The sequence below is a fragment of the Catenibacterium faecis genome (assembly GCF_014306455.1).
Taxonomy (GTDB): domain Bacteria; phylum Bacillota_I; class Bacilli_A; order Erysipelotrichales; family Coprobacillaceae; genus Catenibacterium; species Catenibacterium mitsuoka_A.
The window spans coordinates 1-48821 of record NZ_JACRWG010000008.1 but is presented as its reverse complement, the minus strand read 5'-3'; the positions used below and the strand labels follow the sequence as shown (position 1 = coordinate 48821).

Genomic DNA, 48821 nt, shown 5'->3' with positions numbered 1-48821 from the left:
TATTCACTAAGATGGATGATTTTGGCTTTGCATCATTAAGCAATAATGATATAGATATAATCAGAAGTCATCTATGCAGATTATCTGATGGACTGTTTGAAATGAGTTATTCTTTGAAGAATAGCTACTAATTTCTCGAGCGTTGAGTTTCTATCAAGATTATTTCTTACCTGTCTGAATTTTTCCTTATACTCATCAGGCTCCTTTGCGACATGGTTGAGTGGGTACTCACCAGTCATATAATATTCTAAGTATTCATTTGGTGAAAGCTTGGCCAGATTGTACTGATAACGATCATTGTTGTAATAAACCATATAGGAATCTATTATTTCCTTTAGTTCTTCGTATGAGCAGGCATTCTCTGTATATCTGCCTATCTCATCTTTCATATGTCCGAAGAAGGATTCCTGGGGAGCGTTGTCCCAGCAGTTTCCTCTTCTTGACATTGACTGTCTGATTTCCAGGCTCTTGAGTAAGTCAATAAACTTAACACTTGTATAATGCACACCCTGATCACTATGTATCAGAGCATCAGTATGAATATTACGCTTATGTTTACTGTAAAGCTGATTGAATGTCTCCAGGACAAAGTCTACTTCTAAAGACGGTGATAATACATATGAAAGAATCTGCTTTGTGAAGCCATCCTTTACCACTGATAGATAGGCTTTAGATCTTTTATGACCGTAGAATAGATAAGTAATGTCTGTTTCAAGCACATATCCAGGGCCATACTCCTCGAAATGTCTGTTTAGAATATTATCTGCATAATTTGATGTTTTCATTGCCTTAGCCATTCTTCTTGCAGGATTGGCTTTTCTTATCGGACAGAATAGCCCGTATTTCTTCATCAGTCTTGAAATCTTTTTATGATTCATCACAATGCCCATGTGAAGAAGACGCATATGAATACCACGTCTGCCTTTGTCATATCCTTTGAATTTGTATGCTTCTAAAATCAGTTCAAAATCCTTACGGTCTTGTTCTTCTTTTTCGCTTATGGAACTTTTTCGTTTCTTCCATGAATAGAACCCACTTCTTGAAACACCTGCAATATCGCATAACGCTGTGACACTCAGTTTATTTCTAGGTGATTCAAGAGTTCTATCTATTAGTTTATATTTTTCTCTTATTGTTTGTCCTTCTGCAGTTTTGAGATTTGCTTTCTGTTGATAAATCTCACTCTTTTTAAAAAATCGTTCTCCTGTTGGAGAATTTTATTTTTCTGCTTAAGCCTTTCTAGCTGTTCCTCAATGGTAAGATTTTTTGTAGAAGGTCTTCCGGATTTTGTGCCTCTGGTATCCTTGAATCCTTCTTCTCTTGCTGCTTCTTTCCTTACACGATTTGTGAACTTGAGAGTTCGACTAGACCCTAACATATGAGGATCAAATCCATACTTTCTAAATATGTTTCCAGGCATCATGCCATTCTGTAAATCAATCCAGAAGAGTTCTTTGAATTCTTCTGAATAGGTTATGCTTTTGATAGATACTTTCTTTACATATGGATTCTTTTCGAGTTCCTTTACTTGTTCATCACTAAAATAATTTACTCCCATAATAACACCACCATTCTATAATCATTATACTACGCAAAATAAAAACCCTGTAAAACAGGGTCACGAAATAAATATCCTTTTTTTATCGTGTCCTTTTTACAGGGTCCATTTTACTCCTTTCTAAGCTCTTTTTTTCTATGAATAATGCGATTGTAATAAGAATCATAGAAGGAATAAGGAACTGATTAGGTCCAAAGAGTAATAAACAGAATATAGAAATAATAAATCCTGTAAAGGCAGGAAGATGTTGTTTTGATTTCTCTAATTGCTCTACTAGGATGATGACAAATAATGCAGTCATCGCAAAATCTATGCCAGTTGTATCAAAAGGAATAATATTCCCTAGTACTGAACCTATAATACTCCCTGCTATCCAGGATAACTGATTGACAAGAGAAACGATAAAGAAATAGTCTTTACGACTAATATCATCAGGAAGATCAGGAGAGCAGATTAAGGAATAGGTTTCATCTGTTAATGAGAAGATTAAATAAGGCTTTCTCCACCCTGCTTCACTATATTCTTCTAACATGGTAATACCATAAAAGAGATGTCTGATATTGACCATAAGAGTCATAATAGCAGTTGTAATGATAGAAGCACCTGTTGATAGTAGATTAATTGTCACAAACTGCATAGAACCAGCATATATACCTGTACTCATTAAAACTGCCCAGACCCATCCATAACCTTTACCTTGAAGTAATAAGCCAAAACCAATACTTAATACAATATAACCAGTCATAACAGGGAGTGCAGATTTAATAGAATAAATAATTGTTTTCTTATTCATGTATTACCTACCTCCTTAGTCGGTTTATACTATAATAACTATATATCATTCTTGATGTCAATGATATAATAGTAACAGGAGGTGCTCTTATGAGATTAGACACAGTACATCATATTGCAATCATTACAAAAGATTATGATCAAACAATTGACTTTTATGTCAATAAATTAGGTTTTAAGATTATTAGAGAAAACAAGAGAGAAGATAAACAGGATATCAAGTTAGATCTTCAACTTGGAGAGATGGAATTAGAAATATTTATTAAACCAGATGCCCCACTACATTTTTTCCCTGAAACTGCAGGACTGAGACATCTGGCTTTCAAGGTAGAAGATGTAGAAGAAACAGTCAAAGAATTAAATGCGTTAGGTATTGAAACAGAACCAATCCGTTTCGACACATTTACAGGCAAGAAAATGACATTTTTTAAAGATCCTGATCAATTGCCTTTAGAAATCCATGAATAATAGAGAAAAGCTGTTAGAGAACTATGTGCGTTTGTCAGGTATATCATTTCATAATAATGTTGCCTTTGCGCATACGAAGTATCAGGTGAACTGGAAAAAAACAGCTCTTACTATGTGGTTAGGTCATATAGTAAGCAAGAAAACAGAATTCTATGTATTGAGCTTTGAACGTGAGGGAATTACCTTTATGCAATATGATAATCTGAAGTTTCTAGATGGTGTTTACTTCTTTGATTATCGTTTTGTGACAGATTTTAAAGTGAAAAAGAAAGGGGCTGAATCAGAGATGCGCTTCATGTACCAAGGACAGGAAGTTGTATTAATGCTTCAGCGATATGCAATAGATAGTCCCTGGATCAAAGAATATATGCACTATTTAGAAGAAAATCACTTTTTTTATGATTGATAATATGTTATTATGTTGGCAAATAGAGGTGCATGCGTTAAGAATTCGTTATTAATGGATACAGCCAGATAATGAAGGGGGAGCAAATGCCGAAGAGACAGGGAACTGTATATGAACTGTTATCTGGGGGATAAGAGAAGATCTTATTCACTGTCACAAAATATTTGTGGTGCGCTATTGAATATAATGAAGACTAATTATATTGCAATGGCCCCATTGCAATATTTTTTTATAGAAAAATGGAGATGATGAAGATGAACAGTGTGATTACAAGATTAGAGATTGAAGAAGACATTATTCAAGTGAAGTTAATGAATGTTGAAAAGAATCCTCTTTTTGTGGCTGATGTGTTTGAAACAATTAGTCGTGAAGGTGTGAACATCGATATGATCTCATCAGTCATGCTAGAAGATGAAATGCGTATTGATTTCACATGTGATGCAAAAGCACAGAGTGCTTTAAACAAGGCTATTGAAGAAGTTAAGAAGAATCACCCACGTATTGGTGTATTTGCATCTAAGAATGTAGGTAAGCTTGTTGTAGAAGGTCATATGGAAAATGAAGTCGGTTTTGCAAGTAAGTTATTCAAAGTTCTAGGTGATAACCAGATCCCATTTGCTCAAGTGACAACAAGTGAAGTATCTATTTCATATGTTATAGAAAAGAAATATTTAAAGAAAGCATTAGAAAAAATTCAGGAGGAATTAGCATAAAATGGAACCAATTTTTGAAGGTACAGGTGTTGCATTGGTATTACCAATGTTTGAAGATGGAAGTATTGATTACGAAGGTTATAAGAGACAGGTACAGAGAATGATTGATGGTGGTGTAAAAGCATTACTTGTCAACGGAACTACTGGTGAACCTGCAACTATTGATATTGAAGATGAATTTGAACTCACTAAGATTACAGTAGAAATGGCTAAGGGTACAGGTGTAAAGGTTATTGTAGGTGCAGGTTCTAACTATACTGCACAGGCTATTAGAAAGGCTAAGTTCAATGCTGAAGCAGGTGCTGATGCAAACTTAGTTGTAACACCTTACTACAATAAGACTTCTCAGAGAGGTTTAATTGAACATTATAAGGCTGTTGCTGCTGCAAGTGATTTACCACTTATTATGTATAATGTACCAGGTAGAACTGGTATGAAGATCAGTGTAGATACAGTAGTAGAACTTGCAAAGGTTCCTAATATTGTTGCTATGAAAGATGCAACAGATGATATTGCATATGCAATGGAAGTATTAACACGTACTAAGGATATGGACTTTGATTTATATTCTGGATGTGATGATAATATTCTTCCATTTATTGCAGCAGGAGGTAAAGGTGTTATTTCAGTATTATCTAACCTTTATCCAAGAGAAACAGAAATGTTTGCCCAGGCTGCATTAAAGGGTGATCTAGAACTTGCTAGAAAGATGGCTTATGATTTAAATGATGTTTCTAAATATTTATTTATTGATGTTAACCCAATCATGCCTAAGGCTGCTTTAAAGCATATGGGTGTTATTGAAAGTGATATGCTTCGTCAGCCTCTTATTCCAACTACAGAAGAAAATAAGAAGTTATTATTTGATGCAATGAAAGAATTCGAAAGTAAGGGTTATTAAGATGAAAGTATTAGTATATGGTTATGGTTTAATGGGTAAGAAAGTAGCCCATGCAGTAATGAATGATACAGATTTAGAATTGGCTGGTGTTGTATCTCCTGTGTTTGATGTACAGCCAGAAGTACCTGCATATAAGTCATTAGATGAAGTACAGGATGATATTGATGCAATTATTGATTTCTCACATCCTGCCAATCTAGATAGTATTCTATCTTATGCATTAAAGAATAAGTGTAAAGTTGTATTCGCTACTACTGGCTTTAGTGCAGAAGACTTAAAGAAGATTGAAGAAGCATCTCATGAGATTGCCCTCTTCCAGTCTTATAACACTTCTTATGGTGTGGCTATGATGAATAAGATGGTGAGTGAATTTGCGAAAGAATTCTTTGAACATCATTTTGATATTGAAATCATGGAAAAACATCATAATCAGAAGATTGATTCACCATCAGGTACTGCAGTGATGTTATATGATGGTATTAATAATGCTTTAGATGATTCATTAGAACCTACTTATGATCGTCATTCTATTCATCGTAAGAGAGAAAGAAATGAAGTAGGTATTTCATCTATAAGAGGTGGGACAATCTTTGGTGAACATACAGTAATGTTTGCAGGACAGGATGAAATCGTAGAAGTAAAGCATACAGCTCTTTCTAAAGAAGTATTTGCGAATGGTGCTGTTGCTGCATTAAAGGCATTAATGAATAAAGACAAAGGTTTATTTGATTTAAAAACATTATATTAAGGGGAATGGTATGGTATTACAGACACAGTTTGCTGATATAAAAGGCAATGATTTATATATAGATGGTATTAAAGCATCTGATCTCGCAAAGCAGTATGGCACACCACTTTATGTTATGAGTGAAGGTCATATTAGACATCAGATGAATGAATTAAAGACAAAGTTCATGGATAAGTATGAAAAGGCACTTCCATTATTTGCATCTAAGTCTTTTAGCTGTCTTGCAATCTATAAGCTTGCAAATGAATATGGTATTGGAATTGACTGCGTATCTGCAGGAGAAATCAGTATCGCATTACGTGCTGGATTTGATCCAGACAAGATCTACTTCCATGGAAACAATAAGCTTCCTTCAGAAATTGAATATGCATTAAGTCATGATGTGACTCATTTCGTAGTAGATAACTTCTATGAAATTGAAAACTGTGAAAAGATTGCAGGTAAACTAGGTAAAAAAGTCAAAGCAACTTTAAGAATTGTCCCTGGTATTAAAGCAGGTGGTCATAACTATATCATGACTGGTCATAAGGATACTAAGTTTGGCTTTAGTTCTCATTATGGTATCTATTTAAAAGCTATTCAGCAAATCTTAGAGTCTGATAATATTGAATATGAAGGAATTCATTGTCATATCGGTTCTCAGGTATTTGATTTATTCGCTTATGTGAATGCAATGCTTCAGTTCATGAAGTTCGTGAATGAAATCTATAATACATTTGGTGTTGTAACAAGTAAGATCAATGCCGGTGGTGGTTATGGTATTGCTTATACTAAACAGGATGAACCACTTGATTTTGAATCTATTACATCAGAAATCATGAAAGTTATTTATAATGAATATGATAGTCATGGATGGGAACGTCCAGCTGTTATGATTGAACCAGGACGTTATGTTGTAGGTAATGCAGGTATTACCCTATATACAGTAGGATGTATTAAAGAAATTCCTGATGTACGTACTTATGTCTCTATTGATGGTGGTATGTCTGATAATATCCGTACACCTTTATATGATGCGAAATATGATGGTATTGTCGCAAATAAAGCAGGAGAAACAAAGACTAAGACTGTAACAGTTGTAGGTAAGATCTGTGAAAGTGCTGATATGATTACTAAGGATTTACCAGTTACAGCTAATATTATGCCAGGAGATATTTTTGCAGTATTCTCTACAGGCGCATATAACTACTCTATGTCTTCTAACTACAACCAGTTACCTAAACCAGCTGTAGTATTCACTTATGAAGGTGAATCAAGAGTCGTTGTAAGAAGACAGACATTTGATGATCTAATTTTATTTGATGAAGAATAGTCATGAGGAGATAGCGGATGCTATCCCCTTTTTTTATGCATAAATATATATAATATAATTACTGTTACTTTGAAGAAAGTACCATTTTAGGCTAAAAAAGATTGAAGAAAGTCACATTTTTGGTAAATAAAAGATTGAAGAAAGTCATGCTTTGACAGATAATAAGATTGAAGAAAGTTATATATATTTAAAAAGTTAGGAGGTATTCTATGTTTTTTAAGAGAAAAGCGTATGATAAGCTACTTGAATGGAAGCATAACTATTCAGATCGATATGCTGTTCTATTAGAAGGGGCAAGACGTGTTGGTAAGTCAACTATTGCGGAAAATTTTGCGAAGAATGAGTATAAGTCATATATTTTGATAGACTTTTCAAAGACAACAAATAATATTCTTGAATGTTTTGATGATATAGGTAATCTAAATATATTTTTTCTAAGATTGCAGGCTGAAACAGGAATCACATTATATGAACATGAGTCTCTTATTATTTTTGATGAAGTACAGTTATTTCCTAAAGCAAGACAAGCAATTAAACATCTTGTTGCAGATGGTAGATATAGTTATCTAGAAACAGGATCTTTGATATCAATAAAAAAGAATGTAAAGGATATTCTTATTCCTTCTGAGGAAATGAAGATTCAGATTTACCCAATGGACTATGAAGAGTTCTGTACTGCCACAGGTAGTAATTATGGATTGTTGAAAGATATATATAATATGGGTAAAGCCATTGGTCAGGCTACAAATCGTAAGTTAATGAGAGATTTGAGAATATATATGGCTGTTGGGGGAATGCCACAAGCTGTAGAAGCCTATGTAAATGGTAAAAACTTTTCAGAAATAGATATGGTCAAAAGACAGATTATTAATCTGTATGAAGAAGATTTTAAGAAGATTGATGCTTCTGGTAGATTATCAGCTATGTATCATTCAATTCCTGCTCAGCTCGCAAAAGATACAAAAAAATATCGCATAACAACTGCGATAGGTAAGAAGAATAATGTAAGAAGTGAAGAATTATTATATGAGTTGATTGATTCAAAGACAGTGCTACCATGTTTTAATACAACTGACCCTAAAGTGAGTTTGGCAGATACAAAAGATTTTGATAGTTATAAGCTCTATATTGCGGATACTGGTTTGTTTGTCACACTTATGTTTATTGATCGCCCAGCAACAGAAAACGAAATATATGCAAAACTATTATCTGATAAGTTGCCTATTAATCTTGGTTATTTGTATGAAAATCTAATGGCTCAGATGATTGCTGCATCAGGAAGAGAATTGTATTATCATACTTGGAATAAAAAAGGAAGTTCGCATTATTATGAGGTTGATTTTCTAGTATCAGATGGAAGTAAAATCAAAGTATTTGAGGTGAAATCTTCAGGTATTGGAAAACATGAATCAATCAATGAGTTCTGTAAGAAGTATTCCAATATTGTGAATAAGTCATATTTGATTTCACAAAAAGATATAGGCAAAGAGAATAGTCTATTGTTTAGACCGTTTTATCTTGTACCTTTTGTATTATAGAACTAAAAAGTGATATCACATCATTGAAGAGAAGTTATTCATTATGACTTGAGACATTCATAAGGTAAGCTCGTGAATAACGATTAATAGTTATGACTATTAATGTGTTGTTCTTCTCTTCATTAAATAAACATACAGACTAGAGGTTGCTTATATTTAACTTCTAGTCTTTTATTTTGTAGGTATACATTATAATAGACTTAAGAAAGCATATTATGAGTGTCGTTATGTTGCTATTGATGAATAAGATAACCTAAAGCAATATTATCTTAAACTACCCCCTTTTTTACTTTAGATTTTTTATAATTATTATCAGTATTATTGAGTACTTTAATATTGTTTGTTATCATATTTATGAAGTTAAAGTTTACTTAATGAAAGGAGGAGATTCCATTGGTTACATTAACTAGTAATACAAACATAATGAATCTAATAATTAAAAATGCAAAAGAAAGGAAATCTTATCAATTAAATTATTGTCTTCACTGACTATGATTATAGGAGTGAGCCTCTCTACTATTACAAGTGTAAATGCGTATAATTATTATAAAAACGCATTCGAAAACACTGATTAATTAAAAATTATTTACAATCAGATAGCAAAGAAAGAAAAATCAATTAATGCATGTTCTCTTGATGGCCAAGCTGTTTATACATGGGGATACCCTACTACAAAAGGCAGAATACTAGTTACAGGAGACGCTTATAAAAATCTGATTCCTACTGGTCATGCAGCTATAGTCTATTCACAGAGCAAAGTTGTTGAAGCTATATACAATAAAGTTGTAACCGGTAAAAATGATTGGAATAAAAGCAAATATACATGCTGGGGACTTTATGTAACAGAAGATCAAGCAAAAAAAGTTGCAGATTGGTGTTATTCACAAAGAGGCAAACCATATAACATTAAGTATTATGATGTAAATACAAGATTGAAATTTTACTGTTCTCGACTCATATGGGCTGGATTTAAAGATAAATACAATGTAGATTTAAACACTAGTCAATATGGTGCAGCAGTACATCCTATTGAATTTGTCTCAAGTGATAAAACAATGATTCTTTATAAGAAGTGATTATAATAAAAAAACAATTTTAATAATTACCACAGTCTTACTATTCACAGGATGCACATTCTTACAATCACAAAGAAATATCCATTATACATTCGGTGTGATTGAAACTTCTTCTGCGAGAAAATATACTGTTATTAAATATTATAATGATGATGGTAAAAAAGTTGCTTCTACAAAATTGGATGAGGCTCAAGTAGGCACATCATTCAATACCACAAGCTATCATGATGGTTATGCTTATATTAATAATATCGGTCTTCAAGGACATAAGAATCCTCAAAACGTTATTCAGATAAAAAGAAATTCTACTGAAGTGAAAAAGCTTCATTTACCTGGAACTACCATTGATGCAGTCTGTGCAGATGATCACTATTATAAAGTTAAGATGTATTTGGAGGAAACAAAATGATAATCAATAGATGTCCTTATTGTTCGGGTAAGTTAATTCATGGTTATATTAAAACAAGGGGTGAGGCTCTTGCATGGTCACCAAATCCTGAAAAACTACCATTTATGACGAATAAATGGCATATTGGGGAGGATGATATCAAGTTAGGAGATTTTAGCTACTACAAAGGTGACAAAATTGATGCATACAAATGTAATACATGCAATATTATTATAATAAATGCAAATAAAGATTTATAAAACAGGAGAAAGTATATATGAAAACTAAAACAAAGAATCTAATCATTATACTTTTATTGGGATTTTCAATTGTTTTTAATGGATATTTGTTTATTGAAAATAAAAATAAAGCTACAACCATAGTGCAGTTAAATAAAAAAACTAAAGAATTAGAAAAGTATAGTGAATTACTTGAAACTGGAACAGCTATAGAATATGTGGATATTAAAGAAAGTGATGGTCTGATTTCTATGGCTTATCTATATCAAGATAAAGAGTTAATAGAAAGACATGGTATAGGGTTTATTATTGGTAAGCAATACTATAGGATAGGGATAGCCCCTGAAATCGGTACAACATTAAATAAAAATTCAAAAATTATAAAGATCACAGACAATGAAATAGAATTTACATTTAACTTAAATAATGATACAGAAAAAAAGCGTTTAATAGTCCAAACTGAAAATAATGATATTCATTTTAAGTTAGAGGATGTATCATAAATCCTATCTTTTGAATAAAAATGGAAAAGCATAATAGTTGCTACAGTAGTGTTTGAATTGTAATTAATCTATTATTCTAAGTTGGTTAGAACTTGTGTTTTATTCACAAAAAGTGTATTTAAATCCTGTTTTCTTGAATGTAACAAATTAAGTTATATATTGTAGATATACGATATCACATAAGAGAAAGGAGGATAAGAAATGTTGAAGGTAGTAAATAATAGCAGAGCAAAAAAAGTTATGAAGTATTTTACATATTAGAAAGTTAATCACTCATTATGCATAGAAGTGGAAGTGAAAAATTATGAAAAAGAAAGATTTGATTCGTATTGCATATGAAAAAATTATGCTTGCTATTGGTGTTATGATTGCTAATTTAGTAATGAATGAAACAATGACAGTATGTATAGTTAATACAGTATTAGTAGTAGGCATTACGCTTATATTTGACATAATACAGTTAAGAAATAAAACACAATGATACTTTGGAAACCTGCTTCTTTGGAACCTTTAATTTATAAAGGGAGGTCAATAGAAAACTCGCTTTAAATATTTGGGGGTTTCCACTTGTAAAGGGCAGTCAGAAATGACTGCCCTTTAGCGAGTTCTTTTTTATCGATTATCTGAGTATAACTTGACCATGCCTTCTTGGTTCTTCCATCAATGATATCTACAATTTCCATGGTCTTAAAATCAAGAATAACACACATGTATCTGTTTTGTCCCTTATGTCTCCAGTGCTTCTTATCAATGCATATAATCTCAGGTAAAGGCTGTCTACGCATCTGACCATACTTATCGAATATTTCAACGACTTTAGTAGGACTTGTGTTAAAGAATCTAGCAACCAGTGAAAAAGTAGTTGTAGGTTCTTTAAGTTTATTCATGATTTCCAGTTCTGAGGTTTGAGATAATCTACTATGACTTTTCTCTGTAAATGGGTTTTCCTCTGTCACTACCTTATTACATTGCGGACATACTAATCTTCTCTTTTTAAGTATTAGAGAAGTGTTCTTGCTTCCTATCATGTTATGTATGACTTTACATTTTCTATAGTCCTTAATATTTATTCTACTGCTGCATTCTGGACAGGAGATAATGGTTCTCTTAAGCGTGATACAATAAATCACTTCTTTTTCATTAATTTCAATCGTATGAGACTGTACAAAGGATTCATAATCCCCTAAAATAATTTTTAGATCATTATTCAATTTGTGATCTCCTTTCGCTTTGATTTAATATGAGCAAATTAATGATACAGCGAAAGGTTTTTAATTACACAAAAATACTTAAAAAAGTGGGAGCCGCAGTGTGATCCCCACAGATTTAAAGGTGCTGTTTCCAAGACCCCCAAATATTTAGAGCGAAGGTCTGACCCCTACAAAAATTAAAGACCCTTTTATAATCGCTCGGTCTATTTAGTCTACATATTTCTCTAAGAAATGAGCAATATTGCTTTGAACAAGTTTCTTCTCTTTATGATAAGATTCACCATGTGCGGCATCATTCACAATAAGTAATTTCTTTTCTGCCTGACAGGCATTATAGAGTTCTAATGCCATGTAAGTAGGCACAAAGTGATCCTGGTTACCATGTATAAATAATGTAGGTGTTTTAGACTTCTTGACTTGATTGACTGCACTGGCCTGTTTGAAGTTATACCCTATTGTCTTTTTTGACAATAATGTAGCACTAGGAAGTAATAAGAATGGTGGACATCCTTTATTCTTTAAGTAGTATTTGAATTCATCATAAGCACTTGTATAGCTGCAATCAGCGACAATAGCTTTCACATTATCAGATAATTCTTCACCACTTACCATGAGGACTGTTGCTCCACCCATGGATATACCATGTAAGACAATGCTCATAGGTTCATTATGGAAGTACTCTTCCATTTTTTTAATCCATTCTAATATATCTAAACGATCCAACCATCCAAAACCAACATAATGTCCTTCTGACTGTCCATGTGCTCTATTATCTGGAAGAAGGATATTATAACCAAGTTCATGATAGAAACGAATATAATATGCAAACTCACGATAATGGTAAGAATGGAATCCATGAACACAGATCACTAATTTATTAGAATCAGGATAGGGAAGGAACTGCCCTTCTAGCTTTAATCCATCATAAGAAGTGATTTCCATATCTATAAATGTCTGATGATCTAGCCATTGTTTATCATCTTCACTCATTGGATGTTTTAATCCTACTTTTTCTTTTTTGCGTCTTGTACATACCTTTTCTATCGCTATGCGCCCCGCTGCAAGATAAGTGGCAGATGCCGCAGCGGTTGCGCCTATTGTACCAATAATTACGTTCTTTTTTTTCACGACAAAAAGCCTCCTTTTATTCATTATATAAGATATTCTATAAAGAATTCATATACAAAAGATTAAGTTTGAATAAATAATTGACAGATAGGTCAAAGTGTAAGTAGAAAAGGGTATGTTTGAAAGCGATAAATATATGTTTTTAAGAAAGTTTTTGTGTTAGAATAATACCGATATGAGGTGATTTTAATGACACAGGTTATAGAACCAGAACAGATGGATTTATTAGTAAGTGCAGTAAGAGATGGGAAGATTGTTGCATTTCCTACGGAAACTGTTTATGGCGTTGCCTGCTTATTCAATGATTTGAAGGGTCTTGATAGAATTATGGAAATCAAGAAACGTAACCCGAATAAAGCAGTGACTCTTATGTTGTCAAAAAAAGATGATGTAAAGAAGTATGGCTTAGTAGACGAGGGTACCCAGAGAGTGATTGATAAGTTTATGCCAGGTAGAATGACAATCGTATTAAAAAGACTGGACAGTGTGGATTCGAGACATGTTAGTGGAAAAGATACAATAGGTATTAGAATCCCAGACAGTTCTTTCGTTTTGTCACTCATTGATCAGACAGGGCCTTTATCAGTAACAAGTGCTAATTTATCTGGCCAAGGGAATACGACAAACGAAAAAGAAGTACTTGCACAGCTTGATGGACAGATTGATATGGTTGTCAGAGGACAGACTGCTTCGGCAACTGCATCTACAGTCGTGGATTTAAGTCAAGGTGATGTGAGAATACTAAGAGAAGGTTTAATTACCAAAGAAGAAATCGAGGAGGTATATTATGAAAATTGCAGTCGCTTGTGATCATGGTGGATTACGTTTAAAGAATGTTCTTATTGATGAAATGAAGAAACAGGGTTATGAAGTTGTAGACTATGGTACTTATACTGAAGACTCTTGTGATTATCCTGATTATGCATCTAAGGCAGCTAAAGCTGTTGCATCAGGAGAATGTGAGAAAGGTGTCGTTGTTTGTGGAACAGGCATTGGTGTATCAATTACATGTAATAAGGTAGATGGTATCCGCTGCGCATTATGTCATGATGTATTTAGTGCAAAAGCGACAAGAGCTCATAATGATACTAACATGATTGCAATGGGACAGAGAGTTATTGGAGAAGGACTCGCTGTTGAGATTCTTAATGCATGGCTACATACTGAGTTTGAAGGTGGAAGACATGTTAAGAGAATTGAAAAAATGATGGCTTTAGAAAAGGAGTAAGCATTATGAGAGATACAGAAGTATTTGCGAGTGTTGAGCGAGAATTGAATAGACAAAGAAACAATATTGAATTAATTGCTTCCGAAAACTTTGTATCTAAAGAAATCATGGAGCTTGCGGGCTCAGTTCTAACAAATAAATATGCTGAAGGATATCCAGGTAAGAGATATTATGGTGGATGTCAGTTTGTGGATGAAGTAGAAACATTGGCACAGGAAAGACTTAAGAAGTTATTTGGCTGTGAGTATGCAAATGTTCAGCCTCATTCTGGTGCACAAGCGAATACAGCTGTTTATTTTGCTTTATTACAGCCAGGTGATAAAGTACTAGGTATGTCTTTAAATGATGGTGGGCATTTAACTCATGGACATCCATTAAACTACTCTGGTAAGACTTATGAATTCCATGCTTATGGTGTTGATAAGGAAACAGAAAGAATTGATTATGATGAATATAAGAGATTATGTGAAGAAATCAAACCTAAGTTAGTTGTTGCAGGGGCAAGTGCTTATGCAAGAACTATTGATTTCAAATTCATGGCTGAAGTAGCACATAGTGTTGGAGCTATCTTTATGGTAGACATGGCACATATTGCTGGTTTAGTTGCTGCAGGAGATCATCCATCTCCATTCCCTTATGCAGATATCGTGACTACTACAACTCATAAGACTTTAAGAGGTCCTAGAGGTGGTGTCATCATGTGTAAGGAAAAGTATGCAAAGGATATTGATAGAGCTGTTTTCCCTGGTATGCAGGGTGGACCTCTTATGCATATTATTGCAGCTAAAGCAGCTTGCTTCTATGAAGCATTACAGCCTGAATTCAAGGAATATAGTCATCAAATCATTAAGAATGCGAAAGCTTTAGAAGAATCTTTAAAGGAAGAAGGATTCCGTCTTGTAACTGGTGGTACTGATAATCATCTATTACTTATTGATGTAAAGAGCAGCTGTGGTATTACAGGTAAGAAAGCTCAGAGATTACTTGATGAAATCAATATTACAGCTAATAAGAATGCGATTCCTTTCGATACAGAAAAACCTTTCAAGGCTTCTGGAATCCGTGTTGGTACACCAGCAATGACCACAAAAGGATTCAAGGAAGATGACTTCAGAGAAGTTGGAAAGATTATTGCTTATCGTTTAAAGAATGAAGAAACTGATGAAGTAAAGAATGAATGTCTTGCAAGAGTAAAGAAGTTAACTGATAAAGTGACTATGTATGACGATATTAAATACTAGGAGGCCATAAAATGGTTAAAGTACTCAATCATGCATTAATTAAACACAAACTCTCAATTATGAGAGAAGAAAAGACATCAAACTATATTTTTAAGCAGAATCTTGATGAAATCGCAATGTTGATGGCTTATGAAGTCACAAAAGATTATCCTTTAAAAGAAAAGGAAATTGAAACACCTATTTGCAAGACAACTGGTTATGAACTAGACAAGGATATTATTCTTGTACCTATCTTACGTGCTGGTGTGGGTCTTGTAGATGGCTTCAGAAGAATCATACCAACTGCGAAAGTAGGTCATATTGGTATGTATAGAGATGAAGAAACATTGATTCCTCATGAATATTATGCTAAATTTCCTAAAGGATTAGAGAGCGCAAAGGTTATTGTTCTTGATCCTATGCTTGCTACTGGTGGTTCAGCTGATATGGCTATCCAGAATATTAAAGATCGTGGTGCGAAGGATATTGAACTTGTCTGCCTTGTAGGTGCACCTGAAGGTGTGAAATACATTGAAGAACATCATCCAGATGTTAAGCTTACTTTAGCTGCATTAGATGAAAAACTAAATGACAAGGGATATATTGTACCAGGTTTAGGAGATGCGGGAGACCGCTTGTTTGGTACTAATTAATGGGATTTGATGAATATGAAGTAAGAAGAACTTCTGTTAAAGTATTTCTTGCAGGATTGATTCTTGCGGTACTACTTTCCATCATTCTTCATTCGATCAGCTACTGCTTAGGGTTTGTATTAGGCTATCTTATTGATTTATTAATTTTACAGATCAATATGAAGATGACTGATACAATACTTTCTATCCAGACTGCAGGTAAGACAATTGCGGTTATATTATTTATGGCTAAATTGTTTATATTTGCATTAGGGTTTGCAATAGCTGGATTTTTTCCAGAAATAGTAAATATGTATACTGTATTTCTGGGCTATCTAGTAGTAAAGATTTCTATTTATATACATGCATATGGAGAAAGGAGGCGTATGAGATAATGAAAATCACTATTCAGCCAGAACTGATATCATCATTGATTGTGACTGTGATACTTTCTATTTTCTTTGTTTATGCAGGTAAAAAAATAAGAGAAGCAGATCCAACTAAGAGACCAAAAGGTGTGGTTCTTCTTGTTGAAACCGCCATTAAGATGGTTTACGATTATATGGGCACAATCATGCCTAAGAAATATGCGAAGAACTACTATCCTTATTTCTCTATGTTATTTGCATGGCTGTTGGTATCTAACTTATTTGGATTAACAGGTTTTGATGCGCCAACTACTAACTACTCAATCACGTTATCCTTAACATTAATTACATGGGTATTAATTCAGATTAATGCGATTAAGTATCAGGGTGTTGGCAGTTATATTAAGGGAACTTTGATTCCCCCAACAAACCTATTTGGTTTGATTTCACCATTGATTTCTATATCAATGCGTATTTTCTGTAACTTATTGAGTGGTACATTTATTATGGCCTTAGTATATCAGGCAACATCATTCTTAAGTTACAAGTTGATTCCATTCAACTTTTTAGGACCAGTGGTAGCACCACTATTACATTGTTATTTCGATGTATTCTCTGGATGTGTACAAGCACTGGTATTCGTTACACTATCTTCAATTCTGATTTCTAATGAAAATCCAGATGAAGAATAAATGAAAAAAATGTCAATAGGAGGAAATTGATTATGACAAGAGGTTTAATTGCAATCGCTGCTGGTATTGCAGTACTTGCAGGTTTAGGTACAGGTATTGGTGAAGGTTTAGTTGCCGCTCATGCAGTATCTGCAATTGGAAGAAATCCTGAGGCTGAAAGCAAGATCCGTACTACTATGATCTTAGGTATCGCCTTAACAGAAACAGTAGCCCTCTATGGTTTACTTATTTCTTTCATCTTATTATTCGTATTCAAATAAAAAATAGTTTAAGGAGGAAAAAACTATGCCAGATATAGCCGCAAAGTTATTTCCAAACCCTACCACTATGATTGTTCAGTTATGTTCCACTGCAATCATGCTTCTTCTGTTTAAGAAATATTTATGGAATTATGTATTAGAATTCTTCCAGAAGAGAGCTGATTTTATAGAAGGTAATATCAATGATGCGAAGGCTAAGAATGAAAAAGCATCTGAATATCTTCTAGAAAGTGAAAAGCAGGCTAAAGAAGCTGCTAAACAGTATAAAGAAATCATAGATCAGGCTAAGGAAGATGCCGTAAAGGCTAAGAGTAAAATCATGGATGAAGCTAACAAGCAGGCTCAAGAAAAGATTGAACAGGCTCGCCATGAAATTGAATCTGAAAAGCTTGCAGCACAGGATGAAATGAAGAAAGAAATTGTGGATGTTGCTGTTGAAGTGGCTACTAAAGTCATGGATCAGAATATGAATACTGAAGCCAATAAAGCTTTAGTAGATGATTTCGTAAAACAGGTTGTTAACTAATGGATGCAAATGTTGCAGAACGTTATGCTGAAAGCTTATATCAGTTAGCGTTAGAAGATCATGCGCTAGAAGATTATCTAGCAGACATGAAACTAGTTGATACAGTTTTAGAAAGTAATCCAGAATTTGAAAAATTCTTCTCTCATGTGCTTGTAGATGATGAAGCAAAGTGTGCATTACTTGATAAAGGTTTTGGCACTTCAGTAAATCATTATGTATTGAATTTTCTTAAACTGCTTGTAAAGAAAAGAAGAACAAGATACATTGCGCCTATTACAAAAAGCTTTATTAAGATGAGTAATAAGCATCTTGGTATCGAGGAAGGCGTTATCTTCACACCTTTCGCATTAAGCGATGAACAGGTAAAAGCAATTGAAGAAGCGATTTCTCAGAAAGAAAACAAAACAATCACTTTAAGAACTGTTGAAGACAAGACACTTATTGGTGGTGTTAAGGTTCAGATTGAGAACCGTGTCTATGATGGCTCATTAAAGAACAAAGTCAGCAAGCTCAAGACTGAGCTGTTGAGAAAGTAGGTGACGCAAGTGGCATTAAGACCCGATGAAATCAGTGCTTTAATCAAAGAGCAGATTAAGCATTATGATGATGTCATGGAACAGAAAGACGTCGGAACAGTTATGACTGTTGGTGACGGTGTCAGTGTTGTTCATGGTTTAGACAATGCAATGCTAGGTGAATTGATCCTTTTCCCAGGTGATGTTTATGGTATGGTCATGAACCTAGATGAAGATAGTGTTGGTGTTACTTTATTAGGTAATGCGGACGAAATTAAAGAAGGCGACGAAGTAAGACGTACAGGTAAGATTATTGAAGTACCTGTAGGTGATGCAATGCTTGGTCGTGTCGTTAACCCTTTAGGACAGCCTATTGATGGTCAGGGTGAAATTATCACTACAAAGACTAGACCAATCGAAAGAGTGGCTCCTGGTGTTATGACAAGAAAATCAGTAGATCAGCCAGTACAGACTGGTATCACTACTATTGATGCAATTATTCCAGTTGGTAGAGGTCAGCGTGAGTTAATCATCGGTGACAGACAGACTGGTAAAACAGCTATCGCTGTTGATACAATCATCAACCAGAAAGGTCAGGATATGTACTGTATCTATGTTGCAATTGGTCAGAAGAACTCTACAGTTGCACAGGTTGTTGAAAAATTAAAGAAGGCAGGCGCAATGGATTATACTGTTGTTGTTTCTGCATCAGCTTCTGAACTTGCTCCAGTTCAGTATATTGCTCCTTATGCAGGTTGTGCTATTGCTGAAGAATGGCTTGACCAGGGTAAGGATGTATTAATCGTTTATGATGATTTAAGTAAGCATGCCGTAGCTTATCGTACAGTGTCTCTATTATTAAAGAGACCACCAGGACGTGAAGCTTATCCAGGTGATGTATTCTACTTACATTCAAGACTATTAGAAAGATCTTGTCGTTTAAATGAAGAAAATGGCGGAGGTTCTATCACTGCCCTTCCAATCATTGAAACACAGGCAGGTGATATCTCAGCATATATCCCTACTAACGTTATTTCTATTACTGATGGTCAGATCTTCTTACAGCAGGAATTATTCAATGCTGGTTTCAGACCTGCCATTGATACAGGTTTATCTGTATCACGTGTAGGTTCTACAGCACAGATCAAGGCTATGAAGCAGGTTTCTAGAAACTTGAAGTATGAATTAGCACAGTATGAAGAAATGCAGTCATTCGCACAGTTTGGTTCTGACTTAGATGCAGCAACTAAGAATGCGATTGAACATGGTGAACGTGTACGTGAAGTATTAAAACAGGCACAGTATGCACCAAGAGATGTTATTGATCAGATTATTACTCTATTTGCACTTGAAAATGGATTCGTTAAGAATGTTAAAGTGGAAAAGGTACAGGAATACATGGATGGTTTAGTAGAGAAGTTTGCTGTTGCACATAGTGATCTTCTTGATGAAATCAGAGAAAAGAAAGTATTATCTGATGAATTAACTGCTAAGTTGAAGGAAGCTGTTAAGGCTTATACAACTCAGTTCGAAAACTTACAGAAAGCTGAGGCTTAATTATGGCTGGGCAGATGCAAGCCATCAAGCGTCGTATCAAATCAATTGAATCTACTAAGAAAATCACAAGAGCTATGGAACTTGTTGCTAGCTCTAAGCTTTCTAAGACTAGAAATCAGTTGAATGACATGAAGCCTTATTATACACAGGTAAAAGATACTTGTGCACAGATCTTATCTTCTGCAGGAAATGATATTGATTCTCCTTATTTAGTATTAAATGATAAGGGTGAAGATGTTTATATCGTTATCACTTCTACTTTAGGACTATGTGGTGGATATAACTCTAATATCTTTAAGCAGGTTGAAGCATCAGTCAATGATGCCAAGAAGATTATTGCGATTGGTAATAAAGGCTTAAATCAGTTTAAGAAACATTTTAAAGGTGAAGTAGATGGTACTTATGTAGACCTTAATACGACCCTTGATTTTAGAAGTGTTGTGAGATTAGTTGCGTCACTTCTAGAAGGCTATAAGAAAAAAGAAATTAAGTCTATTCATATTGTATATACAGAATATGTGAATGACTTAACTTTCGTACCTAGAGATGTGACTCTTCTTCCACTTAAGGCTGAAGATCTTGTCTCTGATAAGAAATTCCATAAAGATACATTGTTTGAACCAAGTCCTGAATCAGTACTTGGAAGCTTAATTCCGATGTATTTACAGGCTGTTATCTATGGTTACTTGATTGAATCAGTGACTGCAGAAAATGCGTCTAGAAGAACATCTATGAAGAACGCAACAGACAATGCTAATGAATTAACAGATGAGTTGTTATTAAAATACAACCAGGCACGTCAGAGCGCGATTACAAGTGAAGTAAGTGAAATCGTTGCTGGTGCCAATGCACAATAAGAAGGAGGTGCCATATGTCTTTGAATGTTGGTAAGATTATCAAGGCTCAGGGTCCAGTTGTCGATGTACAGTTTGCTGCTGATAAAGATCTTCCAGATCTAAATACAGCCATCAAAATTGATAACCATGGTGAAGAGTTAACTGTAGAAGTTGCTCAGCATATTGGTGATGATATTGTAAGATGTATCGCAATGGGTCCTACTGATGGTCTAACAAGAGGTATGGATGCTGTGGATACTAATGCACCTATTAGTGTTCCAGTAGGTAATAAAACACTTGGTAGAATGTTCAACGTATTAGGACATTCTATTGATGGTAAAGATGAATTGACTGAAGAAAAACATATGCCAATTCATAGATCAGCACCTACATTTGCTGATCAGAGAACAGAAACTGAAATTCTTGAAACAGGTATTAAAGTCGTTGACTTGATCTGTCCATTCATCAAGGGTGGTAAGATCGGATTGTTCGGTGGTGCCGGTGTAGGTAAGACAGTTCTTATCCAGGAATTCATCAACAACATCGCAACTGAACATAACGGTTTATCAGTATTCGCCGGTGTTGGTGAACGTTCTCGTGAAGGTAATGATTTATACTATGAAATGAAAGAAAGTGGTGTATTAGATAAGACAACACTAGTGTTTGGTCAGATGAATGAACCACCTGGATCAAGACTTAGAGTTGCATTATCAGCACTTACTATGGCGGAATATTTCCGTGATGAACAGGGACAGGATGTCTTACTATTCATCGATAATATCTTCCGTTTCACTCAGGCTGGTTCAGAAGTATCTGCCCTACTTGGACGTGTTCCATCTCAGGCAGGTTATCAGCCAACTCTTGCAACTGAAATGGGTCAGTTACAGGAACGTATTACTTCAACTAAACAGGGTTCTATTACATCTGTACAGGCTGTATATGTACCTGCCGATGATATGACTGACCCTGCTCCAGCAACTACATTCACACACCTTGATGCAAGAGTTGTACTTGATCGTAGTATTGCAGCATTAGGTATTTACCCTGCAGTAGATCCACTAAACTCTTCTTCTAGAGGTCTTGATCCAAACGTTGTTGGTAAAGAACATTATGAAGTGGCTCATGGAGTAACTCAGATGTTACAGAAATATCAGGAATTACAGGATATTATCGCAATTCTTGGTATGGATGAATTGAGTGAAGAAGATAAACTAATCGTTGCACGTGCAAGAAGAATTAGAAACTTCTTATCACAGCCATTTACTGTTGCAGAACAGTTCACTGGTTTAGATGGTAAGTATGTACATGTAGAAGATACAGTAAAAGGATTTAAAGAAATTCTAGAAGGCAAATATGACGATTTACCAGAGCAGGCTTTCCATAATGTAGGTACTATTGAAGAAGCAGTAAAGAAAGCTGAATCTTTAAGTGAGTAAATTTCATTTACATATCGTCACTCCTAAAGGTACCTACAGGGATGTAGACGTAGATATTCTGAACATTAGAACAACTGATGGTCAGATGGGTATACTTGCTCACCATATGCCATTGGCGAGTGGTGTGGAAATCGCCGAAATGAATTATAGGATTGATAAAGACAAATATGAATTCGCTGTTGGTGGTGGATTTGTTTATGTAGATGGTGATAACACTGTTACACTTATTGTGAATGATATTGAATCACCAGAAGAAATCGACCTACGTAGAGCTGAAGAAGCAAAGGCAAGAGCTGAAGAGAGATTAAGATCAAAGAATCCAGAAGTCGATTTACAGCGTGCTGAAATTGCGTTAAAGAAGGCTATTACACGTATTCATGTCAAAAACAATTACTAGGATCCAGGGTTATTCCCTGGATTTTCTTTTGGAGAAGTTATGAAAAGTGATTTTGTGAGAGTGAAAGATTATATACCTGATATATATGTAGAGTTGCGATATGCAACAGAACGTAATTTTACACATACTAAAGTATATGATTTTGATGAAGCGTATTTAAGAAGAGGAACTACACTTAAACTTAAGAAGGTTCAGGAAGAGTTAAAAGAAATAGGTTATAGCTTAAAAATCTGGGATGCCTATAGACCATTTACTGCACAGCAATACTTCTGGGAACTGATTCATGATGATGAGTTTGTTGCTGATCCGACAAATGGTCCAAAGACACATAATTTTGGAAATGTTGTAGATGTGACTCTTGTAAAGAGTGATGGAAGTGAAATAGATATGCCTACAGAGTTTGATGATTTTACGAGTCAAGCAAGTAGAGATTATTCATGGTTAACAGGCGATCCTCTTAAACATGTTCTATTACTAGAAGAAACAATGGAGAAGTATGGCTTTATAGGCTATGAGGGTGAATGGTGGCATTATATAGATGAAGATTCTTATGACTATATAGAATTCAAGCCAAATGAAAGACACAGCTAATAATGACGCTGTGCCTTTTTAATTAGAGTATAAATAATAAGTGTAAGTAATATCCCAATACAAGCCCCTGTAGAATCTATCATGACATCTTTAAAGCTTGCACTACGTCCTCCTACAAAGAACTGATGAAGTTCATCTGAACAGGCATAGAGGAAACTTACTAGTAGAGATATAAAGCATTTATTGCGTAAGGGATAAGTTTCATAAGTAAACATCAGCAACATTGTAAGAATACTTAAGATAAAATATACAAACATATGTGCACATTTACGAATAATGAATTCTAAGAAGCTAAAAGCTTCTGTAGATAATGTATTCACTATATTATGTCCTGTAACAGTCTTAGAAATATGTCCTATAAGATAGATCACTGATTGAGAAGAAGAGGAACTTTTAGGCCCTGTTTGATTAGAAAAACAGAATATAACCCCCATCCAGATTATGATTAATAGAGTAAGTAGTATACGTAATTTCTTCTTTTTGGTCATAATGTTGCTCCCCTTTCTTGAGTTTATAATATACAACATCTGTAAATAAAAAACAAATGCTTAATAAAAAGTAGATTTTTTGCTGATTTTATATAGTATATTGATATCGAACCGATATCACGCTATAATAAAACGATTTAGCTAAAGCTAAATGGGCGGCATGGGATGAAAAGGAGACTATTATGTACGAATACGTAAATAACAAACAATTAATATGCAGCATGCGTTCCTGTTGTGGAGACATTATGCAAGACCTATGTCATATCCTGAAAGTAAAATATAATATAGGTGCAACATTTACTCTTGTTGGTAGTGGGGCAAGAAATTTAATACTTCAAACTGCAAATGAACCCATTGACTTAGATTATAATCTTAAAATTATAAGAATTGATGATTATGAAGACTGTCCTTATATCAAGGAATGCGTTAGAAAAGCTTTTAATATTGTTCTTAGAAAGCATGGATGGAGAGATTGTGAAGATTCCAAATCCTCATTAACCACTGAAAAACGTTATTTTCCAAGAATTAGTGACACAGAATTTTCGATGGATGTTTGCATCGTTCGTGAAGATGAAGATGGAAATCTTCGTCGTTTAATTCATAAAAAGACTGGTTATACTAATGTTAGAAGGCCTGTTAATGATTATTATTGGAATATGGCTCCAAATTCTAGAGATATTAAATTTAAAGTCGATTATATTAAAAGTAATGGAAAGTGGGAATTAGTCAGAGAACAATATAAGAGAATTAAGAATAGATATTTAACTCGAAATGATCATAATCATCCTTCATTTATTTGTTATATTGAAGCAGTAAATAATGTATATAACTCAATAAAGGGTTGGAAGTAATAAACTGGCAAGAAATTTTTTGGTAAAGTGATTGAATTCAATTGATTTGGGAATGTTATATATAATCCTATTCCATTTTGAAATGGAGGGATTGTAAATGGAAAAACTATATATAAATACCCTTAACGATTCAAAATACATTGCATTAATCACAGTCCTTGATTATGAAATATCAGTAAGCATATATCTAAAACAGTTATCATTCGAAGCTTCTTCCAATAAGCCCGAACATGTACTTGTTGATTTGGCTTTGAAAGCAGTAATAGATAAGTATAGATTTGTTGAATTTGATATAAATGAATCTGGGAAAATAGAATTAGATAGTTACAAGTATGTTTCACTTAATACCTTCTATGAGATTCTAGCCAATACCCTTCTAAAAGAGAAAAAAGAATTATTATTAAACTCTATCTTAACTGATTCACAGATAAATCAGCTATTGAATTTTGATTAGTTTCATTGACAACTTAACAATCTGTGATATCTTAAAGATGAAACTAAAGGAACAGTAATGTTCTCGGTGAACAGGCACCGTAAAAAGTCGAATTCAAGAGGTAGGATTCAAAATAACCACGTCCGAGTATATATCGACAAGATATATGAGCCTGATGACCAGGATAAAACCTGTAATTCTTTTACTATGAGCAGGATGAGTTCCTGCTTTTTTAGATAAAACAGATGCAGATTTTAATGGAGAAGTTGAGTAAAATTTGATGAATCATAATACAAATGTTAGAATGGTTAAGATGGAGGTTTTTTTATGAACATTGTTTTAATACTTGCTTGTATGGCTGTATTCTATAATATTGATTTACTCGGCTATAATTCAGAGTATCTCTCAGTACAGCAGACAAAAAACTTAAAAGGGATATTTACACTCATAGTATTATTCCATCACCTCGCAATATTTGCATCTGTAGGTGATGTCTATAATATTTTTATTAATTCGGGATACATTGCGGTAGGTGGATTCCTATTCATTTCTGGATATGGCTTAATGTACCAATATATGCATAAAGGAAGAAATTATGTAAAGTCCTTCCCTAAAAGAAGAATACTCACAATACTTATTCCATCTGTTGTAATGGCTATTGCCTATTTTGTATTGAAACAATACAGATATGGTTATACTTTAGGTGCTCTTATCTATGATTTTAAAAGAGGTGCTTCTGTTATTAGTAATGGATGGTATATCAATGCGATTATTTATTTCTATATTGCTTTCTTTATTTCTATGCTTCTTTGTGAACTCATTAAGAAACGTAGAATTATGATCATCTTTACTTTTATCTTTACATATCTCTATATCTTCTTATGTATGAAGTTTAAGTTTGAAGATCATTGGTTTAGTGCAGCCTTTGCTTTCTATTTTGGTATATTATGGGCTATGTTTAAATCTCAAATTGATTCTAATCTCAAGAAATCAATTCCTATTATTATTGGTTGTCTATTTATCTTCTACTATGTATTGAATGTATTCACTCCATTTAAGTATGGCTGGATGGAATTCAAATGTTTAATGTATCTTGCAATTATCGTGATATTAGGAATGAGAATCAAACTTCAAAGTCCCCTTATGGAATGGGTAGAAGATCATTCTTTGGAAATCTATTTAGTACATGGATTATTCTTTGAAATATTAAGAAATAACCATATTAATATAGTAGATAACTTTGAATTCATGGTTACTCTACTCATACTTACATTCATATCTTCTTATGTGCTTCATAAGATATTCACATTCATAAACAAAAAAATTATAAATAGTTAAGAGGAGTGCTTATCACTCTTCTTTTTTCTATGATGAAGCCGGGTGATATATATGAATAAGATATTAGTAGTAGACGATGAACTAATATTAAATCTAGTAGGAATAAGCTTGAAAGAAGCATGTAAAGAACATGCAATAGAAATCATGAATAAAAAATTATGCTTAGAAGAATATACAAATATTAAATATAGTCAAAATACAAAATAAGATGTCACATAAATATAAGTAAATATGTGAAATAAACGGAAAAATGTTATCGCAAGGGGTTACTGATTACAAAGGTTAATGTTATAATGGGATCATGTGTTATAGATTTCTAATGAAATATCATTTTTGTGAAATATTTCGCATTAATTAGAATGTGTTAGAGTTTTATATACATGAAGGAGAACACGCTTATGAAAAAATTATTTATGAAGTTTTGTGTTGTAGTTTTATCTTGTTTTATGGTGTTCAATACAGCTTATTTACCATCTTATGCAGAGGATGAAATGAGCTATTATGAACAGAACGACCTAGCAAACAGTTTTAGGTATAGTAATGGTGAAGCTAAGGATAGCGGCTATGCAAATTATGCTTCACGTGCTACTACTAATTCTGGGTGGCCTAATGATTCAAGAGCTATTTCTAAGGGAATTGATGTAAGCTATCATAATGGCACTATTGACTGGAAGAAAGTTAAACAGTCAGAAGTAGAATATGCGATTATCAGATGTGGTTATGGTACAAATGATAAGAGTCAGGATGATAAGAAATGGGAAGAAAATGTAAAGGGATGTGTAGACAACAATATTCCTTATGGTGTTTACCTATATTCTTATGCTGATACTGTAGAGAAAGCATCTAGTGAAGCAGATCATGCGATTCGTTTATTACAGGGGAAGAAGTTAAAGTATCCTGTTTATTATGATTTAGAAGAAGATAAGTTACGTGATAAGATCAGCAAGAAGACTATTGCGGATATTGCACAGACATTCTGTGATAAGTTATCTGCCAAGGGTTATACTGTTGGTATTTATGCGAATAAGGACTGGTTTACTAATTATTTGACTGATAGTCGTTTTAATAACTGGACTAAGTGGGTTGCACAATATAATACAGTTTGTAATTATCGGGGTAAATATGATATGTGGCAGTGCTCATCTACAGGAAGGGTGCCAGGTATTTCAGGTAATGTAGATTTAAACTATTCTTATAGTCCATTTGAAAATTCATATGGTGGTAATACAAATAACGGTGGTAATACAAACAATGGTGGAACTACTACTAAGTACTCTGATGGATTAAATGAAATTGAAGGAGAATTATACTACTTCAAGAATAATCGAATTGATACATCTTATACTGGACTCGCTCAGTATGGTAACGAATGGTATTATATTGAGAATGGTAAAGTAAACTGGAACTATACTGGTCTTGCCCAGCATGGCATTGAATGGTTCTATATTGAAAAAGGTAAGTTAAACTGGAATCATTCAGGAATTGTGGAATATAATAATCAGTGGTTCTATGTTGAAAGAGGACGCTTAAACTGGAATTATACAGGTTTAGGTCAGTCAGATAATGATTGGTATTATATTGTAAATGGACGTGTAAACTGGAACTATACTGGTCTTGTTCAGCGTGGCAATGAATGGTTCTATATTGAAAAAGGTAAGTTAAACTGGAATCATTCAGGAATTGTGGAATACAATAATCAGTGGTTCTATGTTGAAAGAGGACGCTTAAACTGGAATTATACAGGTTTAGGTCAGTCAGATAATGACTGGTACTATATTGTAAAGGGACGTGTCAATTGGGGCTATACAGGTCTTGTTCAGAAAGGTAATGAATGGTTCTATATTGAAAATGGTAAGTTGAATTGGAATCATTCAGGAATTGTGGAATACAATAAACAGTGGTTCTATGTTGAAAGAGGACGCTTAAACTGGAATTATACAGGTTTAGGTCAGTCAGGTAATGACTGGTACTATATTGAACGTGGACGTGTTAATTGGGGCTATACAGGTCTTGTTCAGAAAGGTAATGAATGGTTCTATGTTAAAGGTGGTAAGTTAGATTGGAGCTATACAGGACTTGTCCAGAAAGGTAATGAATGGTTCTTTGTTCGTAATGGACGTTTAGACTGGGGTTATACAGGTCTTGCTTGCAATGGTGAATATTATTTCTATGTTAAGAATGGACGTTTAGACTGGAGCTATTCTGGTTATGCACAGATTGATGGTCAGGGCGAATATTATGAAGTAAGAAATGGTAGACTCGTTGGTGGTACTTTAACTTTAGCTAAGATGCATGGTGTTGCGAATAACCAAGATAGCCCTACAAACTATATTGTGATTGTAGATAGAGCAGCACATCGTGTAGGTGTATTTAAAGGAAGTAAGTATAATTGGGCAGATGCAAAGTATTATAAATGTTGTGTTGGTAAACCTTCTACTCCTACTATAAGCGGTACTTACTATATCAAATCTAGAGGTAAATACTTTGATACAGGTACTAAAGGTAGATGCTGGTATTTTACTCAGATTAATGGTAACTATTTATTCCATTCAGTGATTTATGATAGACAGAATTCTCCAAAGAGAATTATTGATAACTCAATGGATGCAGCTGTATCTCATGGCTGTGTAAGATTAGATCTAGAAAACGCAAAATGGATCTATGACAACATTCCTAAGAATACTAAAGTTATTATTTATTAACATTCAGGTTCCTCCTATTTGGGAGGACCTTTTTTATGCATTAAAAAAGGATGTGATTAATCACATCCATACTAACATTCTTCTGAAACGATGAACTTAGGTCTTCCTTTGATTTCATCATAAATCTGTGCAATATAGTAACCAATAATACCAAGACAAATCATGATAATACTACTAGAGAATAACTGAAGTAGAATAACTGTAGTAAAACCTCCTAAAGCAGTACCATTCACATACTGTACAATTGAGTTAATACCAAATACTACAGAGATAAGTAACATGATAAAACCACAAATAGTGACAATCTGCATAGGTGCAGAAGAGAAAGAAGTAATATTAAGTATTGCATACTTAATGAGTGATTTAGTAGACCACTTTGATTCCCCTGCTTCTCTTTCAGCAACTCTAAATGGAATCTGTGTTGTCTTAAATCCTACCCATGAAGATAAAGCTCTAAAGAAAGAATTCTTTTCTTTCATGTTAAGTAGTACCAACATAACTTTTCTATCAAGAAGCTTGAAGTCTGATGCATTCATCATATCGATATTAGTCAACTTAGAGATGATCTTATAGAAAGTATTAGCCATAAATCTATGGATACCTGATTCTTCTCCTCTATCCTCTTTGACAGCTTCTACAACTTCATATCCTTCCTGCCATAATTTATACATTTCTACAATTTTAATTGGTGGATGCTGTAAGTCACAGTCCATGACAACACAACAATCACCCTTTGCATATGTTAAACCTGCAGTAATTGCAGATTCTTTACCAAAGTTTCTAGAAAAATGAACACCTCTTACATGTTCATGTTTTTTTGATGCTGCTTGGATTCTATTCCAAGTATCATCTTTAGAACCATCATCCACAAATAAGATTTCATAAGGAATCTTATGTTCTGTCATGATATCTACTACTACATTCGCAGTATTATCAATTAATAGTCCTTCATTATAAGATGGTATTATAATACTTAATAAACCTTCCATTTTAATTCTCCTTATAATATTTTTTTCTGTAAACTGCACTTATGATTATAAACAATATTGCCCCCGCTGTTAAGCCAATACCAAGTTTTTGGTGCTTTGTATGATATCTCATAGTAATTTTATTAGTACCAGAATGAAGTTTAATGGCATATAAGCAGTTTCCAAATGATTTTACTTCTGCTTTTTTATTGTTGACTAATACATCCCAACAATCATCTACAGGAACAGATAAATATAAATAACTATCTTTATCTTCTGCATTAACTGTTGTATCAATAGAACCATTCTTCATTGAGATATTGACTTCATTTTCACGTGCTGTTTTAGCATACTCATCCAATACATTTAAATCTAATGCGTAGAAATAGGCATTATCATAATTTAAATTAGAATCTGCAGATTCAACTCTTAGCTTTGTCTTTGAACTATCTGTTTCAATATGGAATACAGTAGGTGATAACCAGCACGCATACTTAGTAATCACATCTTTACCGTTGTAAACATAAGATTCTGATTCTGAAGTCCAAGGGACAAAACCATAATAAACCATATTCTTATAGTTAGAAGTGATTAAGTTGATTTCTGTATTAGAATCATCCTTCTTTGTGACTGAATACTTAACAGGTTTATAAATATCTTTTGAAGTATTGAATAACTGTTTAAATAATAAGTTCTGATAATCAAATGGGTTCAAATAGCCTTCTTCATTCTTAATTGCATCAAAGTTATTACATGTAAATGCGAGAGGCATATAATATGGATTTGTATATGTATACTTACCATTTAACTTAGTATTATTCTTCTTTACTAGACCAGTGTAGTTTTCTGAAGTTAATACATATTTCACACCAAGTAATGAATCAATACCTAACATAGATGTATTTGTGACAGTTAAACAATCTGCATAAGTAGGATAACCACACTTATTTAAGAACTCTAACTGTGTACCATCTGGAGAAGAAGTATATCCACTTGTAGACATATATCTATATGATAGTGGTTCATCATAGTTGGCAGTTAAGTTACCTTCATACATAACTCTGTTAGATGTCTGTGTGATTCTATAGTTTGATTGATCATCATTCTGTATATTACGAATGATCTTTTCCTGATTCTTTCTATATGATGTATATTCCAAATCGTTCATACATAAAGAATTCGCAAGTAGACCAGAGTTGATACCTAAATCAATAGAACCAATAATAAGTAATAATACAAGAAGTAACTGTTTTGTTTTCTGCTTAGTCATTAACTGACTAGAGATATATAAAGCAGTTAAGACAATGATCATAGCTACAGTTAGATAAGCATAAATCTTTTCCTGGTGTGTATAATGACGTGTTAATACAATGTTTAAGATTGAGAATATAATTGCGACTACACCAGTCTTCACAATATTATTCTTCTCTTTTGCATATACACAATTGTATGCAGCTAAGAATAGAATAAAGAATTCAACTAGGAATGAATATCTATAGTTATAGCTTCCTACAAATTTAAAGAGTGAGAATACTAAATAAAGAGGATGCCAATAAAGACATAGAAGTATTCCAAATAAGAATACACCTAGTACAATCTTTACTTTTACTTTGATTTGTTTGTTGAAGAATACTGATAAAGCAAGTACTATCGCAAGTCCTCCACAAAATAATGCCGCAAATCCTAATTCACTATGAGCCCCATAGCTATACTTAGGAATAACACTTAACATATTACCTACAAAAGAGAAGTCTAAAATATCTCTTAATGAGAGACTTCCTCTAGGACCATTCGTTAAAGCGCCGATAGTTGGTAAGAATAAGACAGCACTTACCATAACACCTAGAAGCATTGCACATACATATCTAATACCAGTTTTAATAAACTGAATGAATGTCATCTTATTTTCTATTGCATATAAACAACATTCTAATAAGAACCAGATACCAGTAAAGACACAGCTGATTCCAGCCATATACCAGTTAAAGATAATAGCTAAGCCTACCGCAATAGATAGATTCCAGTTCTTCTTTCCCTGCACAATATAATAAACCTGTAATAACATGAAAGGTAACATATACATGCCATCTAACCACATGATATTACTTGCCTGGAAGAAACTATATTGACATAAACCATAACCGCAGGAAAGCAGAATAAAGAGAATACTATTGTCTTTATAAGATGTTTCAAATCTATTTGTGATAAAGTACGCAAAGGCGATAGATGCCAATGTAAGCTTTAATGCGACAACAATATTAAAGAATGTATAGAGATTCGCATTAGAGAAAAACAACAATAATAGATTAAATGGTGAAGATAAATAATAGCTAAATACAGCTACATTTGATCCACCCAGAGTTTTTCCAAAGCTATAAGTAATTGAGTTCTTTCCTGCAATAACATCTTTTAAATAAGAGAAGAAATCAATATACTGAATATTTGCATCCATTACAGCTAATGTTTTAGTGCCAAATGGTGCAAATCCATTTAATGCATAAATACATAAAATAATGAGTAAAGTAATAAGTCCGGATAGAAATATAATTTTACTTTTTTCTTTTTTATTCATAAGAACCCCCTTGAATTCAAACACAATAATTATAACATATCCTACTATATAATTCGATGTGATAGTTATGATATTACATGAAAGGTATATGTATCAAATTATTTTCTGAAATTCTCTGTTTTTTTTGATGTATACACTTAAATAGAATATAATGATTACGTATGTGACTAAAAAACAAATAAGGAGATTTTTATGAAAAAAGATAAAGATATTTTTGATAGAATTATGGAGTGGAAGATCCTAAGTATCTTTAACCCATTTTATAAGAAATATAAAGAAGTATTATTGTATTTATTTTTTGGTGGTTTAACTACATTCATTAGTATTGGTTCTTATGCATTCTTTGATATCAGTATGCATATGGATCCAATGATTGCGAATATCTTCTCTTGGATACTTGCAGTATTATTTGCGTATGTGACAAATCGTATCTGGGTATTTGATAGTAATGCGGAAGGTATGAAGGGGATTATTCAGGAAATGGTTTCTTTCTTTGGAGGACGTGTTGCCACTCTATTAATGGAAGAAGTTATTTTATATGTGGGTATTAATTTGTTAAGTATGAATAGTATTGGTGTGAAGGTTGCAGCACAGATTCTTGTGCTTGTTGGGAACTATTTAATTAGTAAATTGTTTGTATTTAAGGGTTAATAATACATAATTTCACAGAAATTACACATAGATAGCGCTGTAATAAGGTATAATAACGGCAATGAAGTGAATTATAGACTATTTTGTGGTATAGTAATTTATGTATGAACTAAAAAATAAGGATGTGAAAAAAGATGTATAAAAGGAAATTAAGAGGATGGACGAAGCATTTAGATTTCTTAATTGCGGACCTTATCTGTCTACAATTAGCTATATTTCTAGCTTACTACATGCGTCATGGAATACTTGATATATATACAAGATCATTGTATGTCAATATTGCGATAGTCATGACACTATTAGATATGTTAATTATTATATTCTTTAATATTTTAAAGAATATTTTGAAGCGTAATAATATTACAGAAATGATTAAAGTAATAGAGAAATCATTATTATTAATGGTTGTTTCTACTGCTTATATTTTCTATGCGCAAAAAGATGATGTATCACGTTTAACTTTAGGTTTTACATGTGTATTCGATGCAATATTTACTTATATTGTACATTGTGTTATGAAACCAATTGTAAGACGTAGAAGAAAGAATAATAAAAAGTCTCTTATCGTGATTACAGAGTCTGATTTTATTGATTCTATTACAGAGAATAAGAAAACATTTGGTTTGGATGAATACCAGAGTGTTGGTTTTGCGGTTCTAGATAAGAATATGGAAGGTCAGAAATCAAATGGCTGGTCTATTGTGGCGTCTCAGGATACTGTTATAGATTATGTATTAAGACAGTGGATGGATGAAGCGTTAGTAATTCTTCCTAGGGAAGATGTTTTCTCTACTTCTTTAGTTAAAGATTTAGCTGAAATGGGACTCGCTGTTCATGTAGAAATCAGTGAATATAACTCATTAAAAGGATATCGCAAACAGTTTGAAAGAATGGGTGAAAACCAGGTATTAACTGTCAGCATGAACTCTATTAATGAATATGACTGGATTGCCAAGAGAATCCTAGATATTCTTGGTGGTTTAGTAGGATGTTTCATTACTCTTATTTTGACTATCTTCTTAGGCCCAGCTATCTTTATTGCCTCTCCAGGACCAATCTTCTTTAAACAGAAGAGAGTTGGTAGAAATGGTAAAGTGTTCAATATGTATAAGTTTAGAAGTATGTATATGGACGCTGAAGAGCGTAAGAAAGAGCTTATGGCTCAAAATAGAGTTAAAGATGGTATGATGTTCAAACTTGAATATGATCCTCGTATTATTGGTTGTAAAAAGAAAGCCGATGGTACTATTAAGAAGGGTGTTGGTAATTTCATTAGAGACTGGTCTTTAGATGAATTCCCACAGTTCTTTAATGTATTAAAGGGTGATATGAGTTTAGTAGGTACTAGACCCCCTACTCTTGATGAATGGAATAAGTATGAATTACGTCATAGAGCACGTCTTGCATTTAAGCCAGGTATTACAGGTTTATGGCAGGTAAGTGGTAGAAGTAATATCACTGACTTTGAAGAAATCGCAAGATTAGATAAAGAATATATCAAGAACTGGAGATTCAGTCATGATATTCAGATTCTATTGAAGACAGTACAGGTTGTTTTCAAAAAAGAAGGATCAATGTAAAGGAGTTATGAATATGCCATCAGTAAAGATTATTATTGCGACACATAAGAAGTATCGTATGCCTGATGATGAGATGTATATTCCTGTACAGGTTGGTGCAGAAGGTAAGGATGATCTTGGATATACACGTGATAATACAGGTGATAATATTTCTAATTTAAATTCACAGTATTGTGAATTAACAGGATTATATTGGGCTTGGAAGAACCTAGATGCAGATTATGTAGGTTTAGCCCATTATCGTAGACATTTTAGAGTAAAGAACAAGACAAAGGATCCTTTTGATTGTGTACTTACTTCTAAAGAAGCAGAAGAACTATTAAAGGATAATGATATCTTAGTGACTAAGAGACGTAATTATTATATTGAAACAATTTATGATCATTATGTTCATACACTTTATCCTGAACCATTAGATGAAACAAGAAAGATTATTGAAGAGAAGTGTCCAGAATATTTACCTGCTTTTGATAAGCATATGAAGGGTAAAACAATGCATGCTTTTAATATGTTTGTGATGAAGAAAGAATATTTTGATGCTTATTGTGAATGGTTATTTTATATTCTATTTGAACTCACTAAAAGATTTGAAGGTACTGAATATAATAGCTTCCATGCACGTTATCCAGGTAGAATTAGTGAAGTACTATTAGATGTCTGGATGAATGAGAATGGTTATGCCTACAAAGAAGTTCCATTTGTATATATGGAAAAGATCAACATGTTTAAAAAGGGAATGGGATTCTTAAAGGCTAAGTTCTTACATAAGAAGTATGGGGAGAGTTTTTAATGAAGTTATTTAAGAAAATAGTAACACTTGTACTTGCAATGAGTTTGATGACAGGCTGTTCTTTGACTAATAATGCGGATTCACAAAAAGTATTTAATTTTGCGGATTCTGGTTATGTGACATCTTTAGATGCATCAAAAGCGATTGATGAAACATCCACAAATGTGATTCAGGCATTTGGTGATGGTTTATATGCCTATAATGTGAAGAGTAAGCTTAAGCCAGCTATTGCGAAAAGTAAAAAAGTGAGTGAGGATGGCAAAACATATACTTTTGAAATCAGAAAGAACGTGAAGTGGTCTAATGGAGATCCAGTGACTGCAGAAGACTTTGTTTATGCATGGAAGAGAGCCTTATCTATGCGTTCTGAAGCATCTAAGCTATTGACATCTTATGGTGCAGCTATTGCAGGTGCTGATGATATTTATAAAGGTTTAAAACCTGTAGATACTTTAGGTGTTTATGTAAAGAATAAGAAATTGGTTGTACATCTTCAATATAAGACAACACGTTTTATGGATTTAGTGACTCAGCCAGTCTTCTTCCCATTAAATCAGAAGTTTGTGGAAGAACAGGGAGACAAGTATGCGACTTCTCCTAAGACATTATTATCATGTGGTACATATAAAGTATCTTCTATTTCTAAAGATAAGATTGTATTAAAGAAGAATAAGACATGTTATTTCGCAAAGAAGTCAAATATTGATCAAGTTAATATGCTTTTTGGAATCAGTAATGATGAAAAAATCAAATTATTTGATGAAGGTAAGATTGATTTTGCATCAGTAACTGGTGAAAAAGCGAAGAAGTATGATGAAAAAGATTCAAGTACTGCAGATAATGACAGTGTAATGTGGGATTTGGTGCCTAATTTCAAGGATCAGTATTTATCAGACTTAAGAGTACGTGAAGCAATGTCTTCATTACTTAGAAGAAATAAATACGATAAAAATGTATTGAATGACGGAACTCAGAAGGCTGAAGGTTTACTTCCTATGGGAATCTGTTTCAACTCACAGAAGCAGTTTATGAGAGATGCTTGTAAATATAAATTGAAGTATAAGAAGAAAGATGCAAAGAAGTCCTTAAAGAAGCTTCTTAAAGAATATAAGTTAAAGAAATTTACATTTACTTTAACTTATACTAAAGATTATCCACAGGCTAAGCTTATTGCGAGAGAAATAAAAAAAGACCTTGAATCAACTAAACAATTCAAGGTGTACTTAAAAGAAGTCAACACAGTGGATTATGAACAGGCAGAATTATCTTTATTACGTATTAAAGGTACATGTAATGATGCCTATGATTATTTAGCCCCTCTTGCAGTCAATAACCAGGGTATTAATCATTATGCAAGTAATGAATTTAATAACTTCTTTACAACTGCAACCAACGCACAAAGTCAGGATGAACGTTATTATGCATTCCTAAATGCAGAAAGAGTCGCAATGCGTGATTATGCATTCATTCCTGTTATTCATCAGGGACAGAGATACGTAATTAATGTGAGTGTCACTGGTCTTATTTGTAACTTTAGTGGCGCACCATATAGCTTTAGATATATGAGTATGCATTAATTGAGGGGGTATTCAATGATCAATAAAGTAAAGACATTTATACAAAAGTTAACGACAACACAAATGGGTTTAGTCGTATTAGCTATTTATTATTTTACATTATTTTTAGATATCACTACTTTAAGCTATAGTTTTTCTAAGGCAGCCACTTTATGTAAGCTGTTGAGATATGTTTGTTATGTGTATTTCTTGTTTGTAATATACAAAAAATTAAGAACTTTAGACTTAAAGAGTTATATAAACAAAATTAAAAATTTTGATAAGAAACAGTATTTTGTGGCAGGTGTTGTAATACTCGCATTATTCAGTATTGTAATGAACTTATTACTTACTAAAAACAAAGCTTGGGTTTTCTTATTATTTACACTTATTTATGCAAGCTGTTTTGATTTTGAAGACGTATTAAATACAATCTTCTCTGCACAGTTTATTTCATTAATTCTTATTACGACATTAAGTTCATTTGGACTTATGCATGATTATGTTAATATGAGAGCTGATGGGACAATGAGACATTCTTTAGGATTTGGTTATCCTACTTATTTATCTCAGTTTCTTTTATTTATGATTCTCTATTATTCATATAAGAAGAATTTTAAGATTAGTCCTGAAAAGCTAGGCTTATATCAGCTTCTTATTGTATTTTCTTATTTCTTAACTGATTCCAGAACAGAAATGTTGATATCAGAATGTATTCTTATTGGTATCTTTATGAATTCTGTAGGTATTCTTGATAAATTTAAGAATGTAGTAGAATTCTTTAAAAAAGCCTATGCGACATGCTTTCCATTATTCCCAATTGGAAGCTATATTCTTGTGATGTTATATGGATTCATCTTCAATACAATGAATGTGAATAGTATTATCTTTAAGATTGCACAGAAATTCAATCATATATTCTCAAATAGACTTTATCAGACATTCTATGATTTTAAACGCTATGGTTTAAGTTTATTTGGTTCAAATATTGATTTAGTAGGTTATTTCCTTACTAAAGAGAATGAAGGTACTATTATTAGAAGTAACTTCATCGATAATGAGTATATGAGAATCTTATTTGAAAATGGATGGATTTTCTTTATCGCATTCTTTGCGATTATTTCAATAGTGATCTGGCATCTTTATAAAACTAAGAAAGATGGGTTACTATTTGTTTCATTTGTGATTACAACATCTAGTTTAATAAATCCTAGATTATTTACTATCACAGTTTCAGTTATCAGTTTTATGATTATACCAGTACTACATGATTTACTATTTAACCAAGGAGGACACTTAGATGAGTAAATATGATTATCTAGTAGTAGGATCAGGTCTTTATGGCGCAATCTTTGCGCATGAAGCCAACAAGAGAGGAAAGAAGGTTCTTGTCATTGACAAGAGACCTAATATTGCCGGAAACATCTATACAGAAGAAGTAGAAGGCATCAATGTGCATAAGTATGGTGCACATATCTTCCATACAAATAATAAGGAAGTATGGCAGTATATTACTCAGTTTGCAGAATTTAACAGATTCACTAACTCACCCGTTGCGAATTATAAGGGAGAACTTTATTCTCTTCCATTCAACATGTATACATTCAACAAGATGTGGGGAGTAGTGACTCCAGAAGAAGCAGCTGCCAAGATTGAAGAACAGAGACAGGAAATCAAGGGAGAACCAAAGAATCTTGAAGAACAGGCTATTTCATTAGTTGGTAGAGATATCTATGAAAAGCTCATTAAAGGCTATACAGAAAAACAATGGGGAAGACCATGTAATGAACTTCCATCATTTATCATCAAGAGATTACCAGTAAGACTTACTTTTGATAATAACTACTTCAATGCGTTATATCAGGGTATTCCAATGGGTGGATATACAAAGATGGTAGAAAACATGCTTGAAGGTATTGAAGTAAGACTTAATACAGATTATCTAGAAAACAAGGAAGAACTAGATAGCTTAGCAGATAAGGTTGTTTATACAGGACCTATCGATGCATACTTCAACTATAAGCTAGGAACACTAGAATACAGATCAGTCAGATTTGAAACAGAAGTATTAGATAAGCCAAATTTCCAGGGAAATGCGGCAGTAAACTATACAGATGCCGAAACACCTTGGACAAGAATCATTGAACATAAGTGGTTTGAATTCGGTACACAGCCAAAGACTGTTATCAGTAGAGAATACAGCTCTGAATGGAAGCTAGGAGATGAGCCATACTATCCAGTCAATGATGAAAAGAATGGTGCCTTATATGCAGAATATAAGAAACTAGGCGAAGCAGAAACTAAAGTCATCTTTGGTGGAAGACTTGGAGAATATAAGTATTATGATATGGATGCAGTTATCGCAGCTGCATTAGACAGAGTTAAAAAGGAATTTAATTAATCATTAAGGCAAAGATTTTAGATCTTTGCCTTAATACAAATGGAGGCTTATTATGAAGAGTGTATTGATTATTGGAATGACACCTAATCCTGGTGGCATAGAAAGCTTTTTAATGACATACTTTAGAAAATTAAAAGACACCTTTAAAATAGATTTCCTTACTACATTTGAGACATGTGCTTACAGTCAGGAGATTCTAGATAACAATTCTAGAATTTATACAATTAAATCAAGTCAGTTTAAACAAGCTAAAGAATTTAAACAGGAATTGACTTATTTCTTTCAACATCATCATTATGATATCATCTGGTTTAATGCCTGTGATTTAGGTAATTTTGGTTTATTGAAATATGCACAGTTATGTTCTCCTGAAAAAGTGATTGTACATGCACACAATAATGATTTCATGATGAAAGGTAAGAAAGCACTCTTCTATAAGTTTATGCATTATAAGAATAAAAAGAAAGTAAAACAGTATGCCACTGATTACTGGGCTTGCTCAGAACTTGCGGGAGAATTTTTCTTTGAAGATGATGTAAGACAAAGTTCTCGTTATCATGTCATTAATAATGCGATAGATACAGATCGTTTTAAATATGATAGAGAGATCAGAGCAGCTTATCGTAAAGATCTCCACGCTGAAGATAAGATTGTCGTAATGAATACTGCAAGATTCACTTATCAAAAGAACCAGTTATTCCTGATTGATATCTTTGAGGAATTAAAGAACAGGGATGATCGTTTTGAACTCGTATTAGTAGGTGATGGTGAATTAAGAGGTGAACTTGAACAGAAGATTTCTGACTTAAATCTTACTGATAGTGTACAGCTATTAGGTTTACGTAGTGATATCCCAGAATTACTATCAGCGGCTGATATATTCCTTTTCCCTTCTCGCTTTGAAGGATTTGGTATATCATTATTAGAAGCTCAGGCTTCTGGACTGTTATCCTTTACTTCCAAGACAGTTGTCCCAGAAAGTGTAGGGATTACAGATTTACTTACATATATTTCATTAGATGAATCTCCTGTAGAATGGGCAGATATGATTTATAGTCAATTCACTTCAAGAGACATTGATAGAAATAAATATACGGATATCATCAAAGAAAAAGGATTTGATATCGATACAGAAGCTAAGAGATTAAAATCCTACTTAGATGATTAAAGAAAGGAAAACAGTTATGAAAAAATATTATTTACAGGTCACAATTGATTCTAATCTTGATGCCAGTACTAAAGCTGTTCAGGATTGTAATAAGATTCTTCATCAGAATGGTTATGAACCATTTGAAATTAATCTTTATAAATCAGGAAACAAGTATATCAAGAAGGTACATAACTTCTTAGCCTTCAATCATTTAAATAAGATTGATGAAGGTGCTTTACTTGTAGTACCTCATCCTCTTTATGTGAATAAGAAATATATTGATATCTTAGAAAAGGTAAAACAGAAGAAACATGTTAAACTAGCATTCCTTATTCATGACTTAGATTCATTAAGAAAGCTATTCTTAAATGCTCAGGATGATTTTGAATATATGGATCATAAGATGTATGACATCTCTGACTATATTATTGCGCATAACGATTGTATGATTGACTATTTAGTCACACAAGGAGTAAACAGAGAAAAGATTCATAATCTTCATATCTTTGACTATTTATGTGAATCAAATAATACAATCAAGTTTGATCGTTCAGTAAGTATTGCAGGTAACCTAGATGAAAAGAAGAGTAACTATCTTGCAAAGCTAAAGGATATTAAAGCAGTTCATTTTGATTTATATGGTGTACATTTAAATGAAGATATTCTTGCATCTAATATTACTTATCATGGTGCTTTCCCACCTGATGAAATCAATAACCAGTTATATAGTGGTTTTGGTTTAGTATGGGATGGAAGTTCTATTGAAAAATGTGATGGTAATACAGGAGAGTACTTAAAATATAATAACCCTCATAAATTATCTTTATATCTAGTATCTGGTATTCCAGTAGTAATCTGGAAGGAAGCTGCAGAAGCTAAATTTGTAGGAGAACATGGCTTAGGTATCACAGTCAACTCTTTAGATGAACTTGGAGAAAAATTTGCAAGTCTAAGTGAAGAAGAATACTTCGAAATGGTTAAAAATGTCGCAGTTGTTTCTAATAGACTTAAAAATGGATATTACCTAACTCAGGTAATCAAAGAAATTGAAGAGGCTTAAAGCCTCTTTTTCTTCTTTAACTCTTATTATTTTTGATTTATAATTATTGCGGTTTGTAACAAGGAAAGAGAGGTCTTGTATGAAAAAACAGAAATCACTTAAGTTGAATTTCATTATGAATGCATTACTTACAATGTCTTCATTCATATTCCCACTTATTACATTCCCATATGTATCGAGAGTATTAGGACCTACAGGAACAGGTCAGGTTAACTTTGCGACATCATTGATCACTTATTTCTCAATGTTTGCGCAGTTAGGTATTCCGACATATGGTATTAAAGTATGTGCACAGGTAAGAGATGATCATGAAAAACTCACAAGAACAACACAAGAATTATTAATTATAAATCTTGTCATGACTGTAATCTCTTATGTTGCGTTTATTATTGCGTTATTCGCAGTTCCAAAGCTTGCATCTGATAAGATGTTGTATGTGATTACTAGTAGTACTATCCTACTTACTACAATAGGTATGGAATGGCTTTATAAAGCTTTAGAACAGTATACATATATTACTATCCGTTCTATTATCTTCAAGTTTATTGGACTTATCGCAATGTTTATGTTAGTTCGTTCAAAGAACGATTATATCATGTATGCGGGTATTACAGTATTTGCGGCAAGTGCTTCATTTATTCTTAACTTATTAAATGCCCACAAATATATTGGTTTAAAACCAGTTGGACATTATAATTTCAAGAGACATTTCAAGCCAGTCGCTATCTTCTTTGCGATGAGCTGTGCAACTACAATCTATACTAATCTAGATTCAGTTATGTTAGGTTTTATGGCTACTAATGCAGATGTTGGTTACTATGGCGCAGCTGTTAAGATTAAGAATATTTTAGTATCTATCGTTACTTCACTAGGTACTGTATTACTTCCTAGAGCGGCTTATTATATTGAACACCAGCAGATGGATGAATTTAAGAAACTAAGTAGAAAAGCATTAAATTTCGTATTCATTATTGCATCACCAATGATGATCTATTTCATTCTCTTCGCAAAACAAGGTATCTTCTTTTTATCAGGTGATGCCTTTGCACCAGCAGTTGTACCTATGCAGCTCATCATGCCTACCCTACTCCTTATTGGTATTACAAATATCTTGGGTATTCAGATTCTTGTCCCATTAGGATATGAAAAAGCTGTACTTGTATCTGAAATAGTTGGTGCAGTGATTGACTTAGTGGTTAATGCATTATTGATTCCAGTATATCAATCAAGTGGTGCTGCAATTGGTACATTACTTGCAGAATTTGCGGTTATGGTCGTACAGTGTATTGCGTTAAAGAATGAAATCAAAACAGCCTTTAGTGATATTAAATACTTAAAGATTATTCTTGCGATTATTCTTGCATCACTTGCATCTTTCTGGGTGACTGCATTAAATTTACATGTATTTATCACACTCGTTATTTCAGCTATCCTGTTCTTTGGTGTATATGGTCTTGTACTTATCATCATGAAAGAAAAACTTGTGGTTGAAATATTGACACAAATCTTTAGTAAGTTAAAACATAAAAGCGCATAAATCTGCGCTTTTTGACTTATAAAACAATAAAGGGTATACTTTTATTGTAATGACTAATGAATATGAATGATGTAAAATAATTATATTCATATGAAGGAGGAAAACAGAGATATGCCTGATAAACAGAGAATCGGTATTTTAGGAGCTGGTACTTGGGGTATGGCTCTTGCAAGAATGCTGGCTAATTGTGATAAGGAAGTAACAGTGTGGTCTGCCCTTCCACAGGAAGTGGAACAGTTAAGCACAACACATACACATCCAAAACTTCCTGGTGTTGATTTTCCTGAATCTATTCGTTATACAACAGATATAGAAGAAGCATGTACTAATCAGAATATTATTATGTTTGCGGTACCTTCTGTATTTGTAAGAAGCACAGCTGAAAAGGCTAAACCTTACATTAAAGACAATCAGATTATTGTGGATGTTGCGAAAGGTATTGAAGCAGATACATTCATGACTTTAACTGAAGTTATTGAAGATGTACTTGATAATGACACATTACATCTTGTCGCATTATCTGGTCCTACTCATGCAGAAGAAGTGGCAAGAGGATTACCTACTGCCATAGTATCTGCATGTAAGAATCTAGATGCGGCTAAATATGTACAGAAGTTCTTTAGTAGTCCATTTATGCGTGTGTATACAAATAACGATGTAAAAGGAATTGAAATCTGTGGTGCATTAAAGAATATTATTGCGTTAGCTGCTGGTATTTCTGGTGGCTTAGGTTATGGTGATAATGCCCGTGCAGCTTTAATCACAAGAGGTCTTGCAGAAATGGAGAGACTTGGTGGTAGAATTGGCTGTACACCACATACATTTAGTGGTTTAACTGGTATGGGTGACTTGATTGTGACTTGTACAAGTGAATTCAGTAGAAACAACCAGGCAGGTCATTTGATTGGTGAAGGTAAGACACCAGCAGAGGCAGTTAAGGAAGTAGGAATGGTTGTAGAAGGTATTAATGCATTACCTGCAGCTGTTCAGCTTGCAGAAACTTATAAAGTGGATATGCCTATTGTAATGACTGTCAATAAAATCGTTAATGAAGGCTTGAATCCAAAGGATGCAGTAAATGCATTATTACAGAGAGATTTAAAATCAGAAACACCTCTTCCATCTATTAATGATGTATTTGAAGAGTCAGTATTAAGAAAGACGAGGAAAAGTGGAATGAAGAGAGTTATTACTTATGGGACTTTTGACTTATTACATTATGGTCATATTAACCTATTAAGAAGAGCTAAAGAATTAGGTGATTACTTAATCGTTGGTTTATCAACAGATGAATTCAACTGGAATGAAAAACAGAAAAAGTGTTACTTTACTTATGAACAGAGAAAACAGTTACTAGAATCAGTTAGATATGTAGATTTAGTTATTCCTGAATGTGCATGGGATCAGAAACGTAAAGATGTTCATGAATATCATGTTGATACATTTGTCATGGGAGATGACTGGAAAGGTCAGTTTGACTTCTTAGAAGAAGAAGGTGCAGAAGTAGTATACTTACCTAGAACTCCTGAAATCAGTACAACTAGAATCAAAAAAGACTTGAATAAATAGTCATATTTTACTCGTTTATGAAGATGATATGTAATTTTTGTGTAATTATCACCTTAAAGGTTTTCATTTTTTCATTTACGAGTATAATGACGAATGAACCCGAATTATAGGAGGTAGTTATGAAGTTTATTACATCACGTGCCTTGGTCCTAGGTATCCAGGCTGTTGTATCTGCGGTGCTTGCATTCTTCGTAGTTAAGATTGGAATCTTACCTACAAAGTATTTAATGGCAGCATTCGCAGTATTAGTAGTATTATGGCTATTGATGTTCTTATTATCAAAGCCATCAAAGAAGAAAAAAGTTGCAAGACCTTTAATTGGTAAAATAGTGTCTCTTTTATTAAGTATCGCAATGGTATTTGGTACTAGTAAGATTATCAAAGGTGATTCATTCCTTTCATCTCTTACTAATGTAGGTACTGAAACAACTACTTATTCTTTAGTAGTATTAAAAAGCAGTGGTTATAAGAATGTTTCTTCATTAAAAGGAAAAACAATCGATTACTACGCAAACGATAAAAAGAAAGCGATGCAGGTAAAAGACAAATTACAGAAGCAGATTAGCTTCCATGGTAATGGTGAAGAAGATAATGCGAAGCTTGCATCAGACTTATATAGTGGTGATTGTGATGCAATCCTATTAAATGAAAGTTATCGTGAAATGATCAAAGAAACTTATAGTAACTTTGAATCAAAGACTAAAGTATTATGGCAGGAAAAGATTGTAGAAGAAGTAGAAAATACTGCTTCTGATGTTAATGTAACTAAGAAGCCATTCGTATGTTATATTAGTGGTGTTGACTCTCGTGGTGGTGTAAATGAAAACAGCCGTTCAGACGTTAACCTATTAGTGACTATTAATCCAAACAATGGTCAGATGTTAATGACAAGTATTCCTAGAGACTATTATGTAAAACTTGCAAACTGTGGTAAGAAAGATAAATTAACTCATTCTGCTTTATATGGTGGAACAGAAAACAGTATAAAGACTATTGAAGATTTCTTAGATATCAACATTGATTTCTATGCAAGAGTTGATTTCCAGTCAGTTATCCAGTTAGTTGATGCATTAGGTGGTATTGATATTTATTCTGATAAGGCATTTATTCCTTATACAGACCATGGTATTAAGATTCCTAAGGGCAATGTACATATGGATGGACGTATGGCCCTTGCATTCGCAAGAGAACGTTATACATACCAGTCTGGTGACCAGCATAGAACTGAAAACCAGCAGGCAGTATTACAGGCTATTATCAAGAAAGCAGTATCTCCAAAGATCTTAACTAACTATAGTGAAATCTTAGATTCTATCAAAGATACATTTACTACTAATATGCCATCTTCAAGTATCAGAGCTTTAGTTAATAAGCAGTTAGATGACAACATTAAATGGGATTTCCAGAAATCATTCCTTAAGGGTGAAGGTGTGATGCAGACTGGTGGTTACTCAATGCCTAAGACTAGGTTGTGGTACAGTATCCCAGATGAAGACAGTATTGAATTAAATTCTAAATACATCAACGCTATGTGTGATGGTAAGAAGATTGATACTGAAAAGAAAATCTTTGATGTAGAAAAAGCTGAAAAAGAAGCTAAAGAAGCTGAAAAGAAAACAAACTAATTAAGTGACGAGGGTTGTATAGACCCTCGTTTTATTATAGAGATTATGGTATTATTGAAGAGACGAAAGAAGGACATCAATATGAAATATGATTATCTAGTAGTAGGATCAGGTCTTTATGGCGCAATCTTTGCGCATGAAGCCAATAAGAGAGGAAAGAAGGTTCTTGTCATTGATAAGAGACCTAATATTGCCGGAAACATCTATACAGAAGAAGTAGAAGGCATTAATGTACATAAGTATGGTGCACATATCTTCCATACAAATAATAAGGAAGTATGGCAGTATATTACTCAGTTTGCAGAGTTCAATAGATTTACTAACTCACCAGTTGCAAACTATAAGGGAGAACTTTATTCTCTTCCATTCAACATGTATACATTCAACAAGATGTGGGGAGTAGTGACTCCAGAAGAAGCAGCTGCCAAGATTGAAGAACAGAGACAGGAAATCAAGGGAGAACCAAAGAACCTTGAAGAACAGGCTATTTCATTAGTTGGTAGAGATATCTATGAAAAGCTCATTAAAGGCTATACAGAAAAACAATGGGGAAGACCATGTACAGAACTTCCATCATTCATCATCAAGAGATTACCAGTAAGACTTACTTTTGATAATAACTACTTCAATGCGTTATATCAGGGTATTCCAATGGGTGGATATACAAAGATGGTAGAAAACATGCTTGAAGGTATTGAAGTAAGATTGAATACAGATTATCTAGAAAACAAGGAAGAACTAGATAGCTTAGCAGATAAGGTTGTTTATACAGGACCTATCGATGCATACTTCAACTATAAGCTAGGAACACTAGAATACAGATCAGTCAGATTTGAAACAGAAGTATTAGATAAGCCAAATTTCCAGGGAAATGCGGCAGTGAACTATACAGATGCTGAAACACCTTGGACAAGAATCATTGAACATAAATGGTTTGAATTTGGAACACAACCAAAGACTGTTATCAGTAGAGAATACAGCTCTGAATGGAAGCTAGGAGATGAACCATACTATCCAGTCAATGATGAAAAGAATGGTGCCTTATATGCAGAATATAAGAAGCTAGGAGAAGCAGAAACTAAAGTCATCTTTGGTGGAAGACTTGGAGAATATAAGTATTATGATATGGATGCAGTTATTGCAGCTGCTTTAGCTAAAGTAAAAGAGGTATTTGAATAATGAAGAATTTAATATCTATTATTATTCCTGTATATCGTGGAAATCCTGTTTATTTCAATAAGACAATCGAAAGCTGTTTGAATCAGACTTATCAAAATGTAGAAGTGATTATTATTGATAATGGATGTAATGATGTGTTGCAGGATACTTTAAGTGAATTAAATAATAAAGATAATGTAACAGTTGTAAAGAATTCTAAGAGTGGTGTATGTTCTGGTAGAAACTTAGGTGTAAAAACAGCTAAGGGAGACTATATTATGTTCTTAGATGCAGATGACTGGATTGAAAGCAATGCCTGTGAAATACTATTAAATCATGCAGTAGAAGCAGAGGCAGATTGTGTGATCTGTAACTATAGTAGAGACTATAGTGATCATAGTGAAAAGATGCTTCACTATATTAGAGATACAATGTATAAGGACTGGAAGGATTATTTAAAGGATCTATTAAATGTACAGGCAGGTGTAGGATTCTGTTGGGGTAAACTTATTAAGGCTTCTACTATTGAAAATGTATTATTAAATGAAGCATTAAGCTTAGCTGAAGATGCAGAATATTGTGCACGTGCTTCACAGAACTGGAATGTTATTGTAGGTGATGAACATCCTTTAGTTCATTATATATTCAATAATCAATCTGCAGTACGTAAGTTTGATACAGCTTATGCAGATAAATTCCTCTTATCTATGAAAGCAGTAGAAGAAGATTTAAAAGAAGTCATGGCAGAAGATAAGAATATAGAAACATTATTCTATAACTTTGTAAGTTATCATGTATTACTTATTCTAGTAAACTATTGTGCACATCCACAAAATAAAGATCAAGCGATGTCTTCTTTAAATACATTAATGAAGAATGATTTATTTAAACGTGCTATAAAGAACTCTAACTATAATGGTATGTCTATGACACGTAAAGTACCATTATGGTTCTTAAAACATAAGATGAATAGATTCGCATTACTTGTAGGACAAGTAAGACAGAAACAGTTCTCTAAGAGTAAATAAGGAGTAAAGTGTGAAACAAAAATCAATCAAAACGTATAAAAAAAGACAAACTTAAAAACAAGTTTGAATAATTTAGAAAAAATAGAATAGTTGAATTTTATGGTTTAGTTAATTTAGAAACGTCA

Annotated in this window: 52 protein-coding genes, 1 pseudogene and 1 riboswitch; of the genes and pseudogenes, 45 read left to right on the top strand and 8 right to left on the bottom strand. The window is 33.2% G+C overall.

The window, feature by feature from the left end; translation table 11 throughout:
• Positions 1 to 80: 80 nt before the first annotated feature.
• The 3 genes from H8909_RS03695 to H8909_RS03685 form a co-directional block, all read right to left on the bottom strand.
• On the bottom strand, positions 81 to 1112 hold the full coding sequence (locus tag H8909_RS03695) for an IS3 family transposase (protein WP_328290975.1): 1032 nt from the start codon (positions 1110 to 1112) through the stop codon (positions 81 to 83).
• 17 nt (positions 1113 to 1129) lie between these two features.
• Positions 1130 to 1558, bottom strand: a complete 429-nt coding sequence (locus H8909_RS03690; protein WP_117458736.1) for an HTH domain-containing protein — start codon at positions 1556 to 1558, stop codon at positions 1130 to 1132.
• An 82-nt stretch (positions 1559 to 1640) separates the two neighbouring features.
• A complete protein-coding gene (locus tag H8909_RS03685) occupies positions 1641 to 2351 on the bottom strand; it encodes an AzlC family ABC transporter permease (RefSeq protein ID WP_187011885.1) in 711 nt (236 codons plus the stop codon).
• Between the two features lie 89 nt (positions 2352 to 2440).
• Here H8909_RS03685 and gloA2 point away from each other — a divergent pair, with 89 nt between their 5' ends.
• From gloA2 to H8909_RS03630, 12 genes are all read left to right on the top strand, one after another.
• Positions 2441 to 2818, top strand: coding sequence for an SMU1112c/YaeR family gloxylase I-like metalloprotein (gene gloA2, locus H8909_RS03680; RefSeq protein WP_187011884.1), 378 nt, complete (start codon positions 2441 to 2443; stop codon positions 2816 to 2818).
• A complete protein-coding gene (locus tag H8909_RS03675; protein ID WP_187011883.1) occupies positions 2811 to 3224 on the top strand; it encodes a hypothetical protein in 414 nt (137 codons plus the stop codon). The genes gloA2 and H8909_RS03675 overlap by 8 nt, the downstream gene beginning before the upstream one ends.
• Before the next feature lie 15 nt (positions 3225 to 3239).
• Positions 3240 to 3409: riboswitch (Lysine riboswitch) on the top strand.
• 69 nt (positions 3410 to 3478) lie between these two features.
• Complete coding sequence (locus H8909_RS03670) at positions 3479 to 3937, top strand: ACT domain-containing protein (protein WP_022424590.1); 459 nt, start codon at positions 3479 to 3481, stop codon at positions 3935 to 3937.
• Position 3938: 1 nt separating this feature from the next.
• Positions 3939 to 4838: a 4-hydroxy-tetrahydrodipicolinate synthase gene (gene dapA, locus H8909_RS03665; RefSeq protein ID WP_006504655.1), complete on the top strand. Its 900-nt coding sequence runs from the start codon at positions 3939 to 3941 to the stop codon at positions 4836 to 4838.
• A gap of 1 nt (position 4839) precedes the next feature.
• Positions 4840 to 5586 carry a 4-hydroxy-tetrahydrodipicolinate reductase gene (gene dapB / locus H8909_RS03660; RefSeq protein WP_187011881.1) on the top strand — a complete coding sequence of 249 codons (747 nt, stop codon included), beginning with the start codon at positions 4840 to 4842 and terminating at the stop codon, positions 5584 to 5586.
• A 10-nt stretch (positions 5587 to 5596) separates the two neighbouring features.
• Complete coding sequence (gene lysA / locus H8909_RS03655) at positions 5597 to 6898, top strand: diaminopimelate decarboxylase (protein ID WP_006504657.1); 1302 nt, start codon at positions 5597 to 5599, stop codon at positions 6896 to 6898.
• Between the two features lie 209 nt (positions 6899 to 7107).
• Positions 7108 to 8436: an ATP-binding protein gene (locus H8909_RS03650; RefSeq protein WP_187011880.1), complete on the top strand. Its 1329-nt coding sequence runs from the start codon at positions 7108 to 7110 to the stop codon at positions 8434 to 8436.
• A gap of 932 nt (positions 8437 to 9368) precedes the next feature.
• Complete coding sequence (locus H8909_RS13455; protein WP_238928209.1) at positions 9369 to 9512, top strand: hypothetical protein; 144 nt, start codon at positions 9369 to 9371, stop codon at positions 9510 to 9512.
• 97 nt (positions 9513 to 9609) lie between these two features.
• A complete protein-coding gene (locus H8909_RS03645) occupies positions 9610 to 9921 on the top strand; it encodes a hypothetical protein (RefSeq protein WP_187011879.1) in 312 nt (103 codons plus the stop codon).
• The gene (locus H8909_RS03640) at positions 9918 to 10160 is read left to right on the top strand and encodes a PF20097 family protein (protein ID WP_187011878.1); all 243 of its coding nucleotides are present in this window, start codon (positions 9918 to 9920) and stop codon (positions 10158 to 10160) included. Before H8909_RS03645 ends, H8909_RS03640 begins: the two co-directional genes overlap by 4 nt.
• 17 nt (positions 10161 to 10177) lie before the next feature.
• Positions 10178 to 10642: a hypothetical protein gene (locus H8909_RS03635; RefSeq protein WP_187011877.1), complete on the top strand. Its 465-nt coding sequence runs from the start codon at positions 10178 to 10180 to the stop codon at positions 10640 to 10642.
• Between the two features lie 304 nt (positions 10643 to 10946).
• Entirely contained in the window at positions 10947 to 11123 is a 177-nt protein-coding gene (locus H8909_RS03630; protein ID WP_187011876.1) for a hypothetical protein, read from the top strand.
• A gap of 64 nt (positions 11124 to 11187) precedes the next feature.
• On the opposite strand, the gene H8909_RS13450 is transcribed toward H8909_RS03630, so the two are convergent.
• The gene (locus tag H8909_RS13450) at positions 11188 to 11853 is read right to left on the bottom strand and encodes a transposase family protein (RefSeq protein WP_238928208.1); all 666 of its coding nucleotides are present in this window, start codon (positions 11851 to 11853) and stop codon (positions 11188 to 11190) included.
• A gap of 207 nt (positions 11854 to 12060) precedes the next feature.
• The gene (locus H8909_RS03620; protein ID WP_369409800.1) at positions 12061 to 12981 is read right to left on the bottom strand and encodes an alpha/beta hydrolase; all 921 of its coding nucleotides are present in this window, start codon (positions 12979 to 12981) and stop codon (positions 12061 to 12063) included.
• Positions 12982 to 13170: 189 nt separating this feature from the next.
• Between H8909_RS03620 and H8909_RS03615 the strand changes: the two genes are divergently transcribed.
• From H8909_RS03615 to H8909_RS03550, 14 genes are read left to right on the top strand one after another with little or no spacing between them, the layout of a single operon-like run.
• Entirely contained in the window at positions 13171 to 13791 is a 621-nt protein-coding gene (locus tag H8909_RS03615) for an L-threonylcarbamoyladenylate synthase (RefSeq protein ID WP_117458980.1), read from the top strand.
• Complete coding sequence (gene rpiB / locus H8909_RS03610) at positions 13769 to 14209, top strand: ribose 5-phosphate isomerase B (RefSeq protein ID WP_117458981.1); 441 nt, start codon at positions 13769 to 13771, stop codon at positions 14207 to 14209. The genes H8909_RS03615 and rpiB overlap by 23 nt, the downstream gene beginning before the upstream one ends.
• 5 nt (positions 14210 to 14214) lie before the next feature.
• Positions 14215 to 15450 (top strand): serine hydroxymethyltransferase, encoded by a 1236-nt coding sequence (gene glyA / locus H8909_RS03605; protein ID WP_022425533.1) that lies wholly within the window; start codon positions 14215 to 14217, stop codon positions 15448 to 15450.
• A gap of 11 nt (positions 15451 to 15461) precedes the next feature.
• Entirely contained in the window at positions 15462 to 16082 is a 621-nt protein-coding gene (upp, locus tag H8909_RS03600) for a uracil phosphoribosyltransferase (RefSeq protein ID WP_187011874.1), read from the top strand.
• Positions 16082 to 16456: a hypothetical protein gene (locus tag H8909_RS03595; RefSeq protein WP_187011873.1), complete on the top strand. Its 375-nt coding sequence runs from the start codon at positions 16082 to 16084 to the stop codon at positions 16454 to 16456. Before upp ends, H8909_RS03595 begins: the two co-directional genes overlap by 1 nt.
• Positions 16456 to 17121, top strand: a complete 666-nt coding sequence (locus H8909_RS03590; protein ID WP_022425536.1) for a F0F1 ATP synthase subunit A — start codon at positions 16456 to 16458, stop codon at positions 17119 to 17121. Before H8909_RS03595 ends, H8909_RS03590 begins: the two co-directional genes overlap by 1 nt.
• A gap of 32 nt (positions 17122 to 17153) precedes the next feature.
• Entirely contained in the window at positions 17154 to 17381 is a 228-nt protein-coding gene (gene atpE, locus H8909_RS03585; protein ID WP_006506960.1) for an ATP synthase F0 subunit C, read from the top strand.
• 25 nt (positions 17382 to 17406) lie between these two features.
• Positions 17407 to 17907 carry a F0F1 ATP synthase subunit B gene (gene atpF / locus H8909_RS03580; protein ID WP_006506961.1) on the top strand — a complete coding sequence of 167 codons (501 nt, stop codon included), beginning with the start codon at positions 17407 to 17409 and terminating at the stop codon, positions 17905 to 17907.
• Positions 17907 to 18443 (top strand): F0F1 ATP synthase subunit delta, encoded by a 537-nt coding sequence (locus tag H8909_RS03575; protein ID WP_187011872.1) that lies wholly within the window; start codon positions 17907 to 17909, stop codon positions 18441 to 18443. The genes atpF and H8909_RS03575 overlap by 1 nt, the downstream gene beginning before the upstream one ends.
• Before the next feature lie 9 nt (positions 18444 to 18452).
• Positions 18453 to 19979, top strand: coding sequence for a F0F1 ATP synthase subunit alpha (gene atpA / locus H8909_RS03570; RefSeq protein WP_022425537.1), 1527 nt, complete (start codon positions 18453 to 18455; stop codon positions 19977 to 19979).
• Positions 19980 to 19981: 2 nt separating this feature from the next.
• The gene (gene atpG / locus H8909_RS03565) at positions 19982 to 20836 is read left to right on the top strand and encodes an ATP synthase F1 subunit gamma (protein ID WP_006506964.1); all 855 of its coding nucleotides are present in this window, start codon (positions 19982 to 19984) and stop codon (positions 20834 to 20836) included.
• 14 nt (positions 20837 to 20850) lie between these two features.
• Positions 20851 to 22251 (top strand): F0F1 ATP synthase subunit beta, encoded by a 1401-nt coding sequence (atpD, locus tag H8909_RS03560; RefSeq protein ID WP_187011871.1) that lies wholly within the window; start codon positions 20851 to 20853, stop codon positions 22249 to 22251.
• Positions 22244 to 22648 (top strand): ATP synthase F1 subunit epsilon, encoded by a 405-nt coding sequence (atpC, locus tag H8909_RS03555; RefSeq protein ID WP_187011870.1) that lies wholly within the window; start codon positions 22244 to 22246, stop codon positions 22646 to 22648. The genes atpD and atpC overlap by 8 nt, the downstream gene beginning before the upstream one ends.
• A 39-nt stretch (positions 22649 to 22687) precedes the next feature.
• Positions 22688 to 23239, top strand: a complete 552-nt coding sequence (locus H8909_RS03550; RefSeq protein ID WP_187011869.1) for a M15 family metallopeptidase — start codon at positions 22688 to 22690, stop codon at positions 23237 to 23239.
• Here the strand turns inward: H8909_RS03550 and H8909_RS03545 are convergent.
• On the bottom strand, positions 23236 to 23727 hold the full coding sequence (locus H8909_RS03545) for a VanZ family protein (RefSeq protein WP_187011868.1): 492 nt from the start codon (positions 23725 to 23727) through the stop codon (positions 23236 to 23238). The two genes, H8909_RS03550 and H8909_RS03545, sit on opposite strands and share 4 nt — an antisense overlap.
• Positions 23728 to 23909: 182 nt before the next feature.
• Between H8909_RS03545 and H8909_RS03540 the strand changes: the two genes are divergently transcribed.
• The 5 genes from H8909_RS03540 to H8909_RS03520 all read left to right on the top strand — a co-directional run bounded on the left by H8909_RS03540 (position 23910) and on the right by H8909_RS03520 (position 29051).
• Positions 23910 to 24578 carry a hypothetical protein gene (locus tag H8909_RS03540; RefSeq protein WP_187011867.1) on the top strand — a complete coding sequence of 223 codons (669 nt, stop codon included), beginning with the start codon at positions 23910 to 23912 and terminating at the stop codon, positions 24576 to 24578.
• Between the two features lie 97 nt (positions 24579 to 24675).
• The gene (locus H8909_RS03535) at positions 24676 to 25032 is read left to right on the top strand and encodes a type II toxin-antitoxin system RnlB family antitoxin (RefSeq protein ID WP_187011866.1); all 357 of its coding nucleotides are present in this window, start codon (positions 24676 to 24678) and stop codon (positions 25030 to 25032) included.
• 306 nt (positions 25033 to 25338) lie between these two features.
• Positions 25339 to 26349, top strand: a complete 1011-nt coding sequence (locus tag H8909_RS03530) for an acyltransferase family protein (protein ID WP_187011865.1) — start codon at positions 25339 to 25341, stop codon at positions 26347 to 26349.
• A 51-nt stretch (positions 26350 to 26400) separates the two neighbouring features.
• Positions 26401 to 26556, top strand: a complete 156-nt coding sequence (locus tag H8909_RS03525; protein WP_187011864.1) for a hypothetical protein — start codon at positions 26401 to 26403, stop codon at positions 26554 to 26556.
• 191 nt (positions 26557 to 26747) lie between these two features.
• Positions 26748 to 29051, top strand: coding sequence for a GH25 family lysozyme (locus tag H8909_RS03520; RefSeq protein ID WP_187011863.1), 2304 nt, complete (start codon positions 26748 to 26750; stop codon positions 29049 to 29051).
• 71 nt (positions 29052 to 29122) lie between these two features.
• On the opposite strand, the gene H8909_RS03515 is transcribed toward H8909_RS03520, so the two are convergent.
• Both H8909_RS03515 and H8909_RS03510 read right to left on the bottom strand, forming a co-directional pair.
• Positions 29123 to 30040 carry a glycosyltransferase family 2 protein gene (locus tag H8909_RS03515; protein ID WP_129982125.1) on the bottom strand — a complete coding sequence of 306 codons (918 nt, stop codon included), beginning with the start codon at positions 30038 to 30040 and terminating at the stop codon, positions 29123 to 29125.
• A gap of 1 nt (position 30041) precedes the next feature.
• Positions 30042 to 32591, bottom strand: a complete 2550-nt coding sequence (locus H8909_RS03510) for a YfhO family protein (protein ID WP_187011862.1) — start codon at positions 32589 to 32591, stop codon at positions 30042 to 30044.
• Between the two features lie 192 nt (positions 32592 to 32783).
• Between H8909_RS03510 and H8909_RS03505 the strand changes: the two genes are divergently transcribed.
• The 14 genes and pseudogenes from H8909_RS03505 (at position 32784) to H8909_RS03445 (ending at position 48696) form a co-directional block, all read left to right on the top strand.
• Positions 32784 to 33242 carry a GtrA family protein gene (locus H8909_RS03505; RefSeq protein ID WP_187011861.1) on the top strand — a complete coding sequence of 153 codons (459 nt, stop codon included), beginning with the start codon at positions 32784 to 32786 and terminating at the stop codon, positions 33240 to 33242.
• Between the two features lie 134 nt (positions 33243 to 33376).
• Complete coding sequence (locus H8909_RS03500) at positions 33377 to 34822, top strand: sugar transferase (RefSeq protein ID WP_187011860.1); 1446 nt, start codon at positions 33377 to 33379, stop codon at positions 34820 to 34822.
• A 13-nt stretch (positions 34823 to 34835) separates the two neighbouring features.
• A complete protein-coding gene (locus H8909_RS03495) occupies positions 34836 to 35612 on the top strand; it encodes a DUF4422 domain-containing protein (RefSeq protein ID WP_187011859.1) in 777 nt (258 codons plus the stop codon).
• The gene (locus H8909_RS03490) at positions 35612 to 37189 is read left to right on the top strand and encodes a peptide ABC transporter substrate-binding protein (RefSeq protein WP_187011858.1); all 1578 of its coding nucleotides are present in this window, start codon (positions 35612 to 35614) and stop codon (positions 37187 to 37189) included. The genes H8909_RS03495 and H8909_RS03490 overlap by 1 nt, the downstream gene beginning before the upstream one ends.
• A 15-nt stretch (positions 37190 to 37204) precedes the next feature.
• Positions 37205 to 38476: a hypothetical protein gene (locus tag H8909_RS03485; protein WP_187011857.1), complete on the top strand. Its 1272-nt coding sequence runs from the start codon at positions 37205 to 37207 to the stop codon at positions 38474 to 38476.
• On the top strand, positions 38469 to 39569 hold the full coding sequence (gene glf / locus H8909_RS03480; protein ID WP_187011856.1) for a UDP-galactopyranose mutase: 1101 nt from the start codon (positions 38469 to 38471) through the stop codon (positions 39567 to 39569). Before H8909_RS03485 ends, glf (H8909_RS03480) begins: the two co-directional genes overlap by 8 nt.
• A gap of 52 nt (positions 39570 to 39621) precedes the next feature.
• Positions 39622 to 40737 (top strand): glycosyltransferase, encoded by a 1116-nt coding sequence (locus tag H8909_RS03475; RefSeq protein WP_187011855.1) that lies wholly within the window; start codon positions 39622 to 39624, stop codon positions 40735 to 40737.
• A gap of 16 nt (positions 40738 to 40753) precedes the next feature.
• Positions 40754 to 41779, top strand: a complete 1026-nt coding sequence (locus tag H8909_RS03470) for a glycosyltransferase (protein ID WP_187011854.1) — start codon at positions 40754 to 40756, stop codon at positions 41777 to 41779.
• Between the two features lie 79 nt (positions 41780 to 41858).
• Positions 41859 to 43316, top strand: a complete 1458-nt coding sequence (locus H8909_RS03465; protein ID WP_187011853.1) for a flippase — start codon at positions 41859 to 41861, stop codon at positions 43314 to 43316.
• Positions 43317 to 43406: 90 nt separating this feature from the next.
• Positions 43407 to 44414: pseudogene (locus H8909_RS13445) on the top strand (NAD(P)H-dependent glycerol-3-phosphate dehydrogenase); the annotation flags it as partial.
• 78 nt (positions 44415 to 44492) lie between these two features.
• Entirely contained in the window at positions 44493 to 44885 is a 393-nt protein-coding gene (gene tagD / locus H8909_RS13440) for a glycerol-3-phosphate cytidylyltransferase (protein ID WP_226793721.1), read from the top strand.
• Positions 44886 to 45004: 119 nt separating this feature from the next.
• Positions 45005 to 46510 carry an LCP family glycopolymer transferase gene (locus H8909_RS03455; RefSeq protein ID WP_117459406.1) on the top strand — a complete coding sequence of 502 codons (1506 nt, stop codon included), beginning with the start codon at positions 45005 to 45007 and terminating at the stop codon, positions 46508 to 46510.
• A gap of 81 nt (positions 46511 to 46591) precedes the next feature.
• A complete protein-coding gene (gene glf, locus H8909_RS03450) occupies positions 46592 to 47689 on the top strand; it encodes a UDP-galactopyranose mutase (RefSeq protein ID WP_187011852.1) in 1098 nt (365 codons plus the stop codon).
• Positions 47689 to 48696, top strand: a complete 1008-nt coding sequence (locus tag H8909_RS03445; protein WP_187011851.1) for a glycosyltransferase family 2 protein — start codon at positions 47689 to 47691, stop codon at positions 48694 to 48696. The genes glf (H8909_RS03450) and H8909_RS03445 overlap by 1 nt, the downstream gene beginning before the upstream one ends.
• The last annotated feature ends 125 nt before the right edge of the window (positions 48697 to 48821 follow it).

Bases quoted from the DNA above. Each gene is read 5' to 3' on its own strand.
- H8909_RS03690 (WP_117458736.1), bottom strand. From the start codon at position 1,558: ATGGGAGTAAATTATTTTAGTGATGAACAAGTAAAGGAACTCGAAAAG.
- H8909_RS03685 (WP_187011885.1), bottom strand. From the start codon at position 2,351: ATGAATAAGAAAACAATTATTTATTCTATTAAATCTGCACTCCCTGTT.
- gloA2 (WP_187011884.1), top strand. From the start codon at position 2,441: ATGAGATTAGACACAGTACATCATATTGCAATCATTACAAAAGATTAT.
- H8909_RS03675 (WP_187011883.1), top strand. From the start codon at position 2,811: ATGAATAATAGAGAAAAGCTGTTAGAGAACTATGTGCGTTTGTCAGGT.
- H8909_RS03670 (WP_022424590.1), top strand. From the start codon at position 3,479: ATGAACAGTGTGATTACAAGATTAGAGATTGAAGAAGACATTATTCAA.
- dapA (WP_006504655.1), top strand. From the start codon at position 3,939: ATGGAACCAATTTTTGAAGGTACAGGTGTTGCATTGGTATTACCAATG.
- dapB (WP_187011881.1), top strand. From the start codon at position 4,840: ATGAAAGTATTAGTATATGGTTATGGTTTAATGGGTAAGAAAGTAGCC.
- lysA (WP_006504657.1), top strand. From the start codon at position 5,597: ATGGTATTACAGACACAGTTTGCTGATATAAAAGGCAATGATTTATAT.
- H8909_RS03650 (WP_187011880.1), top strand. From the start codon at position 7,108: ATGTTTTTTAAGAGAAAAGCGTATGATAAGCTACTTGAATGGAAGCAT.
- H8909_RS03640 (WP_187011878.1), top strand. From the start codon at position 9,918: ATGATAATCAATAGATGTCCTTATTGTTCGGGTAAGTTAATTCATGGT.
- H8909_RS03635 (WP_187011877.1), top strand. From the start codon at position 10,178: ATGAAAACTAAAACAAAGAATCTAATCATTATACTTTTATTGGGATTT.
- H8909_RS03630 (WP_187011876.1), top strand. From the start codon at position 10,947: ATGAAAAAGAAAGATTTGATTCGTATTGCATATGAAAAAATTATGCTT.
- H8909_RS03615 (WP_117458980.1), top strand. From the start codon at position 13,171: ATGACACAGGTTATAGAACCAGAACAGATGGATTTATTAGTAAGTGCA.
- rpiB (WP_117458981.1), top strand. From the start codon at position 13,769: ATGAAAATTGCAGTCGCTTGTGATCATGGTGGATTACGTTTAAAGAAT.
- glyA (WP_022425533.1), top strand. From the start codon at position 14,215: ATGAGAGATACAGAAGTATTTGCGAGTGTTGAGCGAGAATTGAATAGA.
- upp (WP_187011874.1), top strand. From the start codon at position 15,462: ATGGTTAAAGTACTCAATCATGCATTAATTAAACACAAACTCTCAATT.
- H8909_RS03595 (WP_187011873.1), top strand. From the start codon at position 16,082: ATGGGATTTGATGAATATGAAGTAAGAAGAACTTCTGTTAAAGTATTT.
- H8909_RS03590 (WP_022425536.1), top strand. From the start codon at position 16,456: ATGAAAATCACTATTCAGCCAGAACTGATATCATCATTGATTGTGACT.
- atpE (WP_006506960.1), top strand. From the start codon at position 17,154: ATGACAAGAGGTTTAATTGCAATCGCTGCTGGTATTGCAGTACTTGCA.
- atpF (WP_006506961.1), top strand. From the start codon at position 17,407: ATGCCAGATATAGCCGCAAAGTTATTTCCAAACCCTACCACTATGATT.
- H8909_RS03575 (WP_187011872.1), top strand. From the start codon at position 17,907: ATGGATGCAAATGTTGCAGAACGTTATGCTGAAAGCTTATATCAGTTA.
- atpG (WP_006506964.1), top strand. From the start codon at position 19,982: ATGGCTGGGCAGATGCAAGCCATCAAGCGTCGTATCAAATCAATTGAA.
- atpD (WP_187011871.1), top strand. From the start codon at position 20,851: ATGTCTTTGAATGTTGGTAAGATTATCAAGGCTCAGGGTCCAGTTGTC.
- H8909_RS03550 (WP_187011869.1), top strand. From the start codon at position 22,688: ATGAAAAGTGATTTTGTGAGAGTGAAAGATTATATACCTGATATATAT.
- H8909_RS03545 (WP_187011868.1), bottom strand. From the start codon at position 23,727: ATGACCAAAAAGAAGAAATTACGTATACTACTTACTCTATTAATCATA.
- H8909_RS03540 (WP_187011867.1), top strand. From the start codon at position 23,910: ATGTACGAATACGTAAATAACAAACAATTAATATGCAGCATGCGTTCC.
- H8909_RS03535 (WP_187011866.1), top strand. From the start codon at position 24,676: ATGGAAAAACTATATATAAATACCCTTAACGATTCAAAATACATTGCA.
- H8909_RS03530 (WP_187011865.1), top strand. From the start codon at position 25,339: ATGAACATTGTTTTAATACTTGCTTGTATGGCTGTATTCTATAATATT.
- H8909_RS03525 (WP_187011864.1), top strand. From the start codon at position 26,401: ATGAATAAGATATTAGTAGTAGACGATGAACTAATATTAAATCTAGTA.
- H8909_RS03520 (WP_187011863.1), top strand. From the start codon at position 26,748: ATGAAAAAATTATTTATGAAGTTTTGTGTTGTAGTTTTATCTTGTTTT.
- H8909_RS03515 (WP_129982125.1), bottom strand. From the start codon at position 30,040: ATGGAAGGTTTATTAAGTATTATAATACCATCTTATAATGAAGGACTA.
- H8909_RS03510 (WP_187011862.1), bottom strand. From the start codon at position 32,591: ATGAATAAAAAAGAAAAAAGTAAAATTATATTTCTATCCGGACTTATT.
- H8909_RS03505 (WP_187011861.1), top strand. From the start codon at position 32,784: ATGAAAAAAGATAAAGATATTTTTGATAGAATTATGGAGTGGAAGATC.
- H8909_RS03500 (WP_187011860.1), top strand. From the start codon at position 33,377: ATGTATAAAAGGAAATTAAGAGGATGGACGAAGCATTTAGATTTCTTA.
- H8909_RS03495 (WP_187011859.1), top strand. From the start codon at position 34,836: ATGCCATCAGTAAAGATTATTATTGCGACACATAAGAAGTATCGTATG.
- H8909_RS03490 (WP_187011858.1), top strand. From the start codon at position 35,612: ATGAAGTTATTTAAGAAAATAGTAACACTTGTACTTGCAATGAGTTTG.
- H8909_RS03485 (WP_187011857.1), top strand. From the start codon at position 37,205: ATGATCAATAAAGTAAAGACATTTATACAAAAGTTAACGACAACACAA.
- glf (WP_187011856.1), top strand. From the start codon at position 38,469: ATGAGTAAATATGATTATCTAGTAGTAGGATCAGGTCTTTATGGCGCA.
- H8909_RS03475 (WP_187011855.1), top strand. From the start codon at position 39,622: ATGAAGAGTGTATTGATTATTGGAATGACACCTAATCCTGGTGGCATA.
- H8909_RS03470 (WP_187011854.1), top strand. From the start codon at position 40,754: ATGAAAAAATATTATTTACAGGTCACAATTGATTCTAATCTTGATGCC.
- H8909_RS03465 (WP_187011853.1), top strand. From the start codon at position 41,859: ATGAAAAAACAGAAATCACTTAAGTTGAATTTCATTATGAATGCATTA.
- tagD (WP_226793721.1), top strand. From the start codon at position 44,493: ATGAAGAGAGTTATTACTTATGGGACTTTTGACTTATTACATTATGGT.
- H8909_RS03455 (WP_117459406.1), top strand. From the start codon at position 45,005: ATGAAGTTTATTACATCACGTGCCTTGGTCCTAGGTATCCAGGCTGTT.
- glf (WP_187011852.1), top strand. From the start codon at position 46,592: ATGAAATATGATTATCTAGTAGTAGGATCAGGTCTTTATGGCGCAATC.
- H8909_RS03445 (WP_187011851.1), top strand. From the start codon at position 47,689: ATGAAGAATTTAATATCTATTATTATTCCTGTATATCGTGGAAATCCT.